Origin of the sequence: Virgibacillus salexigens, assembly GCF_014905415.1 — a bacterium.
GTDB classification, from domain to species: domain Bacteria; phylum Bacillota; class Bacilli; order Bacillales; family Amphibacillaceae; genus Virgibacillus; species Virgibacillus salexigens.
This window is the reverse complement of the sequence record NZ_BNEO01000012.1, coordinates 1-42,713: the sequence shown is the minus strand read 5'-3', so window position 1 is coordinate 42,713 and position 42,713 is coordinate 1. Positions and strand designations below refer to the sequence as shown.

Sequence of the window (42,713 nt, the reverse complement as noted above, 5' to 3'; positions counted from 1 at the left end):
TCCTTATTTTTAAGGAATGTCTGGTAGCAATAGCGGAGAGGTCACACCTGTTCCCATGCCGAACACAGTAGTTAAGCTCTCCAGCGCCGATGGTAGTTGGGGCTTTGCCCCTGCAAGAGTAGGACGCCGCCAGGCATTTTTAATACATATTTATAAATAAGGTTTGTTATCTTATTTATATGACTATAATAATTTTATAAAAATTTTCAACCTATTCCACAGTAGCTCAGTGGTAGAGCTATCGGCTGTTAACCGATCGGTCGTAGGTTCGAATCCTACCTGTGGAGCCATTTTTATGCTTCCATAGCTCAGTCGGTAGAGCACCACCATGGTAAGGTGGGGGTCAGCGGTTCAAGTCCGCTTGGAAGCTCTCTTAAAAACGTTAATATTATAGGCTTTTACTCTTCATTGGGTGAAAGCCTATTTTGTTTATAAGGAGATTTTGCCGACATTTTGCCGACGAAATATAAAAATACAGGGTGTTTTGATGTTTTTTACTTGTTCTTAATGGCATTTAATTGGAGGATATCATCTAATTGTTCAGAAACAATTTGATTAGTTTCTTTATAGAGATGACTATATATATTTACAGTGGTTTGTATGTCAGCATGTCCTAGTCGTTCCTGTATAGGTTTGGCATCAATTCCTTTATTGATTAAAATAGTCGCTGACGTATGCCTTAATGAGTGTATTTTTATATATTTAAGGTTATGTCTCTTCAAGAACCTTTTCCACCAATTCTTTAAGGAAGTAGGGTTGAATGGTTTCCCATTTTCATCGCAAAGTAATAAACAATGATCATTGTCTTCATCCCATGGATTATCTGAAGCAAGGCTTTCTTGGTTTCGAACCGAAATGAGCTTTTTGATTGGTTCAATTAAAGATTTAGATAGATAAATATCTCTTTTTCTTGCCTGGCGGTTTCCTTTCTTTATCTCATGTAATTGAATGCCTTGTTCTTTTGAGTAGGTTAGCGCTTGTCTTATAGATAATATACCGCTATCTAAGTCGATGTGTTTCTTTAGATCTAAACCAAACAACTCTGATCTTCTCATTCCTGTAGTAATAGCTAACTTAATAGCTATTTGCCAATGTGGCACATTCTTTTCTTTGTCTAAGCAGTTTAATAATTGAATCGTTTCCTCTAAGCTATATACAGGGGCTTCTTGGTATTCAACTTTAGGTTTATCAATTTTTTTGCATGGGTTTTCTGTCATTACTCCTACTTTAACAGCAAAATTAAAGATGTTGTTTAAAATTCGATAATGATAAAAGATGGCCGAACTTGATAATTTTCCATCTTTTCCATCTAAACGCATTCCGTCCTCTTGTAAATTGTGTAGAAAATCAACAATATGCTTTCCTTTTATTTGATCCATACGTAAATATTTAAATGCAGGCAGGATTCTTGCTTCAAGATATACGATAAAGTTCGAAATAGTAGTATGAGATAAATGAACTTCTGCATGCTTTGGATACCATTCTTTTTGGACAAAGTCTACGAAATTGATCTTTTCAGGCTCATAGTACCCTTCACCTGTAACAGCAGCTACAAATTTTATGAGTTCTTTTTCAACCTCTCGAGAACCTTTAGCCTCTATAGTTTTATATTTCTTATGTCTTTTCTTTTTCCCTGTTTTAGGATCGATATATGATCCTAGATCCACTTCGAGCTGCCATTTTCCATTATCTCTTTTTCTGTAATGCCCTCTAGCCATAATTATTCTCCTCTCTTAATTAATTCTTTCGGCATATCTACATAATCAATAATATTTCCTGTTAATTCTCCGTTTTCGTCCTTCCATATATTTTCAAATACAGGTATGTTTAGTATATCTTCGGCTTTCTTTTGTCTACGTTTAGCTTCCAATAAAGTGACTTTCATGGTAAACCTCCTGAGAATAAAATTTGTTTTTGTACATTTCTAATCTGCGACAAGCAAAATCGTAATCTACTGTGAAGTTCATCATTGTAGTTTGAACAGTTACATTTTCTAGATTTCTAAGCATGAATGTCGGCACACAAAAATGATAGGAGAAATGATTTGCTTGATACTCCTGTAAATCAATAAACAGTGGGTGCATATTTAATTGACAACCAGCGTGTATAAGGTAATGACAAATCTCATGTCCAAATAATTGCCATTCAAATTCATCGCTCCCTTTACGTAATACCACTTCATTAGCGAAACGCAATGCGTGATCTCTGTATACAATTTCAACTCCGAGTTTTTTTGCAATATAATGAGCATCTAATTGATTAGGGTAAAAAACTCCAATAGACAAGAATAGGCTCTCTACATAATCCTCAACATGTGTGTAATACATAATGTAGCCCCTTTATAGAGAATATATGTTCTGTTTATGATGATAAGAAAAGGTGTACAAATGTACACCAAATTTCACTTAAAAACTTAAAGGCAATTGAATATCTTCTCCTAAAGAATCAATATTTTCATCGTGTGCGCCGTTAATAATTAACTTAATGTCTGAGATGTCTGCGGCTGGAGTATCTAATTGAAAAATGACTTCGCCTTCCTTTTTAGTCTGCCCGTAGAAGTCTCCACCAACATCATCACTTAACATTAAGTCTGCATCTACTTGATCGCCGGCATTAGTGGTAAGAGTTGCTTGGTCTGGGTAAAAAGAAACAGTTTCTTCAGATGTGTTTTCAGTTTTCATACCTACAGTAACAACTGTGAGCTTGTCTTTGTTGTCGAACATCGCTTTATAATCCCCATTTGGTTCAAGAGTAGCGCTTTGAATACCAGTAATAGTTAGTTTCATCGGTCCATTCTCTATTACTTCATTCATATCTTTCTTTTTATTTGCTATAGTAAATTTCCCGACTTCATTGTCTATTGTTTCCCCTTCTTCCACTGAAACAGTATTTTCTTTGTCTTTTGATTCATCATTGTTTTGTTCTTCAGATGAATTATTTTCTTTAGATTCTGCTGTGTTCTCATTATCTGAAGACTCTTCACCACAAGCCACTAAGACAAAACCAAGCACTAAAGACAACATTAATAAGTATACTTTCTTCATCCTACCTACTCCCTTATTTGTAATAATCTATGTAAAACGTAGGTAAATACTACGTGGATAACTTTTCCAAGAGTTATTTAGTTGTAATTAAAATTACCCATAGATTTGGTAAAATATAACGCCACTAATGTGACGAATATTATTTCTTACTCATTTTAAATTTTATATATTCATAAACGTCTTCTAGATCGTCTGAGGTCATATTTGATAAATCTTCAAACATTAGGTCAATGTCTGGAAATTCGGTTGCGATTTTATTGATTACTTTATCACGCTTGGTTTCTTCATCGTTATCCTGGTCTCCGTCTCGACCTAGTAAATAGTCTGTAGTGACATTATAATAATCAGCTAAAGTTGTTAGTGTTTTATAATCTGGAGTTCTATTTCCTTTTTCATAAGCAGTGTAAGCAGGTCTAGAAACTCCGATCACTTTTGCTACCTCGCCTTGAGTTTTCTTACTTTGCTTACGTAATTTAGTTAACCTATCTTTAAGCATGTTACTGCTCCTTCCTATGGCTTTATTTTACAGTAACAATGCGTTACTTTAAACTTATTGTAACAAAAAGAAACTTTTTATATAAAAATCCGTTGACAATGTAACGAAATGATACTATTATTAATGTAACGAAACGAAACATAGGAGGTGAGAGGATGAGATCTTGGTTAAAGGAATTAAGATTGCAGAAAGGACTCACGCAATATCAAGTATCGGAAGTAGCTGAAATAGAAAGGTCTTATTATACTATGATCGAGCAAGGCAACCGAAATCCTAGCGTTTGGGTGGCGAAAAGAATTGCTTCATCACTTGGTTTTGAATGGACTATTTTTTTTGAAAATCAATGTAACGAAACGAGACAAAAACAAGCAATCTAAATTACATCATCTTCACATCCAAGTATCAACATCTAAATGAGCGGAGCATGTCATGATCTATCAATTGCGATAGGGAGCAGTGCCAATAGGTAACGCCATGACGTTAGGTGCTGATACTTGGGTGTGAAAATCCAAAGGTGATGAAAACAAGGAGGTAATCAAATGAATCAACTAAAAGGAACCGCGAAACGTTTTCAAGAACTAGTTGAATTCGCTGAATCGAAAGGTTGGAGTGAAGAAGAACTCGCCAAAGTTATTAATCTTCTTCACTCCGAGTTGCAAAGTTATTCGTTGGATGCATCGGTACCAACCTTTGATATCGAAGAATAATACCCTTCGTAAATCTTTGCGACCGATTCAGCTTTCAAGTGAGAACTTGTAACATCCTTGCTGTCAGCCCGGACGTTTAGGTGCTCGATAAAAGACTTTGTAAGTTCCAAGGCAATTTCTTTATCTGTTAATGGCATATATCTCACACCCTTTCGACAATATTCTATCAGAAAGGGAGGACTTAAGGAGGAACAATTATGAATCAATTAAAAGTAATTTCATTCGATGGAAAGTTAGTAACTGACAGCAGAGAAGTAGCAGAAATGGTAGGTAAATCTCATGACCAACTTATGAGAAGTATCAGAACCTACATTAGTTATTTGGACTCTGCAAAAATGCAGAGTGAGAATTTCTTTATAGATAGTTCATATAAAAACAGCCAAAACAAGATCATGCCTTGCTATCTATTAACCAAAAAAGGCTGTGACATGGTTGCAAATAAAATGACCGGAAGTAAAGGTGTTCAATTTACAGCTGAGTATGTAACACGTTTTGAACAGATGGAACAAAAATTACAACAACCATTCAATCTACCAACAACATATAAAGAAGCTTTGCTGCAACTAGTGGAAAAAGTTGATGAAAACGAAAAACTTCAACTCGAAAACAAAGAACTTAAACCAAAAGCTTCCTATTATGATTTGGTTCTTCAAAACAAGTCACTACTTGCTATCAGTACTATCGCTAAAGACTACGGGTTGAGCGGAACGGCATTGAATAAAATTCTTCACGAGTTAGGTATCCAATACAAACAAGGTGGAACTTGGTTGCTTTATCAAAAATATGCTCCAAAAGGATATGCACACAGTAGAACACAAGATTATGACGGTGGAACAAAATCTAAGCTGCACACTTACTGGACTCAAAAAGGAAGAATGTTTATTTACCAAATTCTCAAAGAAAAGAAAGGTATATTGCCAATTATTGAACGAGAAAACGAACAACTAAGGTTGGTGGATTAATTGAGTAACGTAAAACAATTTAACAATTTCCAAACTAGCTATAGAAGATTGGTAGAAAAAGCTAGTAATGATCTTACAAAAATATTCATCGAGTTCTATCATCATGACTTTCAAAGCGAACCATTCCTGCATGTTGAAGCGCCTGTTGAACGCATTTTTATGGAACATGTTGAAGAGCATGGAAACATTATATTAATTTTAACGTCCGAAACAACTTTTACTTTCAACGAAAAAAACTACAATACAAATATTTCGAACGATGTCGTTGTCTTTTCTTCCAAGAATGATGAACAGACATACTGCATTATCGAGTTCATATAAGGAGTGGTCTAAATGCAAGGACACATGAATTCAAAAGAAACAGCAGCGTATATCGGGGTTTCTGTAAACACACTCAGAAAGTATGTACATGAGGAAAGGTTACCAGTCCTTCGTTTCCCAGGGAGGCGTAAATGGGTTTTTCGGAAGGACCTGGTAGATGAGTGGGTCGAGAAACGGTCGATACCGCAAATCATGAATTACGAGGAAAATAATAAACCAAATCAATATGGACAGCTAAGAATTATGAGACCTTAAACAACCGAGTGGGGATCGGTATTTAAATAGTACAACAAAACATAGTGAATAAAAATATAAAAAATTCCACAAAAAGGAGAGTTTGAAAAATGGTAGGAAAAGCCCTTAAGGAAATGAGAAAGAGTGAGGGGCTTACGCAGGAGCAACTAGCATTAGAATTTAACCTCAGTAAGTCAATGATCAGCGAGATTGAAAAAGGAAATCGAAAGCTGCAGGAAGATGTGGCGCATCATTCATTGAAAAACTTGGACAACCCATTATATGCGCTTGATATTGTGCATGAGTTTTCAGATGGATACACAGCACCAAGATTAAGCGGTAACGCGGTTGAATGGCACCGATTAGCATTAGAGGAATTTGTACTTAAAGAAACATCCGAGGTCATTCAAATATTAAAAGATGTAAGCCTGGTTAAATCCCCAGAAGCAAGCAACCTGGAGGAACTGAAACAAGTAGAAAAGGTCATCGGTGAGTTAATTGATGCTGAGACAGCAATCGGTAACTTAAAAGCTATATTAGCCGATGAATATAAACTCTCTTTAAAAGAGTGCCATAAAAACCGCAGCGAACAATACAAAAAGAATGGATGGATAGAATGAACTTCTTTAAATCGGATTTACCAAAAGCAAAAAAAGAGATCGATTGTTACAACTATTGTGCTAATAACGCAGTTCGGAAATTAAATGATGAAAAATTTGGTGAAGCTGCAGCATATTTAGAAAATGCTATTCGTTCTTTGCATGAATTAGAAAAGATGCAAGTTTCAAAAGAAAATGCAGATCACCATATGTTCGAACTGGAAAAAATACGCGGTCAGCAATATGTAAACAAAGTGATATTTGATTTGAGGTCACGTTTATGAGCGAAAAAGCACATGTAATTAAAATCTGGATCTCTTTTGTTGGAATGATTGTATTTCTTGAATATGCACTAATTACAAGTTAGGAGGGATAAGGTGGAACATCCTGTAATCGCAAGAATTATGGATACTGGTTATCCGGTAATGAACCATTTAAGGAATGAAAACACTGTAGATGCTCTAGGGAATGATGTTTTCCCCGAAGATGACATTTTAGTTTTAGAAGATCAATTTTTCTTGGTTGATTCATTGAGTAAAGAATCGAAAGAAGTATTGGAATTGTTGGGAGCAACTTATGAAGAAGCACAATAAAAAGAACCCACTGCAATGGGCTCTAAACAAACAACTAATTAATACAATGTGCCTTTATTATACGTCAGTAGCTTAATAAGGGCAAGGGAGGAATTATAAATGACGGTTAATGAATTGATTAAAGAATTACTAGATTATGACATGGAATCGGAAGTTGAAATTGTTGGCAATGTTAATTCTCGAGATTATGAAATTTTTCAGGATTTTAGTGTAGATGAAGATTACCAAATTACAGGTAAAGGTCGAGTTTCTATTAATTTTTCTACTGGTGGAATGGCGTTTATCGATGAAGATAGATTAGAAAAATTGGAAGATGCAGAACAAGAACTAGAAGAAATGGAGGAATTAAACAATGGCTAAAAACACAGTGGAAATGAGCCATCAAGAATGGCTGCAAGAACGGACAAAAGGGATTGGTGGAAGTGATGCTTCCATCATCCTTGGATTGAATAAATACCGTACACCTTTCGAATTATGGCTAGAGAAATCAGGTCAAACAACAATAGAAGATACAGCAGGGGAAGCTGCCTATTTTGGAAACTTGCTAGAGGATATGGTGGCTAAAGAGTTTGAAGTTCGATCAGGCAAGAGAGTACGTAAAAACAACTTCATGTTACAGCATCCAGAACATCCTTTTATTATGGCTAACATCGACAGGAAGGTTGTTGGAGAAAATGCACTTCTAGAGTGTAAAACTGCCAGCATGTTTCTAGCTAAAGATTGGGATAGTGAGGAAATTCCAGAAGCCTACCTGGTACAAGTACAGCATTATCTAGGTGTAACTGGTTACGGAAAGGCATATATCGCTGTATTAATTGGCGGTCAAAAGTTTATCTGGAAAGAAATCGAACGTGATGAAGAATTGATTCAAATGATAATCGATGCTGAGGTTCATTTCTGGAATCACCATGTACTAGGGAATAATCCGCCAGCTTTAGATGGTTCGAGTGCTGCTGAGAAGTTTCTGAAAGAACGTTATGCCAAAACAGAAGAAGGAAAAACCATTGATCTTGGCTTTGATTATAAAGAAAAACTGGACAACCTATTGGAATTGAAAGCCAATATCAATCAATTACAAGAACTGCAAAAACAAACGGAAAATCAGATCAAAAAAGAGCTTGAAGATGCAGAAACAGGATTCGTTCAAAATTACCAAGTAGATTGGAAACCTGTGAAGCAAAACAGGGTCGATAGCAAGCTTTTAAAAAGTAAATACCCTGATATATATAACTCGGTATTAAAGACCACCACAAGTCGCAGATTTAATGTAAAGGAGATCGGATAATATGCCTAAATTCGTTGTAAGAGAAGTGAAAGAAATAATCAAGGAGTTTGAAATCACAGCTAACAACGCTGAACACGCAATTAAAATTTTTAATCGTCCTAGTTCTGAAGATAAGAATTATGAAGGTGACTTCGGTTCAATCGAAACTCATATTACTGCTAAAAGAAAGGTGTATGAATAATGGCTACAAATGACTCAGTTAAGAATCAGATCGCTAATAAAAATCAAGGGAGTAATCAGGTCAATCCTAATAATTTAGGACTGAAACAATTACTAAGTACACCAACAATGAGAAAGAAATTTGATGAAGTGCTTGATAAGAAAGCACCACAATTCATGTCATCATTATTAAACCTATATTCAAATGACTCTTATCTTCAAAAAGCTGAACCGATGTCAGTTGTAACAAGCGCATTGGTAGCAGCTACATTAGATTTACCTATCGATAAAAACTTAGGTTATGCCTGGATTGTTCCATACGGTGGAAAAGCGCAATTTCAGCTAGGTTATAAAGGTTATATACAGTTGGCTCTTAGAACGGGACAATATCGGAATATTAATGTGATCGAGGTTTATGAAGGGGAGCTAAAGTCTTTTAACCGTTTAACAGAAGAAATGGAGCTTGATTTTGAACAGAAACAATCGGACAAGGTAATTGGCTACACAGGATATTTTGAATTAATCAATGGATTTAGGAAGACGGTTTATTGGTCTAAAGAAGAAATAGAAAAACATAAGAAAAGGTTTAGCAAGTCAGATTTTGGCTGGAAGAAAGATTGGGATGCCATGGCAAAGAAAACGGTTATTAGGAACATGTTGAATAAATGGGGTATCCTCTCTATTGATATGCAGAAAGGCATTGTAGAGGACAATAAAGATCCTATCGAAAAAGCTAACGAATTTGATGAACAGGACATTATAGAGGCAGATTTTTCAGAGGTTAATGATGATCAAGAGATAGATTTTAGCGATGCACAATAAATCAAATGTGCGCCTGCCTGAATGGATATTCGAGCAGGCGCAAGATAAAGAAGAGATCAAACGTCTGGTATTAGATTATATGCGTAGATATCCAGATTATACCGTTTTGAAGGTATCAGGTAGGTTTGCGGTTTGTGAAATTAATAGATAAGTAATTTTAACAAGGAGAAGTGATCCAAAATGACTAAGGGGGCTTTCCAAGTCAGTAGGGAGATATTCGAAAATGAAATATGGTCAGATGTCGTGAAGTTCAGGATATTCTTTTACATTCTTGGGAAGGCAGTCTTCTCTCAAGACGGAATAGAACAAGCTGGAATTCATCTTGAGAGAGGGCAATATCTGCGGTCATTGAGGAACCTACAAGATGATTTATCCTACCGAGAAGGCAGAGGAAATGCTGTAAAAAAGTATCCTTTAACGACAATTCAAAGGAAGATTAAATCACTTGAAAAAGAAGAGAGAATAACAACGAAATCAACAGAATATGGAACACTCTTTACAGTCGTCAATTATGCACTGTATCAAGGTTTAGATAACTATAAAAAAGATTCAGTGGAACAGCGACGGAACAGTGATGGAACAGCAACGGAACAGCAACGGAACAATAATAAGAATGATAAAGAATGTAGTAAGAAAGAAAAGAAAGATAAAGAGAAACGTCACAAATATGAAATTTGCGACATGACTCTAGCAGAATTACTTCTCTCAAATATTAGAGAAAACAATCCTAACTATAAAAATCCTAACCTAGAAAAATGGGCAAGTGATATTCGTTTAATGCGTGAAAGAGACAATCGTACAGAAGACCAGATTGAATATTTAATCAAGTGGACGCAAAGTCATGATTTTTGGCAGGCAAATATACTGTCTCCTTCTAAATTAAGAGAGAAGTTTGACACATTAATCATGCAAGTGAAACAAGAACGCAACAAAACAAAATCAAATGTCATTCAATTCAATAGAGAAGCTGAGGACGATAGCTATAATTACGGATTTTAGGAGGTAGCTATGGAACAGATTAGTTTAATGAAACCTAAAGAGCGCTTGATCATTACCTATGATTGTGAAGGATGCGGACGAACTGTCCAGAAGAAACAAATGCAGCTAACAGGCGGACCAGATAAAGGCGAATGGATAACGGTCGATGTCGGATGTAAATGCGAAGATATTCGATTGGCCGATCAAGAAAAGAAACGTGCTGAGCGCTTGAAAACACAAAAAATGCTGAAATACTTCAATAACCATAGCTTGTTAAATAGACCATTACAAAAGGCTACATTTGAAAACTATGAACCTACTACTAACCAACTACAAGAAGCAAAACAAAAGGCAATGGATTATGTAGACAATTTTACTGGTAAAGAAAATCTATTATTTTCTGGAAGTTATGGAACAGGAAAAAGTCACTTATCTGTATCGATAACCAAAGAATTGATGAAGAAAGGTTATACGTCTGTGTTTATATCAGTGCCAAAGCTACTAACTAAGATCAAGGATACTTACAACAATGATGGGCCGACAGAAGATGAATTGTTAGGAATTATGAGCAGGGTAGATTTACTGGTTATTGATGATATTGGCGCTGAACATAAAACGGCATGGTCAACACCAAAACTCTTTGAGATATTCGATGAACGATCTGGCAAAGCTACGATCTTCACAACTAACTTGAATAGCGAACAGTTAACGGAATGGGTAGGAGAACGTAATTTCTCTCGCATGATGGAAGATACAAAGCCAATCAAAATGAACGGTAGAGATTACCGCAGGAAGGAGTTTTAATCTTGAATCACACTGAATGTGCCACTTGTAGAAGAAAGCTAAAAGATAAAAAGAGCATTGAACGTGGTTATGGTCCTGTTTGTTATAAAAAACATTTGAAAGCTGTTGCGGATGAGTATGAAAAGAATCAATTAACGATATATGACTATTTAAAGGAGGATAATTCATGTGTAAAACCTGCAACGGAACAGGCGGTCTAAGTATAGATAACGGCTACTTTTTAGAATTTAGACCATGCCCAGACAGCCATTGTGACTTTGTTCGGGATGATAGCGACTTAGAACGGTTAAAAGCTAGATTGGAGCAATCAATGAGGGAGTCGGCATGAATACAGCAAGCTTATCAAATGTACCTATTCTTCCAGAAACAGGCGGTTATGAATTTGTGCTGGAAGATTTAGAACTTGCTTTTCCTAAGCATCAAATCAAGGAAATTACTAAGCAATGGAACAATGGCAAGGACGTAGAGCAGATAGCTTTTAAGATTCGAAGGCATCCAGACGAAGTGTTTCTTGCTTTATTCCATCAATCACGAAAAGGCAAGATTAAACGTCCGTTTGCTTATCGGATGAAGGGGGGATAAAATGATTCAATTTACCATACCAGGTAAGCCAGTACCAGCTGTCAGAATGACTCAAAAGAGCATGTATAAAAATAAGTACGCACAGCGTTATCTGGTCTATAAAAGGCAAGTTGGATGGATTGCTAAGCAGCATATGAAAGGAAAACCGATTGAGGGGCATGTAGGTGTTAGGCTAACACATTATATACATGGAAACAGGGCTGACATCGACAACCTATTTAAAGGCGTGACAGATGCTCTCAATAAGATCGTGTACAAGGATGATAGCCAGATTAAAGAAATGGGATCAAGAGTTATTCCTTGCGAAAAAGAACAACAACGGACCGAGATTGAAATATATGAATTGGTTTCTTATGGAAATATAGCAAATTAAAACATATCTGCCGATTCTGGGAGTTTAATTACTAGATTAGTAGATTTTATTCATTTTAATAATATAAACGCTCAGATTGGCTTTAAATTAAAAATATCGAGTGGGGGGCGAAACATATGAGATTAAAGAACATTCCATTCAAAGAAGGAAAGCTCAATGTCGATATAGAAAATGAGGATAAGCCTTTTGTTGTCGTATATTGTCAAGGAGAGGCGAAAATAACGTATTTACCTGAACATGGTGAGACAAAGGTTATAACACATCAAGGGAGGGTTAAAAGGGTCAAATTTGATGAGGGGGAAGAGTTTTGAAGAAATATAGAATGTTAATATATGTTTTACTAGGGATATTTTTATCGTCTCTAATGGTGTTGCTACTTAAAATTTTTGCAGAGATGGCATCACTTAAATATGGTATTGATGAGGTAGATAAATATGCTGGGTATTTTGCATCAATCAGTGGTTGGATATCAGGTATTACTGTACCCATTTTTACTTTCCTGAGTTTAATTTTATTGTATAAAACATTTAATCTCCAGAAAAAAGAACTTGTAAATACACGTAGTGTTATTAACCAACAACAGTTTGAAAATACTTTTTTTAACATGATAAACCTTCATATTAATATTGTAGAGAAAATAGAGTTTGAGGGCATTAAGTCAAGAAAAGGGTTAGAATTGCTGTGGGAGGACTTAGATAAAAAAATTAATAACTTACTAAAGGGTTTTTTTACAACAAGTCATGTTAATTATAATGAGGAAGAGTTAAATAAATATAGAGCTAATTACAAAGATGAAGAATATATTAAGAATAAATTTAAGGATTTTGAATCAGATAATGGTGATTCTTTGGGACACTATTTTAGACATATGTATAGGATAGTAAAATTTATTAGTGATAGTAATCTATCTAAAGATGAAAAGAGAGAATACCTTGGAATATTTAGGGCTCAATTATCTTCTGCTGAATTAAACTTACTTTTCTATAATATTAATTATTCAGCTTATAGTAAAAAATTTCATGACATATTACAAGGAACATATTTTTTTAAAGGACATGTAGATGAGTTAATTAAAGAAGGCAAAACTTTATCAGTTTTAAATAAAAAGAAGTACGAAGAATTGAATAATAATATTTAATATTTTAGAGAGGTAGGTTACCGTGGCACCAATTGATGTCAATATTGTAGAGTCCTGTGACGGAATGAATTGTCTTACTATCAAGGATTGGCTACCGTTTTGGGGAACGATGTTAGGAGCGCTTATTGGAGCTGCTCTAGGTTCATTAGGCTCTTATTTGTTACTAAAAAGAAGTGTTAGAGAAGAAGAGAAAAAATTATATGAAGACTTCTATAAAGAGTATAGAAGGGTTGATAGAATGTTAGATATATTCATTGAACGTATGTTTATATTAAAAAAAGATTGGTCTAATAAACAGAAAAACATGAACTATAAGAAAGTTGATCTTACTCTAGTAGAAAGGGTAAGAAATGATATCAATAAGATTCCAAACTCCTTAATACCAAGGGATATATTTGACTTTATCGAAGGTATAGAAAATGAAATAGGAGGAATTGAGGCTAAATTATTAATATATTATGAATATGGTAATTATAATACAATTCCATTTGATGATAATTACTTACCTAAATTTAGTCAAGAGTTGGATAAGATAACAGAATTGAAGCAAAAAATTAAAATTATATATGATTAGTTCTACCAGCTAACTGGAGGGCACTAAATGACAGCAATAGGCTGCCGTTTGGTGTCCTTTTTATTTTAAGGGAGGAATCGAGAATGGTATTAGCATTTCAAATCATTGGATTAATCATTATTTTATTTTCGTGGATCATTGCTTGTTATGAAACGGATAAGAAAAGGCAAGAGAATATGGCATTCATTACCGCAATTGCTATGGCTCTAATTTTTGCTAGTTTGGTGTGGCTGTGATGTATCAATGGAAAATCAGCGAGTACAGAAAAGATAAACGAGTGGGCGCTTTATCTCCTGTGAAACGGAGCGATTATGTACAACAATTATTTGACGTGGGGGTCGGTTGGAATGGACTTATGGGCAGACAGATTGATAGACGAGTACGAAGTGGGGCGCAAGGGATTAACGACAATGAAGAGCGAATTGGATCCAGAGATTTTGGAGGACAAGCAAGACAGAAAACAGATTAACAGCATGATAAACGAAATGTCTGAATCAATTGAATGGATGAGGGTAGGACGCAGACCTGGTAATTTAAGAGGGATTGATAAACGTTCTGCTTACCAACGTAGAGCTTTGATAGATATGGATCTATTTCCATCTTTAGAGATTGAGCCAGAACAAAAAGAAATTGCTGAGGAACAAAAAGAAGCATTAGTCAATATATTGGTTGATTTATCTCATAGAGAAAGGCAATGTTATTTGCTGCATATGGCACAAGGGTTATCATATTCAGAAATAAAAAAGGAACTAGGTATTGGCAGAAGTACGGTTCAAAAGTACATTGAGCGTGCTAAAGAAAAAATTAGTAAAAAACTTTGTCGTACAAATGTCGTACAAACCCGTATTGAGGATGAAGAGGCTGTAATATAGTGCTCTTGCTATATTCGGTAGTAGCCCGAGAAATACCTTACGGTATCAACACGCTCTATCATAAGGAGGTGTTATCAAAGATATCGGTTATGTAATTGTTTTAATGCTTGCTGATTACCTGGAGTCAGTAAGTACATCGTTTACGATATATTGTACTAGGATAGTAAAGGGAGTTTAAAACTCCCTTATTTTTATAAGAAATATTGTAAATAGCTAATTAGATCATCGTACTTTTCTTGTGTAGGTTTTTTGTGTTCAGCATTATCGTAACTGGACCTTTGTAAAAGACGAATGTTTGCAGTATCCAGTGAAAATTCTAGATTCGCTACAACTACTCCAGATTCGAAGGTTTTTGCTATCTTTAGGAATTCCACCATTTTTCGACTTAATAATACTGGTAAATTAATCCAATAAAGATTATTAGTCGAGATACAATTATAGCCTTTATCTGTAATTGTGATTTCAGCATATTTTTTTTCGCTATCTGAACCTTTATTATTTCTAAATCTTATCCCAACGACATCCCCGATATCACTATCGTTTATTGTGGTAGCAATTACAGATAAAACAGCATTTGAAATATAGCTTTCAGTAGATATATCTATATCTGTAGGAGGATTAAATGCTGTTTCAACTTTTTTAGCAAATTCTTTAATTTCCTGGTCGAAGTTGGCTAATTTAATATAAGCTTTTTATTACGTTTTTCTTTTAAAAGATTTTCTTCCAATTTGTAAAGAGACGTTCTATAATCTTCGAAATTAGAATAATTAATATGTGGGTTAAATGAATCTATAAAATTTAAAGTATTATTAACTCTGCCTGACATTGTTCTTACATTTTCATCGGAATTTATAATATTATCAACATCTTTAAGTCTAATGTGGAGTAAATTTCTTTTGAAATCTATTTCAACAATTGTTGGGTAGACAGATTCTTTAGTACTTCCATCTTTGTTGCTTATTAACACAGTTTCTTTGTCTAATAATAGTAATCTTAAAGACTCAAGTTCACTATGATTTTGTCTGTTATTTTGTTCTCTATAGCCACAGACTGTGAAAGCACGACTATTTGTTGTTTTGTTTACATTGTTTAAAATTTTCTTTTCGCTAGGTAGTTCCCAAGATTGATAAATTTCATTTATAATCTCCTGATTATCTAGTGTTATATTAGTATGATCTAACCTATATATATAAGAGTTAAATAATGAATCTTCTAACAATAGAAATAACAGTTCGTCTAATTCGTTAATTGTAACTATATTGTTATCTATACCATAGGAAAGTACTTTAGCAATGATATGTGATGTATCATCTTTTTTGTTTTTTTCTCTAATTTTTGAATATACATCTCTGAATTCAGGAAATATATGCATGAAACGTAATTTACTTATTACATCTTGTTTCTTTAGGTAAGGGTAAAATAACAATAAATCTTTTAGATAAACATCCTTTTCTAAAATAGGCATTATAAAGCTCCTTTCAAAGGTGGTGGTAAGTTTATGAAATGTCAAATCTTTAGCAATTCATCATTCTTAGGTGAATTCTCTTTTTCAGATTTAATAGAAAAAAAACATTCACTTTCAACTGGAAGCATTGTTAAAATTGAGAATGAATTTTATTGTGTAGGAAACGTTCTTATAAGAAGTGACGAAACTATAGTCCTTGAAGTATCATAAATATTACCATTTTATAGTAATAAGATCCTTTTTATTATATTCAACAAAAAACTTGTAAATCCTTCAAAAATACCAAAATTTTATAAAAAACAGGAAAATAGTCCCTTTTTGTCGTATTACGGGATAAGGAGGGGATAAACATGGAAAAGTTTTGGACTTGGAGAGGTAAATATTTCGGTTACAGAGATGGTGACGAATTACGCACATACACCGGAATACATGTAGGTAGGTTTTATGGTGACGAGATATATGGCAGTAATGGTTACTATCTAGGTGAAATCAAAAATGAAAAGAGATTAATAACCAAAACAAACAAGAAGAATCGAAGGAAATCGAGATTCAATCCTCGTATTAGGAGGTCTAGCAGATCTAAGTATTCAAACTATAGTGGATATGCAATGTATGCGGGGTATGAAGATTTTCCGGATCCTGATCACTTCAATAATCAATAATTCTAATGCACCTCGATAGGTGCTTTTTTCTTTTACAAAACAACTCGAATACATATGGGGGTGGGTGATGATGTAGTGGCAGAAACTCATAAACTAGCCGAGAAAGATTATATTAAAGGCATGAAATATAAAGAGATTGCTGAGAAACATGGTGTATCTATCAATACGGTGAAATCATGGAAACGAAGACATGGCTGGGAACGAAATAAGGGTGCACCCAAAGAAAAAAGTGTGCACACAAAAAAAGGTGGTCAACCTGGTAATAAAAACGCATTAGGCAATAAAGGTGGCGCTCCACAAAACAACAACAATGCTCTCACTCATGGATTATTTGCGAAATACCTACCAGAAGAAACGCTGGATATAGTAAACAATATAGAGAGCATTTCTCCGTTGGATATTTTATGGATGAATATTAAGATGCAGTTTGCATCCATCATGAGAGCGCAGCAAATCATGTTCGTTAACGATCAGAACGATTTAACGAAAGAATTAAAGAAATCAAAGTACGAAGTCATTCCTATGGGTGAGGAAGTAAAGCAAGTTCCAATTGAAGAAGAATATGAGTTGCAATTCGCTTGGGATAAACAGGCGAATTTTTTAAATTCTCAAAGTCGGGCTATGGGTGAATTACGAAGTATGCTGAAACAGTTTATTGAAATGGCTGATTATGAGGATAATCGATTGCTGGAAGTTGAAAAAATGAGAGCAACCATCGATAAAACCAAGGCTGAAATAGAAAAGATTTCTACTAACGATGACAAAGACAAGCCAATTGAAATCATGATCAAGCGTAAAGGTGATACATCATGATTGAAAAAGAGGTAAATCCACACTTTGAGAGATTCCTTTTCGATTGGAAACAGAAATTCCAATTCTTAGTCGGTGGTTATGGATCCAGCAAAAGTTATCATGTTGCATTAAAAATCATTCTTAAGTTACTAGAGGAAAAGCGAACAGCACTAGTTGTTAGGGAAGTATATGAAACAATTCGAGAGTCTTGTTTTTCTTTATTTGAAGAACTACTAATTGATCTAGAAATTGATGATAAGGTAAAGGCTGTTACCTCTCCGATGCAAATACGGTTTCCGAATGGAAGCAAGATTATTTTCAAAGGGATGGACAAGCCGCAGAAATTAAAATCCATTCATAACGTATCGATTATTTGGTTAGAAGAATGTTCTGAAATCAAATACGCAGGTTTCAAAGAGTTAATTGGTCGTTTAAGACATCCAAAATTGAAATTGCATATGATTCTTTCTACGAATCCTGTAGACGAAGGAAACTGGACATATTCGCATTTCTTCATCAAAAACAAAGGACAAGATGACCAAGTTATCTTTTTGGATGATGAAGAATTATATAAAAAACGTACCATTGTAGTGGATGATACGTATTATCACCATTCTACTGCGGATGATAATTTATTCTTGCCTGCAAGTTATGTAGAAGAATTAGAAAAAACCAAAGTTTATGACCTAGATCTTTACAGGGTAGCCCGTAAAGGTCGTTTTGGTGTTTCTGGAACAAAGGTACTACCACAGTTCGAATCCATGCCACATGATCAAGTTATGAAAGAAATAGGTGCTATCTACAGGCCGCTTTATCGAAATGGTATGGACTTTGGGTTTGAAGATTCCTATAACGCTTTATTGCGTATGGCGGTAGATGATAAGAACAAAACATTATACATCTATTGGGAATATTACAGTCGGCATAAAGACGATCCAGAAATAGCGGAGGATTTAGAAGAGTTTAGGATCAGTAAGGAAAGAGTGAAGGGTGATTCTGCTGAGCCTAAGACGATCTATTATCTTAACAAACGTGGCATTAACATTGTAGGAGCATATAAACCGACTCGATTAGAAAACGTGAAGAAAATGAAACGGTTTAGAAGAATTGTATGTTCCGATAAATGCCCGAACACTATTAGAGAGCTTAGGAACCTAACCTATAAGAAAGGTAAGCAAGGCAATACAATTTATGATGAATTTAATATCGATCCGCATACATTCTCAGCTATGTGGTACGGATTAGATGATTATGAGGTAGTTGATTTGAAAGACAAGAAAAACCAGTACAAAGCCTTTAAATCAATATTTTCATAAAGGAGGGGTTTTATGGCAAGTGAAAGCAAACAACGTTTTCCTGATGAAGCAAATAAGCATTTTACCTATTCGAGTGCTGAGAGTTTACTAGAAAATCTAGATGATTTATCTAAGATGATTCAGGATCATGAGCAGCATCAACGGAAAAGGTTAGATGAATTAGATAGCTATTATTTAGGTAATAACACCATGATCCTAAAAAAGAAACGCCGAAAAGAGGAACATTTGGCAGATCATAGAGCAACACACAATTTTGCCAAGTATGTGAGCCAGTTCATACAGGGGTATATGGTCGGAATACCGATAAAAACACAACATAACGATGAGAAAGTTAATGACACATTAAAGAAGATTAATCGCGATAATGATGCAGATGCACATAATAGCGAAATGATCTTAGACTTGTCTATCTATGGTCGAGCTTATGAATTGTTATATCGAAATAAGGAAGATCAAAACTGTTTTACCATGTTAAGCCCCCTAGAAACCTTTGTCATTTATGATAATACGGTAGAGAGAAAGCCTATTGCTGCTGTTCGTTATATCTATGATCAAATGAACAGCGAAGAATTAACGGTTGAATTATACACAAAGGATAAAATATATACCTATACCTTAAAAGATAAGCAGTCATATAAGCTAGAGAATCCAGAGGAAATGGCCCATTATTTCCATGCTGTTCCAGTCATTGAATATGCCAACAATCGATTTAGGCAAGGTGATTTTGAAAATGTACTAAATTTAATTGATTTATACGATGCAGCAGAATCAGATACAGCGAACTACATGACCGATTTAAACGATGCGCTGCTAGTTATTAAAGGTCGTCTCGGAATGATGGATAATATTGGAGATGAAGATCCTGTCGATCATGCTAAGAGGATGAAAGAATCTAACATCCTTTACATGGAACCAGAAGTTAATCCTGCTGGTAAAGAAGGGAATGTAAATGCTGATTACATCTATAAAAAATATGATGTTGCTGGTGTAGAAAAATATAAAGACAGGGTACAAGCTGACATTCATAAATTTACAAATACACCTGATCTCAACGATGAAAACTTTTCTGGTGTTCAATCTGGGGAATCCATGAAGTACAAATTATTCGGATTAGAACAAATTAGAGCAACAAAGGAAAGATTGTTTAAGCGTTCTTTACGTGATCGCTATCGATTGCTTAATAACATATTGGAGCGTGCTAGTGAGGGTGGCTTTGATGTGAACGATATTACGATTACATTTACGCCTAACCTACCGAAATCGCTCAAAGATGAGATCGATATGTTTAGTTCTCTTGGTGGAGAATTATCGCAGCAAACCAAACTGAACATTCTATCCATCATTGAAAACCCAGAAGAAGAGCAAAAACGTATTGAACAAGAATTGAAAGAGCGACAGAAAAGCCAAATATCTAATTACATGGAGAATTGAGGTGATTAGATGCCAGAAGAGGAAAATTACTGGGTAGAGCGCGAACGAGATAATATCACACTAGAACAAATGAAAGATGAAGAGGTAGTCGCAAAGCTTCGTGAAATCATCGAGCATGCGTTGCGTGAAATTGAGAAGGAAATCAATGCTTTTTATACCAGGTATGCAGGAAAGAATAATATAACTCCAAGTGAAGCGAAAAAGCGTGTTTCTGAAATGGATGTGCAAGCTTTTGAAAAGACTGCTGCAAGATATGTTAAAGAAAAGAATTTCGGCGATAAAGCCAATGAGGAGCTTTACACCTACAACACGAAAATGCGTATTAATCGACAAGAATTATTAAGGATGTATTTAAACGCTCATTTAGTTGCTATGGCAGATGAACAGGTTAAAACCTTTCAAGCGTATTTAGAACAAGCTGCGCTTGCTGAGGTGGCACGACAAGCAGGGATATTAGGTGCTGATATAGCTATTACAGCATCTACGCTTAAATCTCTTGTTGCTGCATCATTTTATAATGCTACATGGTCCACTCGAATATGGAATGACATGAAAGGATTAAGGAATGAGTTAGAAACAATCATCAATAGCTCGATAATACGTGGCGTACATCCAGATAGATTTGTAAAACAAGTTAGAGAACGCTTTGATGTAACAACCTTTGAAGCTAGAAGGCTATTAATCACAGAAACTGCAAGAGTTCAAACAGAAAGTATGAGATTATCATTTCAAGCTGTCATGGAAGATAACCCAGGTGCAGAATATGAATTTGTTGCAAAGCTGGATAATCGTACTACGAAAAGGTGTCGAGGTCTAAACGGCAAACGTTTTAAGGTAAAAGATATGAAGCCAGGTGTTAATGCTGCACCAATGCATCCGTTTTGTAGAAGTTCCGCGGCACTTGTGTTACCTGATAATTGGAGAGAAAAATTCTTTAAAGAAAGAGAGGGGAAATATACGCTATGACTCAACATGTATTAGCTGAAATCAATGAGACATTAAAGGGAATACATCAAGAATTGAAAAAGATGAACGAACCACCGAAGGCTTATCAACCTCAAGCGAAACCAGAAAGACTGAAGGAAAGGAAACATAAAGCTTATAAATAATATTTGTCCGCAATGACGTTAAACTAAATTAAACAATCGTGCATGGGCATTAGCAACTAAATAGAGTAATAGCATTCGATTAGTCGTAGATGGGCTTATATGGCGTGTCTGGGGCTTATTTTAATGCCATGAAATAGCTAGTTAATCATGCGTGTGTGGGATAGGAGGAAATGAAATGGAAAAAGACATTCTTAAACAGATAAAACCTTTGAAAATGTATTTGCAGTATTTTGCGGAAGGTGATCCAAATGATCCACCAGCTGATCCTCCAAAGGATGATCCAGAAGGTGATCCCGGGAAAGAAACTTTTACTCAATCAGAAGTCGATAGTAAGATCAGCAAGGCTGTAGATAGCGCTCTAAAGAAACGTGAAAAGCAATTCGAAGAAGAAAAGCAACAAGCCGTAGAAGATGCAAAGAAAGATGCTGCGGCATATGCAAAAATGACGAAACAACAGCAAGAAGAATCCGACTTAAAAAAACGTGAGGAAGCATTAAACAATCGTGAGCGAGAGTTGAATATGAAGCAACTCCGTTCAGAAATTGAGTCTGATTTAAAAGCTGACGGATTGCCGACGGAATTTGCTGAATCACTCATCACCTTAGAGGACAATGAAAAAATAAAAGAGGCGATTTCTGGAATTAAAAAGCACTTCGATGAAGCTGTTAATCAAACTGTCAAAGAAAAATTACGTCAAGACACACCTACTGCAGGTGGAAGTTCAAGAAATAAAACAAATTCCATGGCGGATTTACGCAATAGGCAAGATCAACAAAAAAATAAAGCCCCCGATTTATGGGCTTAAGGAGAGATAGCGCATGTATGTTTCAAAGAAAGTCAATTACGATAACCAACCTTCTTTTGTGTCTAGTCACCATATGATTAGTCGTACACGAACAGCCAAAAAAGCAATGGGAACATCAGAAGGTACTCGTACGATTCTAAAGGCCGGAAAAGTCTTTCCATCAAATGATGGAACCGCAGAAGGAATTTTATTACACGATATTGATTTAACGCATGGAGATCAACCTGCTGGGATTATGGTAGAAGGGTATGTATATGAATCTCGACTACCAGAGAAAGTTTCTGCAGAAGCCAAAACAGCCATGAAAGAAGTTAAATTTGAAGAATATAACGCAACGGAGGGACAGTAATTATGCCAAACATTGAAGAATTTCTTACAGACGAAGCCTTACAAACTTATGTACAGAATAGGGAATATCCTCTATCCGTTGGAGATGGGTTGTTCCCGAATGATCGAACTGAAGAATTTGAAATCAAGTATTTACTAGGAAGTAATGCAGCTCCTGTATCAGCATCTGTACATTCTTATGATACAGAATCACAAGTTGGCTCTCGTGATGGTTTACAGGAAATGAGTATGGAGCCGGCATTGATAAAACGCAAGATCAAGATGGGGGAGCGTCTCATTAAATCCATGACGCAAGCGCGTACTGATGCTGAAGCGCAACGAGTAATTGATCGCATCTATAATGATGTGGATAACATGGTTAATGCTGTACGTACGCGTATTGAACGGATGCGCTTTGAAGCCCTATCTACTGGAAAAATAACCATCAATGAAAACAACTTTGTTGGAACCATCGACTATGGCCTAGAAGATAGTCAAAAAGAAACACTTACAGGCACGGATATGTGGAGCGACAAAAGCGCAGATCCCCTTGATGACCTGGATCGATTTGTAAATCAAGTTGTTGCGTTTTCTGGAGTTACACCGGAACGTATCCTAACATCAAGAAAAGTATTTAATGCTTTAAAACGCCATGACTCTGTTCGTAAAGGAATTTTTGGTGTGAAAAGTGCCCGTCTTGTTACCAACGCTGAACTTAACTCGTTTCTACAAGAACAAGGCTTACCAGCTATAGCTACTGACGATCGTGTGTATCGCGTTCAAAAAAATGACGGTTCATATGCAACAAAACGTTTCTTTCCGGAAAATAGTTTGGTACTACTACCGGGCGGAGAATTAGGAAAAACAGTTCATGGTATTACTCCTGAAGAAGCAAATATGCGTTATATGAACACAGCAAGTTTCCAAAACTTTGGTAACGTCATTGCTCAAATCTATTCAACTAATGATCCAGTTGCCCGTTGGACAAAAGCAGTAGCATTAGCTATGCCATCATTCCCAACAGCGAATCAGATCTATATTGCGAATGTATTAGGAGGTGGCTCTACGCCCTAAGGAACCCCTAGGGATAGGGGAAGCCGAAATTGGACGAACCCTAAAAGTCGGGTAATAACAAGAAGGAGGATTCTATAATATGGCTACAAAAGAAGAATTAAAAAATACATTTGTAACTGGTGCGGTACCTACGCAACAGAATTTTGCTGACTTAATCGATGTTGCAGGATCACAAGGACCTGAGGGTCCAGCTGGTCCTAAGGGGGATACTGGAGCAACAGGAGCCAAAGGAGATCCAGGAGCTGACGGTGTTAGTGTTACGGACATTACTTCTGATGGTACAAATCTTACATTTACGTTATCAGATGGCACAACCAAGGATATCCCTTGGCCATCGCAAGCTTAGGAGGGATGATCAATGCCTGTTATTGATAATGTGAAAACAGTATTAGATATAAATGATGACTTGCAAGATAAAGCGCTGGAAATCATTATTGCTAATACCACATCGCATCTAAAGCTTTGGTTAAAAAAGCATACGGATCTAACATCCACTCCAGAGGAATTAAATTTCATTATCGAGGAACTATCGATCGCTCGATTTCAAAGGCGTGGAAGTGAGGGGATGAAGTCTGAATCAGTGGAAGGACATGCTGTTACTTATAGCGAGGATGACTTTGCCCCTTACCTATCGATTCTAAGTGCTTATATCCCTGAGCAAGAAGAAAAACAGGGCAAGGTGGTGTTTTTCTGATGCGGTATACAGACAGGGTTCGGCTTCATAAGACACTAGGCAGGGAATACAACCCAGAGACTGGCAAAAATGAAGTGCAAGTCGATGAAGGGGTATTATTGCCTTGTAACGCTTCGCCTGTAACGCTAGAAAAAACAGCTGCGGTCTTTGGTTCTGTTAATAAGAAAGTTGCCACAGTACGCTTGCAACGTCCGTATAAGGACTATGCCGATAAAGCAGTTATGAATGGTCAAAAATATAACGTTCTCAGACATATCCCTCATAAGTCTGAGAGCGTTTTTTATATGGAGAGTGTGAGCGAATGGACTTAGATGGTTTAGATGGATTGCTGGCAAAGTTTGAACGTATGCATGATGAAATTGAGGATGATGTAAATGAAATCGTAAAAAATAACACAGCAGAAATGACAAAGCAAACAATCAAAAATGAGTTCAGACGATTTAACAAGGGTTATTGGACTGGACATACAGCACGTAACACCATGACAGATAAAGTAGGTTCCGTGCATTACCGAACCTTTGTTAATTCCGAGTATGCTGGTTATTTGAATTATGGTACTCGATACATGGAAGCAACATTGTTTCTACATGATGCTTATTTTAAGCAAAAACAAATCTTTTTATCTGATTTAGAGAAGTTGGTGAAATAATGTTATCACCTAAAATTCAATTGTTTAATGCCGTATTCAGTAAATCATCAGCACTGGGCTATGATACGTATGATTATTTGCCAGGAAAGGATGAGGATACACCTTATCCTTTTGTTCATGTTGCTGAGTCAGTCGGTTCCGATGTGATTAATAACAAAGATGTGATTAATGGACGTATATCTCAAACTGTCCATGTTTGGGGAATAGCAAATGATCGTGCGTTATTTTCGGATATGGTTTTTAAGTTGGAAATGGAATTAAGGCGTTTGTCTAAACTAGATAACTATTATCTAAGGTTACTAGCATTAGATTCCAATGAAATGTACGACAATACAACAACAGATACCTTATTACATGGAATTATCCAAGTAGAATATCAATTATCTTAGGAGGTTAGAATATGCCAATTGCAAAGGGTGTTCACAAAGTATTATATTTTCGTAAATTGGGCACAGAAACAAAAGGCGCTAAGCTTGTTTTTCAAACAGAACATGCGAAATCAGCATCACGAGATCGAGAATCAACAATTACAAAAGATGGTTCTACGTCCAGCAGTGCTGCATTAGAAGAAGAGGTAAGTATTTCCGCGTTACAAGCTGAATCAGACCCAACTTTTACTATGTTAAGTGATTCAATATATGACGATTATCCTATAGAAATGTGGGAAGTGAATTTGGCGGATAAAGAAGTAGATGATAGTGGAGCAACGCCAAAGACAACATTCGGTGCTGAATATCGTCAAGGATATATCACAGAGTGGGAGACAACAGACGGGGCAGAAGATGACCCAGAGGTTGAAGGAACTTTCTTAACAGAATTTAAACGCCAAAAAGGGCGTGTTACGTTACCAGAGGGCGATATTGAAACACTACAATATGTCTTTCATGATTTGCTTGAAACGGATCCAGCGGATGATGGTTTGGCGGATAAGCCAGAAAATGGCGGTGGTGAAACTCCCTCCTGATCCCCTAGCCATAGGGGAAGCAGTACTGGGCGAATCATTAATAGTAGATTAGCGAAAGAGAGGGATTTCCCTCTCTTTTTTAATACTTAATTTAGGAGGAATTATACATGTATATTAACTTTAAAGGCAGAGAGATTGAATTATCATTCGGGCTTAGAACATTAACAGAGGTTGACAGAGAACTTGGTTTTGAAGTAGAAGGCGCCAATCTAGGACAAGGGCTTGAAATGTTAATACCGCGTTTGGCATCTGGAAACCTTATTGCGATTTCCAAACTGATTAAGGCTGCAACAGCCCACGATAAAAAAGGTCCAAAGTCTATTAATGATTTAGAGGAAGTTCTGGACGATGTGGCAGAAAATATCGGTTTTGAAGAATTTGGCGAACAAGTCTTTGAAGAGTTGGGGAAGCGACCTATGACCCGAAATCTAGTTCCAGAGGAACTGAAGAAGGAGACGGAAGAAAAGAAAGAGGATTAACTTATAATGAGGCGGTTATCTATGCCTTACGTAAGCTAGACGTAAAAAGTCTCAAGGAAGCTGAAATGATGACCTTAACTGAATTTCATTACAAACGTTATGCTCAAGAGTATAAAGAAATCGATAAGGAATACGAGATGCATAAAATAGCATTTTTAATCAGAAATGCTGCAGCTACAAAAGAAGTTGGAACAGGGAAAAATAAAAAAGAAGAATATGAATTCAAAAATTTCAAGGATTTCTTTGATTACAAAAAGGCATTAAAAGAAATAGATCAAATTCAACAACCTAATCAGGAGGAGATTAATGAAAGGGTATCGCCTGCGCAAGTAGCAGCACAACGTAACGGAAAGGGGTGAGGGTTTGGCGGATTATTCGGTCGATGCGGAACTGAAAGCGAATGTTAGAAAGTTTAAGAAAGCCATCGAACAAGCAAAAGATGTGACTGAGAAATTCAAAAGAGCTTCCGAATCGGTAGAAGATACAGAATTAAAGGCTGACATTAAGCAACTAAGACGTAATATCAAGGAAGCGAAAAGGCTAATGGAGGCTTTTACGAAAGGGAAAGCTGAAAAGGAAGTCGATGCAGATATCAAAGAATTCGAAGGCAAATTAGGCTTTCTAATGGCTGCCAAAAAAGCACTTTCTAAGAAAGTATTTATTCCGATTGAAGCAAGAGTTGGCAAGTTTCAAAAAACAATGGACAGAATAGCTAAAACAATTAGTTCATTCGGAATAGTTGCTGGCAACATATTCAAAGGTGGCCTTTTAACTGTATTACCAACACTATCTCCTATCATAGCTAGTTTAACAGGAGCGTTGGGTGGTTTAACCTCTGCATTTGCTGCAGCTGGAACTGGTGCAGTGGCATTTGGCTCTGTAGCCACTAGTGCATTAAACGATGTGTTTACAGCTAACGAAGATATCAAAAAGCTACGTGAAGAATTAGCCAATACAACAGATTTAGAGAAACGAGCCGAGATCCTTAAAGAAATAGAACAGACAACAAACGGATTATCTAAATCACAACAAAAAGGGTTAAAGGCTGTTCAATCATTTAGTAAGTTCTGGGGGAAATTTGCCAAGCAGTTCGAAAAGCCAGTTATGGATGTTTTTGTCCGTAGTCTAGAAGGATTACAAGGGTTAATTAAACAATTAGAACCTGCCTTTAAAGGTGCTGTTTCTGCCGTAGATACTTTGTCCAAAAGCATGGGCGAATCGATAAAATCAAAGGAATTCCAAGAGTTTGTGGACTTTCTAAATAAAAACGCTGGTCCTGCCATGGTTAATCTAGGCAAGACTTTCGGGAATATCATGCAGGGCATTATGAATTTAATGGTTGCATTTGGTCCATTATCAACGGATATGCAAGGCGGTCTAGTTGGTTTAACCGAGAAATTCAAGAACTGGACAGCTGGATTAAAGGACTCCGAAGCATTCAATAAATTTATTAATTACATTAAAGAAAATGGTCCGAAAGTGATGGCTTTAATCGGTAATCTTACTACTTTCTTAGTTGAGTTAGGAAAGGGTATGGCTCCTATAGGTTCATCGTTACTTGATATTGTTAATAAATTTATGAGCTTCACCAATGCATTAATGCAAAACAATCCTTTAATCGGTCAAGCGCTAGCGATTTTTATATCCTTAAGTGGCGCATTATTAGCGATAGCACCAGTTATTATCATGGTAAGGTCTGCATTTGGTGGGTTGGCAACGTCATTAGTTACTAATATCGCTAAAATGTGGAAGGCTTTTTCGCCATTCCGAACGAATATGATAGTTGGTCTCAAGATGTGGGGTCAATCTCTTAAGAAAGGGATTGTCAATGTTGCTAAGTGGGCCAAGACAACCATAACTAAATTTATACAAGTGACTGCCAAGTATTCATGGATGGCAATTAAAGCAACAGTGCATGCTGCGAAAGTGGCAGCTACGTTTACCGTTACAATGGTTAAGGCTGCGGCAAAAGCTACAGCGAAAATGATTGCTTCAATGGCTAAAATGATAGCCAAATATGCATGGATGGGTGCTAAGTCATTGGTTCATGCTGCGAAAGTAGCTTCATCCTGGGTGATTGCCATGGGTCCTGTTGGATGGGTTATCGCTACGATTGTAGGCTTAGTGGCTGTTATAGTTGCAAACTGGGATAAGGTTAAGAATTGGACTGTTAAAACCTGGGATAAAGTCTGGGGAACAATTAAGGAAATAGTGGATAATATCTGGAATAAGATAACAGATGTATTTGGTAATATTGTTGATTTTTTCGATGGTATTAACCTATACGATAGTGGTAAGGCGATTATCCAGTCAGCTATCGATGGTATTGTCCATATGAAAGATAAAATTCTTGGGAAAGTGGAAGAAATTGTAGGTGCTGTTCGTGACTACTGGCCATTTTCGCCTGCGAAAAGAGGTCCTTTAAGTGATATTCATAGAATGGATTTTGCTGGACCGATAAAAGACTCTATAAAAAGAGCGAAAAAGCCTTTAGAAAGAGCTACATCAGGCTTAGCTGGTAGTGTGAATAATTCATTCCGTCCAGATTTAAAGGTAAAAGCTTCACAAATATCATCTAGTTTAAGAGGAATTAAACGAAGTTCTACAGCCCAAGTTCAGAGCGCAGTAAATGCGGATGTTTCTATAAGCAAGCAACCTGCCGAATTTATTTTTAATTTGGGCAGACAACAATTTAAAGTTTTTGTAGAGGATATTACAACCGTACAAAACAGAACGATAGATTTACAAGAAAGCTTTCAAGGATAGAAGGTGCTTATATGTACGAGTTTGTTGATATAAATGAAAGGGGTACATTTAGTACCTCTCTATCAATACAAACGATTTTTAATACGTTCAATTTAGATGAAGTTTTAACAGATGAAACTGGCAGTTTTATGACATTAACAGTTAGAGGTCGTGGAAATGTAAAGCAAAAAATTAACTACATCGACGTTCCAGAAATGGATGGATCGTTAGAATCGAATAACGTAACGCTAGATATGCGTGAAATAGAAGTTAAATACAAAATAAAAGACATTACAAATCAAGGATTTCGTGAACGGATCAACCGACTAAATTCCATGTTGGAGGGTTCCAAAAAGGTTCTGGAATTTACGGATGAAAATGTCATTTACTATGCGACATTACAAGATAATGATATTCCAGAAGAAGAATCAAACGAATTAATTTGTACATTAATTTTTTCTTGTTCGGATCCATATAAATACGCACCAGAACTACCAATCGAATTTGGATCAGATGCAGGAATAATCACAAATGAGGGAACAGCTGAAGCTGAGCCGATATTTGTATTGGAAGCCATTAAAAAGGTGACATTTGCTTTAATACAGAACCAACACGGGGAATATATGTTAATTGGCAAGCCTGTGGACGTAACGAGCGAGGTCGTAGATGCAAGAACATTGTTATTAGAAGAACGGGGGCAATCGCTGGATACATGGGATACTGCATCCGATTCCATTGATAATGGATATGTAGACGGCACCTTTGGAACGGATAACGATGGAATTACGGTTCCTAGTTATGGCCCCGATACTACGGATCCTGATTGGCATGGTCCTGCACTAAGAAAAGAGGTGCCTGTAGCACAAGACTTTGAAGTCGAAGCTATGGTGCAAGGACGTACCACAGAAACCTCCCAAACCTTCCGAATTGAGGTTTATTTATTTGATGAAGGTATGAACGAATTAGGGAAAATGGCAATTAAAGATGATAGCTTGGGGATCCATCGTAAAAAGGGAGAAGGTCGCCTTGGTCCATATGTTGGAGCAAATGAGAATTATTTAATCAGTTCCCAAAATTATAGTTATGACCAGGATTATTTTTATGGCATGTTAAGGATGCGAAGAGTAGGAAAAGAGATAATGTTTTATATTACGCGTGTTAATAGTAGCGGTAGGCATGTTCAAACTATACTGCGGAAATTTATCGATAATGAAAACCGTTATGCAGGGAAATTAAAATACGTGCAAATACACATCGGTAAATTCGCAGATACAGATCGAGCTTATGCACCTAAAATTGATCATATTAAAGTATTTCAATTGGCACAGGTAACCGTAGATCAAACGCGCTATATAGCAGATGTCGGTGATATTATTACATTTGATCATGTGAATAAAGAGATATTGATAAATGGGGAAGCAAGAAATGACCTTAAAGCATTTGGAGGTCTTTTTTTTACATTAAAAAAAGGTGAAAATCAATTGATTACGCATCCAGCTAATAGCTTTCGAACAACTGGAAGATACAGGCCGAAAATCAGATAGGGAGGTGGAACGATGATTTACTGCATAAAAGATAAAGATGGCAATGTGGTACTACAAATTGATGAAGAAGGAACAAAAATTAATAACGCAACCATAACGCAGGGTTAAAATACTTTTTTATCCCTGCTGCAATTTTCCTTTCAGGAAGGAGGAGATCATGTTTGATTCATATTACAGACGGCCAGTATGGCGAAATACTAGACTTTATAACTGCTAAAAACATTTTGGAAAATAATCATAGGCAATCCTTAAAAGACAATCTAGAAACGTTTGATTTCACCACTTTTGCAGATAAACGCTTTTCACCATATTTAACTAAGCGCAATCGAATCATTATTCCTGCTGAGGATCAGGGTTATAGCGAGTTTATCATTCATGAGTCTGGTAAATTTAGAGATTTTAAGGGATTAATGACTGAAATATATACGACAGCTAGTTATCTAGAATTAAAGAAAGCTAAAGTCATGGATCCACAAACATTCTCTAAACAGACAGCAACCGCACTAGTAAGCCATACTACAAACGGCACAGAATGGAGACCAGGCATTATTGAAGGCAGCGGCATACGAACCATGCATATTGAAAAGCATACCAATCCTTACGCCTTCTTAAAACGGATTGCAACAGAATTCGGCTTAGAATTACGCTTTCGAGTAGAAACAAATGGAAACAAAGTCACTGGTAGATATGTGGACCTAGTCGAACAAGTAGGACAATGGCGTGGTCGTGAGGTTGAATTAGGTAAAGACTTAATAAGTCTAAGGCGTATTGAAAAAACAGATAACATTTTCACAGCTTTAAAGGGTCTGGGTCCTGAAAGGGAAGATGGATCCAGACTAGAAGTGATTGTCGAGGATAAGGAAGCATTGCAGCGATGGGGAAGACCTGATCCGATAACAGGAGAATTACAGCATTTATGGGATACGTACGAACCACAATCCAATGATCAAGACATGACCTTGGATAGGTTAACCACTCTCACCGAAAATGAACTAGAAAAGAGAGTAAATGAAGTGGTGGAATATGAGGGAGACATTGCGGATTTAGAAAATGTGCCAGGAATGGAAAATAAGAAAATTCGTTTTGGTGATACGATCAAAACCAAGGATACAAAATTTAATCCGCCATTGTATTTGGAAGCAAGAGTGCATACTCAAGATCGAAGCATTACGGATAAATCCAAGAAAAAAGTTAAGCTTGGTGATTACATTGAGTATACCGAGGAAGAAGTACAGTCGATATGGGAATCCATACAAGAGGATATCAGACGAAGATTAGCACGAATGTTAATTACTACCGTAGAATCTAGTGCTGGGAATACATTTAAAAATGGTGAAGGAAGTACAGAACTTACCGCAACCGTATTTCTATCTGGAACAGAAGTAGATGAAGAAGGAACGAATTATACGTATATTTGGAACAAGTATGATAAACGTGGCATTCCTGTTTCCAATTGGAATAAAAACGGTAAAACAATAACTGTTACCACAGATGAAATAGATGAAAAGGCATCTTTTTCTGTTGATATCATTCAAGATTCATTGAATGAAGTTATGTCAATCGGGCGTATAACTATTACCAATGTGTTCGATGGACAAGATGGAGAGCAAGGACCACAGGGTCCAGAAGGTCCTCAAGGTCCAGAAGGCCCAAGAGGTTTACAAGGGATCCAAGGAGAAAAGGGAGAGCAGGGTATTCCAGGTCAAGATGGAGAAGATGGTTTAACATCGTATGCACATTTTGCCTATGCAGATGATGCAGAAGGAAATGGCTTCTCACAATCACCAAACGGAAAGGAATACATTGGTTTTTATTCCGATCACACACAAGCAGATACCAGCAATCCAAATGACTATAACTGGTCATTGATTAAAGGTGCTGATGGAGAACAGGGTATACCTGGACCACCAGGAGAAGATGGACGAACACCATATTTTCATACAGCTTATGCCAATAGTGCCGATGGTACGGTAGATTTTAGTACAACGGATTCAATGGATAAAGAATACATTGGTACTTATACAGATTTTACTGCTGCAGACTCTACTAATCCATCAAAATATAACTGGTCTAAAATTAAAGGCGAAAAAGGAGATAAAGGCGATCAGGGCGAACAAGGACCAGAAGGACCAGAAGGACCAGAAGGACCAATTGGACCAAACGAAATTAATGATAATACATCCTTTGCAGACAAATTCCGCACATTAGGTAATAACTATTATTACAGTTCCAATCTAAGTGAAGCTGGATGGTATCGAATTGCAATGAATGCAGGTAGTAGGGCGTATGCAAAGTTTATTCTAGTGGATAGAACATCTGGCAACCATCAAACAGTTAGTTTTGAAGCCACAGTTAATTATAACCGTAATCCTAAAATATCTGTTATCTCATCATCGCGTTATAGTTCAGGTGTACCTTTCAGTAAAGCTAGAATACTTACAAATTCTACTTATGATGATGTATTTTTAGAAGTATATGTAGATTCAAGTAACTACCCGACAAATTCTGATTGTTATATTACTGAAAATGTGCAATATACAGGCTGGGAAGGAATAGACTGGACTGCTGGAACAATACCAACAGGATATTCCGTATATGAAGTTAGTGTTGATATGGGAAGTTCTGCCTCAGATAAAGCTGATAGTGCATATGATAGAGCGGAAGAAGCGGAAGAAAATGCCAAAGGACATGCAAATGCTGTTGGTGCAGCAACTTATCAGGACGCTTTAAACGATGCACAGGATTACATGAACGCTAACGGAATTATGCAAGGAGAGAACTACAACGGTGTTAACATTACAAACGAAGATGGTTTTGTAACTGCTAGAGGTGATGGGCTGGTTCGTACTGTTATGAATAGTTCATTAGGGTATGTTATTCAGCGTAGAGCAAGCACATCCTCACCATGGGAAGATATGCTATTTTTCGATACAAACGGTAATGCCAAATACGCTGGAGAACTTCAAGGAGCAACAGGTACGTTCAGTGGACGACTTGAAGCACAAGAAGGGTTTTTTGGGGATAATTTAAGGCTACGAGATGGCAAGCTAGAAATTGTTCGTGAAGACGGTGCAATAAGTATGAGTAACGGTATGGTACGTAATGGGCTAACCGTTGTCGGTAATGATCCGCACTTTATGACATCGGGAAACGCAGAAACAGGAGCTTTTCAATCATTCGTTCCAGGGGGAACAACCGAATCAACATCTTTCCATATTTATGGAGCAACAAAAGGTTCTCTGGACGGAAGAGGTTTAAGCGGTATTAACATGGAATATTACGATGTTCGTGATGCTTTGGGTGCGTTAGCTTTTCAAAAGTATCATTTTATCCATTCGGCTAGGTATTTAGTGTTTCGATTTAGAAAATACTCTGGATCAAAAATCAGTGTTCACGTCATGGAAGGTTCCAGCGATGATACAAACGACCGACTGTATTTTGAGATTCTCGAAAATGGTTCAAGCGGTGTAGAAGAGTTTCGAGTCGATTTAGGTGTTCCAGATTTTAAATTAAGAACAGTAACATTCAAAATTGGTTGGACACATGGCTGGGGCGATCGAATGGAATTTGTTAGATTCATCATGGAACGTGTATTTTTAACAGACTTTCTATAAGAGGTGATTGGTATTGGAATATATTCAAACATATAATACGAATGTTAATGGCGATAAAATGAAGGTGTTTTTTGTCCTTGATGAAAACGGTGGTGCTAAATCCGTTAAAGTAGGTAATCAAGTGGTTCCTTCAGAAGAAGGAATTCAATTTTATGTAGACAAGCATGTGGCATTGCAGATAGATAAATGTGATTTAATCATCGAATCAAGACCATATTTAAAAGTGAAGGACGGGGAAACAATAGAAATTCCTGACGAAGTACAACAAAGGGAAGAAAGAATTAAGGAATTAGAAAAAGAATTAGAAGAGTTGAGAGGTAACCAGTAAACGCCTAGTAAGGCGCATTCTTTATGGGTGAAATCGAGGACTAGGGTATTAGCCCTCTCACCTTTACATTTTTACTTCATCAAATCTAAGTGAAAAAGATTTCTTAGTTCCTTTTTTTCAACAATAAAATAGCCGTTTTCACCTTTAATAATTGTTTGGCTTTTCGTTAGTTCTAGATCTCGAATCTCTTCAATTTCTATTGGAATTAACTCAGTTGAATGACTTGCTGAGTAATTTAAAATCATTATATCACCTCCTTATCATTAATTTTAACAGGGAATACGTTTGAAATTGTTTTACGCACTAAATAAATAACTTTTTAATATTTATTTGTGTTGTGAGTGCTAAATAAGGGGTATTTGAATGGCACTGAAAATGCATATTTGACACTAGTTAGGGGGTCGAGCATTGAAGGAGGAAGAACATGTGGATCTCTGGCAGAACACCGTACAGAAGGATATTGAAAACATAAAGAAAGACCAAGAAATCATTAAAAATGACATCAGAGATCTTCAGTACAAAGACAGAGAGCATGATAAAGAAATATTTTCTTTACGCAAAACGTTGGAAGAAATTAAAGATGATACAAAGTGGATAAGAAGAATGGTAACAAAAGCTATCGTGACTGCCGTTATTACAGGCGTGATCGGTGGCTTTTTAACTGTCATTTTTACCACTATATTTTAAGGAGGTGAGAACATGGACAAAGCAACTTTAGTACGTACACTTTTATTGTTTTTGGCATTAGCTAACCAGTTTCTAGTTACCTTTGGATTAAATCCAATCCCTGGTACAGAAGAAACATGGGGAGAAATCATCACAATGATTATTACTGCTGCGGCTAGTGCATGGGCATGGTTTAAGAATAACTATGTAACGCTTAAAGGGAAACAGCAAAAAACAGTATTAAAACAATCAAAGCTTATTAAGTAGTTAAACGGCTAGTCCACACGGGCAAGCCGTTTTTCTAATGCAAAAAATTAAGGAGGAATTTTTTATGACAAAATTATTTATTGATCCAGGACATGGTGGTAAAGATCCGGGCGCGGTTGCTAACGGTATTAAAGAAAAGGATATCGTGTTGGAAATAGGAAGGAAAGTAACAGATATTCTGTTAAGTGAATATGAAGATGTAGAAGTTTTAATGAGTCGTACTGGTGACAGCTATCCAACATTAACAGAGCGTACGAATGAGGCTAATGCATGGGGTGCTGACTTATTCTTAAGTATTCACATCAATAGTGGTGGTGGGGTAGGATACGAGGATTATATCTATACTACACTTTCCGATTCTTCTAAGACAGCTAAAATTCGAGATGATATTCATGCGGAAATCATGAGGAAAAACTACATGCGAGATCGAGGCAAGAAAAAGGCAAATTTCCACGTATTGCGTGAAACGAATATGGATGCAGTATTAACGGAAAATGGGTTCATTGATAATAAAGGGGATTCTGATAAAATGAAATCCCGAGCATGGATTAATGCTGTTGCACGAGGACATGCGAACGGTATTGCCAAGGCCTTCAACCTGAAAAAGAAAAGTGGTGGAGATTCTAACCCTAGTAATGGTACGTATACCGTTAAATCTGGAGATACATTGTGGGAAATAGCAAAAGACCACGGTATGATGGTTAAGGAATTAAAAGATTTAAACAACCTTTCCAGTGACACCATTCATCCTGGACAAATGTTGAAAGTTAGTGGTAATGGATCCGGCAGCAAAACGAAATATGTTGAGGTATTGGTATCTAGTTTGTGGGTATATGACAAGCCAGATTGGAGTGCAAAAGCAAAGACGGTCGATAAAGGTGAAACATTTACAGTTAAGCGTTCTTTGAATGTTAATGGATCTAAAATGTATGAGCTGAGGTCTGGCTTGTATATTACTGCTAACCCCTCATATGTAAGATATTATACCAAATAAAATAAAAATGAAGAAAAGTGGGTTACTTCACTTTTCTTCATTTAATTTCAACAATTCATTATTATAATATTGACTAGTTCTATTTAGGATTTCTTCGTTTATTGAAAGTAGTCCATAATTTGGAGCTGCATTAATTAGTTTGTTACAGAGATACTTAAAATCATTTTTTTCTATTTTTTTAGCAATAAAACTTAACAATAAATAATCATCTTTACGATATAATATTTGTGTAGTCATAATAAGAAACATTTTGTTTAGACAATATACCTTAGAATATTCATTAATTGAATAGTGAAAGTATCCAAAATTAATAGTAATATTGCTTGTTTTACACGTATTTAAATAGAATTTTGAAGTATAATCCTGAAGGGATTTAGTGTCAAATGTATTCACTAACACTTTGATCATATATCCTGTGCATTGATAATGTCCAATTTCAACACTTTTTAATATTGCATTAAATATTATATATAATATTTTTTCCTCAATATATATTTTAAACTTCGTATAATCTTTTTTCTTTATGTTACTATTAGGTTCATGTTTTACTTTTACTGTTTCTACAACTTCCTTGAGCATATCACTTAAATCCGCAAAAACTTTAGAAGTGGGTATACCTTCAGCATTATCAATTTTAAATGTTAATTTATCTGAACGATTAGTTTTATTGCTACTACTCTCAATTTTACTATGGTCAAAATATCTTTTAATGGTCAAAACAATATTTACTGATTCAGTTAAATGATATAAATTTTTAGACTCCATCGACCAAATAACCAGTGCTTCAAATAAATTCAATAATTTGTGAAAATAGTGATTTATTAGGTTGTCATCTTCAATGTTCATCTGTGTTTTTAAAGCGGCAAGTGGCTCATCATTTTTTATAATTTGATCTAACAAATAAGAAAATTCTACAGTATCTTCATCACAAAGTTCTGTTATTAATTCAAATAAAGTAGAAAAATAAGAATCTATAACTTTTTCACCTAATAATTTTGCTTGTTTATTATCAGTTTGTTGATGTACATCTATTATTGTTAAAGGTGACATTTGAAACATATTCTCTATCAGTTCATTTTGTAAGGTTGTTAATTTATTTTTTGTGGAACTACGTATAATAACTCTATAGTTTAATAGTATATTATTATATAAGTTGGTAACCTTCTCAATCATGAAATTGTGTGAAGAATAAAATTGGAATAGTACTTCTTTATCTGGGGTGTTTATAAAAGTTTTAGTAAATCTAATATTGAGATCATATATTTCACTTTTCATTTTACTATTCTTATTGAAATGATTCCTTAATAATAACTTATTAAACAAATGGAAATTAGCTTCATTATATTTTGATAAGTTATTAAATATAAATTTGAGCTTTTTGTCTGCTAAATTCTTCTTTTTTGAGTATATAACCCTCTCCATTATAAAAAGAGTATTTGAGGCAGCTTTTAAAGAGGATTTCAGTGACTTTATAATATCCATACTATAAATCAAATTAACAAAATACCAGATGAAAAGCGATATACTCACTACTGAGTGGCATAATAGAATTATTAGATAATTAAAACTCTTATTATCACCATCTAGAGTTAGTATAACTAAACAACTTATCAATGTATTTACCGCTGAAGTGTTAAAAAGTATAAATGGAAACTGAATATTAGATGTCTTTAAACTAATATACGCCGTTTCTTTTGTTTCTTTATAAGCAAAAGTAAATACAGCTACGGATATTGGTATCAAAATTAAAATAATTCTCATTAAATAATTTACAGTTTCACCATAATTTGTATTATCCCCGGGATCAATAAATACAAACAAAAGGCCATAAAGAATAAAATAAATCACGACCATCACTGGTATGAAGGTTCGTGACTTAATGAATACTTCTAAAAAGTATAATAATCTAAACCTCTTTTTGTCATCCATAGAACCAGTCCTAATTATTACTAAATGTTTTAAACATATCGTTTTCAGTAATATTAGATTGTTTTCGCCATGCGCTAATCCAGGGGAGTTCAGAGTGTGTTAGTTCAACTAATTTTCCAGCGCTATATTGAGAATATTGTTTCCAAGCCATTGCTATAGCTTTAATTTCAGATTGATCAAATTTAACATTTTTTATAAAATCACTGTAGTCTGTATCTATAGGCATTGATCCAAAACCATTGAATGTTTTATAAACATTCTTTATAACAGGACCAAATTGCCAAGCTTCTATTTCATCTTCAAAAAGTATCTTATTGTTTGTTTGTATACTGGCAGCTTGACAATAATAAAGTAATTTCTGTAACTTTAAATTAGATAAATCGTTTACATCAGGGTCTTTTGAAGCTATATAAACTAAAAATTTCGCAACATCAATAGCTTTAGTCATATTATCACCCCTTTATCCTTCTATAATTATTATCTCATTCTTTAATGTAATTTACAAACCAAATATTAGTTTGCAGAAATTCCTGATGAGTATATTGCAAAAAATGATTGAAATTTGGATATAATGATAAATCTCTTGCTAGGTGCTAGGCTTATTGCTAAAAAATGGTCTAGGAAGCCCTATCTTGATAAAGATAAAAAATATAAAAGCACAAACGTAATAATATTATAATACGTAAAAGTGATTAAGCAGCAACAACTTCTGCCTATTTGGCAGTCCTTTACTTCATAGTTTGTGCCTTTCATATAACGTTTCATAACTTGATTAGTCACTTCTTTTTAATCCTCAGGTGTTAGTTCATTATTACGCCTCCTATTATTGCAAAAACAATTATTAATATTACACTAAATAACAGAAAAAATCCTATTAATTTTATAGGGAAAGGTAACTTTCCGGTCTCTTTAGGTATAGGGGATCCTTCTATATTCTGTTGATGTTCCATAGCATCATTGAATGGTTTATCATTAGACTGATTGTCATAATTAGGCAACTAATCACTCCAAACTTTGTGAGATTAATAATAATTATAATTGTTTTAGTTCTTCATTCATAAGATCACCTCAAAAGAACATATGTTCTTATTATATGCAGTGATTAAGTTTTTATCAACTTTTTGTTCCACAATCGCGCCCGATTGAGGAACAATTTAATTAATACTAAAAATGTTACCATGAAAACCCCATAAGCCCCTATCAAACCAATCGATGTTTTAGTTAATTTTGGTTTGAGGGTTAAGCCTTCTTAGTGGTATTTTTTTCTAAACTATCTTTAAAAACCAACCTACTGCCATAAAGAGTCTAGTTGCAAGTGACCTATTCATTTATGACCTTAACTATCTATAAACGGGTTAGTGTTAAAGTGATTATCAAGCTCATGTAGGATTGTGTGAATTTTATTTAATATCTCATCGCCTTTTTGCGGATCACTGTTAATTGCTTGGTCTGTCAAATCTATAACATTTTGAAGTTCACTTTTTCTCTCTCCCTCGTACTTAATCTGTGACAATTCCTCACTAACACCTTCTAAAGTAGATTCGATTTCTTCTATATCTATTGGTTTTCCACCGTTATCAACCTCAGTATTGCCACTTAGTGATGCTGATAGAAGGTGCGCCATATAAAGATGAGAGTTAGATGGATATTTAGCTGGGTCGCTCTTTCCGTTAACAGTTAGTTCTTCTTCTATAATTGATCTTTCTTGCTGACCTTCTTTAATACTTTCTTTGTATGTCTCAGTGGGGCTACTAGCGTTGCTTGCTAGTTTAAATGTCTCAGTATCATCATTCCATTCTAATGTCACTTCTACCTCAGCATTTTCACTAACTTTTGCATTCGTTGGATTTGCTTCATTACTATCTGTAAGAGTGCCATTTTCCTCTAACGTGGCACCACTTCTACCAAAGCTTCCAACACCACTATCGACACTATAAGTAATCTCTCCAACAGAGTTAACATCACTGCCCTTATATTTAAGTACAAAATCCTGAATTTCATAGTCATCAATGGATTGAGTAACTTTTAAATCTGCTGACCAATTTTCTGCTTCTCCAGAAAACATAAAAGTTTTGGATTCGCTTACGCAAGCCGCTAATAATAGTAATAAAAATACCAATAATACCGATATCTTTCGGCACATATTATCCCCACTTTTTTATTTCATTCATATACCCATATATCAACTTCGTATTCAAAAAACCTGCTCGATAGTTCAATAATCTTTATTATATTATGTGGCCCTATTCTGCATTACTGGACGCAGTTCCTTATTCCATAATTGCGCACGATTGCTTAATTACGATTAGTTCTTTTATTTTTTATTATTAGTGAAAGCGTCAAGGTTACTTTACAAATAATTTATTGGCTTTTTATTCTCATTAAAAAAGCGCAGTCCCTGTTGCGGAATTGTGTCGTATCAATTGTATTGATTTACGTTTTGCATTAAATATCTTTATATACAACATTAGCGTTACACCTTATATGGGAAAAGCGCCCGTTAATTCAAGAGTAATTAGGGTATTTTTTATAACATAGTACTGGGTTAATTTCTCCACGGAACTAGGTAATAGCACCCACCATTCTCTACATCTCCTTCCCATTTACTATCAGATAATCTATTTTTGAATTTCCCTTGGTACTTAAATATTTTTAGAAACCATAGTTCTAGAAACCATAAACCTATATAATAAGCGTATTTTATGTTATTATGTGACAAATCAATTTTTCTTTTAGAATGTACAATTGAATTTCTTACATCTACAAAAAAATCAATCGCGTCTGAAAAATCTCTTGTATTTCTTCTTAAATATTGTTCTGATTCTCCAAGGAGTATTCCCATGTAAGAGCAGGTGGTTCTAATTCGATCTTTGGTATACAGGTCTTTAAACTTTTTATTAGACAATTCTCCCTTATAATCAACTAAGTAGATGCGCGCGATCATTTCTAGGGCAATTTGAATTGAAGTAATACGATTTTCTAATGTAGCTTTGGAAAAACATTCAATGTATGTGCCTAATAAAACATTTTTAGACTGTTTCCAAGAAAGATCCTCCCATATTGAGCAAAATTCTACAAATAAATCCTCGTAGATTTCTTTATCAATTTTGGGATACCAAGTATTAGGGGTACTCCATTGATCAATCAACCTTGATTCGTACCTAATAAACACACTATTCCCATTCTTAGTTCCTTTATATGAAGAGGGATAAATTCTTCGACCACAAATAAAAGCAAGATAGGAATAAAGATGTTCTAAAATAGACAGTACTTCATCATAATTAAAGTTTCTACTGTCCTTCCGATAAACCTTAACCTTATGAGTACAGGCAAATCCTCCGTATTCTTTTAGTTCTTCATATACTGTTTTATAATCGTTGTTTTGTGTTAATTCAATAATCCATCCTTCCCTATTTAAGAGCGATAAACCTCTATACGAAAGATTTCCATCTTGGACAAATTCAGAACCAATTTCTCTTAAATTAACTAGTTCTAAATTTAACTCGTCCATTTCAACCATTTTAGTGGTTAGTTCTTTAACGACCTGACCAACTAAATTCTCTCCCTTGCTTTTGTAAATATATACTTTACCATTAAATGATCCTGCATCTACGTCGTACTCCCCAAGCAAATTCCTAAGGGGGTAATTATTAGTCTCTATAATTTTTCCTTCAAATTTTATTCTATAGGTGTATGAGAAGAGATTTGTAATTGTACCCTTTACTTTAATAGCTTCACTTCCATTTCTTAAAATCATTTCCCCTGAATAAATTATTTCTGTTGGATTAATATTTCTTTTGATATGTCCTTTCTCCCTTCATTTTTATGAACATCTATACTGTACCAGGATCATTTATTTTGACCGCTGATCAAGAAAAGGATGCAATTCTTATTCCAGAATTGTACCCGATTGCTTAGTAATTTTATTGGAATAAGTTAAACATGACTGGTAATAGTAGAGCTATTCCTAAACATATAATAGCACCAAATTTTGATTGTTTAGTGACTCGTTCGTCATTTTTATGTAGGCTTTCAATAAACGAAAGAGCGAAGTATAAACTGAAGGTAATAAGTAAAACTGAAATGACTTCTATCCAACCCTCATTCATAAATTAATATTCCTCCTTGATTAAACCTTAAACAATAGACCCTTTAACAGCACAATCATTATTTCATAATTGCGCCCGATTGCTTAAATACCAGATATTTGAATTATTTTATCAGCAATCATTTCTGGTGAATTACCATTTGTATAAATAATCTGTTTAGCCAATAACTTATTGGATTTGTGTTTAACAAAATGCTCGTTAAGTTTA

60 protein-coding genes, 2 tRNA genes and 1 rRNA gene are annotated in these 42,713 nt (G+C 35.4%); 51 read left to right on the top strand and 12 right to left on the bottom strand.

All coding sequences use genetic code 11. The annotated features are described in order from the left end of the window. The first annotated feature begins 19 nt into the window (after positions 1–19). From rrf to JKP73_RS21900, 3 genes are all read left to right on the top strand, one after another. A 5S ribosomal RNA gene (gene rrf / locus JKP73_RS21910) occupies positions 20–135 on the top strand. A gap of 80 nt (positions 136–215) precedes the next feature. Beyond that, positions 216–290, top strand: a tRNA-Asn gene (locus tag JKP73_RS21905). Positions 291–297: 7 nt separating this feature from the next. Further along, positions 298–370: transfer RNA gene (locus JKP73_RS21900), tRNA-Thr, on the top strand. A 124-nt stretch (positions 371–494) separates the two neighbouring features. On the opposite strand, the gene JKP73_RS21895 is transcribed toward JKP73_RS21900, so the two are convergent. The 5 genes from JKP73_RS21895 to JKP73_RS21875 form a co-directional block, all read right to left on the bottom strand. Beyond that, a complete protein-coding gene (locus tag JKP73_RS21895; RefSeq protein WP_200411960.1) occupies positions 495–1,718 on the bottom strand; it encodes a site-specific integrase in 1,224 nt (407 codons plus the stop codon). Positions 1,719–1,720: 2 nt separating this feature from the next. Then, entirely contained in the window at positions 1,721–1,885 is a 165-nt protein-coding gene (locus tag JKP73_RS21890) for a hypothetical protein (protein WP_200411959.1), read from the bottom strand. Continuing rightward, positions 1,860–2,327, bottom strand: a complete 468-nt coding sequence (locus JKP73_RS21885; RefSeq protein ID WP_200411958.1) for an ImmA/IrrE family metallo-endopeptidase — start codon at positions 2,325–2,327, stop codon at positions 1,860–1,862. Before JKP73_RS21885 ends, JKP73_RS21890 begins: the two co-directional genes overlap by 26 nt. A 78-nt stretch (positions 2,328–2,405) precedes the next feature. Then, positions 2,406–3,044 carry a hypothetical protein gene (locus JKP73_RS21880; RefSeq protein WP_200411957.1) on the bottom strand — a complete coding sequence of 213 codons (639 nt, stop codon included), beginning with the start codon at positions 3,042–3,044 and terminating at the stop codon, positions 2,406–2,408. Positions 3,045–3,183: 139 nt separating this feature from the next. Continuing rightward, entirely contained in the window at positions 3,184–3,540 is a 357-nt protein-coding gene (locus tag JKP73_RS21875; RefSeq protein ID WP_200411956.1) for a helix-turn-helix domain-containing protein, read from the bottom strand. Positions 3,541–3,695: 155 nt separating this feature from the next. Here JKP73_RS21875 and JKP73_RS21870 point away from each other — a divergent pair, with 155 nt between their 5' ends. The 24 genes from JKP73_RS21870 (at position 3,696) to JKP73_RS21760 (ending at position 14,543) form a co-directional block, all read left to right on the top strand. Then, positions 3,696–3,917 (top strand): helix-turn-helix transcriptional regulator, encoded by a 222-nt coding sequence (locus tag JKP73_RS21870; protein ID WP_200411955.1) that lies wholly within the window; start codon positions 3,696–3,698, stop codon positions 3,915–3,917. A 162-nt stretch (positions 3,918–4,079) separates the two neighbouring features. Next, a complete protein-coding gene (locus JKP73_RS21865) occupies positions 4,080–4,247 on the top strand; it encodes a hypothetical protein (RefSeq protein WP_200411954.1) in 168 nt (55 codons plus the stop codon). 197 nt (positions 4,248–4,444) lie between these two features. Next, complete coding sequence (locus JKP73_RS21860; RefSeq protein WP_200411953.1) at positions 4,445–5,209, top strand: phage antirepressor KilAC domain-containing protein; 765 nt, start codon at positions 4,445–4,447, stop codon at positions 5,207–5,209. Beyond that, a complete protein-coding gene (locus JKP73_RS21855; RefSeq protein WP_200411952.1) occupies positions 5,210–5,530 on the top strand; it encodes a hypothetical protein in 321 nt (106 codons plus the stop codon). A 12-nt stretch (positions 5,531–5,542) separates the two neighbouring features. Further along, entirely contained in the window at positions 5,543–5,785 is a 243-nt protein-coding gene (locus tag JKP73_RS21850) for a helix-turn-helix domain-containing protein (RefSeq protein WP_200411951.1), read from the top strand. A gap of 89 nt (positions 5,786–5,874) precedes the next feature. Then, positions 5,875–6,384: a helix-turn-helix domain-containing protein gene (locus JKP73_RS21845; RefSeq protein ID WP_200411950.1), complete on the top strand. Its 510-nt coding sequence runs from the start codon at positions 5,875–5,877 to the stop codon at positions 6,382–6,384. Continuing rightward, entirely contained in the window at positions 6,381–6,647 is a 267-nt protein-coding gene (locus JKP73_RS21840; protein WP_200411949.1) for a hypothetical protein, read from the top strand. The genes JKP73_RS21845 and JKP73_RS21840 overlap by 4 nt, the downstream gene beginning before the upstream one ends. A gap of 93 nt (positions 6,648–6,740) precedes the next feature. Next, positions 6,741–6,956 carry a YqaI family protein gene (locus JKP73_RS21835; RefSeq protein WP_200411948.1) on the top strand — a complete coding sequence of 72 codons (216 nt, stop codon included), beginning with the start codon at positions 6,741–6,743 and terminating at the stop codon, positions 6,954–6,956. A 99-nt stretch (positions 6,957–7,055) separates the two neighbouring features. Next, positions 7,056–7,316: a hypothetical protein gene (locus JKP73_RS21830; RefSeq protein ID WP_200411947.1), complete on the top strand. Its 261-nt coding sequence runs from the start codon at positions 7,056–7,058 to the stop codon at positions 7,314–7,316. Beyond that, entirely contained in the window at positions 7,309–8,241 is a 933-nt protein-coding gene (locus JKP73_RS21825; protein WP_200411946.1) for a YqaJ viral recombinase family nuclease, read from the top strand. Before JKP73_RS21830 ends, JKP73_RS21825 begins: the two co-directional genes overlap by 8 nt. A gap of 1 nt (position 8,242) precedes the next feature. After that, the gene (locus JKP73_RS21820) at positions 8,243–8,422 is read left to right on the top strand and encodes a hypothetical protein (RefSeq protein WP_038246217.1); all 180 of its coding nucleotides are present in this window, start codon (positions 8,243–8,245) and stop codon (positions 8,420–8,422) included. Beyond that, positions 8,422–9,222 (top strand): recombinase RecT, encoded by an 801-nt coding sequence (locus JKP73_RS21815; protein ID WP_038246219.1) that lies wholly within the window; start codon positions 8,422–8,424, stop codon positions 9,220–9,222. The genes JKP73_RS21820 and JKP73_RS21815 overlap by 1 nt, the downstream gene beginning before the upstream one ends. 180 nt (positions 9,223–9,402) lie before the next feature. Beyond that, the gene (locus tag JKP73_RS21810) at positions 9,403–10,221 is read left to right on the top strand and encodes a phage replication protein O (protein ID WP_200411945.1); all 819 of its coding nucleotides are present in this window, start codon (positions 9,403–9,405) and stop codon (positions 10,219–10,221) included. A gap of 9 nt (positions 10,222–10,230) precedes the next feature. Next, positions 10,231–11,004: an ATP-binding protein gene (locus JKP73_RS21805; RefSeq protein WP_200411944.1), complete on the top strand. Its 774-nt coding sequence runs from the start codon at positions 10,231–10,233 to the stop codon at positions 11,002–11,004. Between the two features lie 2 nt (positions 11,005–11,006). Then, positions 11,007–11,204 carry a DUF6011 domain-containing protein gene (locus tag JKP73_RS21800; protein ID WP_200411943.1) on the top strand — a complete coding sequence of 66 codons (198 nt, stop codon included), beginning with the start codon at positions 11,007–11,009 and terminating at the stop codon, positions 11,202–11,204. Beyond that, positions 11,171–11,332 (top strand): hypothetical protein, encoded by a 162-nt coding sequence (locus tag JKP73_RS21795; protein WP_200411942.1) that lies wholly within the window; start codon positions 11,171–11,173, stop codon positions 11,330–11,332. The genes JKP73_RS21800 and JKP73_RS21795 overlap by 34 nt, the downstream gene beginning before the upstream one ends. Next, positions 11,329–11,586 carry a lysophospholipid acyltransferase family protein gene (locus tag JKP73_RS21790; protein WP_200411941.1) on the top strand — a complete coding sequence of 86 codons (258 nt, stop codon included), beginning with the start codon at positions 11,329–11,331 and terminating at the stop codon, positions 11,584–11,586. The genes JKP73_RS21795 and JKP73_RS21790 overlap by 4 nt, the downstream gene beginning before the upstream one ends. Before the next feature lies 1 nt (position 11,587). Then, a complete protein-coding gene (locus JKP73_RS21785) occupies positions 11,588–11,959 on the top strand; it encodes a RusA family crossover junction endodeoxyribonuclease (RefSeq protein WP_200411940.1) in 372 nt (123 codons plus the stop codon). A 116-nt stretch (positions 11,960–12,075) separates the two neighbouring features. Next, positions 12,076–12,270, top strand: coding sequence for an XtrA/YqaO family protein (locus tag JKP73_RS21780; RefSeq protein ID WP_200411939.1), 195 nt, complete (start codon positions 12,076–12,078; stop codon positions 12,268–12,270). After that, positions 12,267–13,097: a putative phage abortive infection protein gene (locus JKP73_RS21775; RefSeq protein WP_200411938.1), complete on the top strand. Its 831-nt coding sequence runs from the start codon at positions 12,267–12,269 to the stop codon at positions 13,095–13,097. The genes JKP73_RS21780 and JKP73_RS21775 overlap by 4 nt, the downstream gene beginning before the upstream one ends. A gap of 22 nt (positions 13,098–13,119) precedes the next feature. Next, a complete protein-coding gene (locus JKP73_RS21770; RefSeq protein ID WP_200411937.1) occupies positions 13,120–13,671 on the top strand; it encodes a hypothetical protein in 552 nt (183 codons plus the stop codon). An 83-nt stretch (positions 13,672–13,754) separates the two neighbouring features. After that, a complete protein-coding gene (locus tag JKP73_RS21765) occupies positions 13,755–13,907 on the top strand; it encodes a hypothetical protein (protein WP_200411936.1) in 153 nt (50 codons plus the stop codon). Next, positions 13,907–14,140 (top strand): hypothetical protein, encoded by a 234-nt coding sequence (locus tag JKP73_RS23285; protein WP_234447167.1) that lies wholly within the window; start codon positions 13,907–13,909, stop codon positions 14,138–14,140. Before JKP73_RS21765 ends, JKP73_RS23285 begins: the two co-directional genes overlap by 1 nt. Next, complete coding sequence (locus JKP73_RS21760; RefSeq protein ID WP_234447166.1) at positions 14,082–14,543, top strand: sigma-70 family RNA polymerase sigma factor; 462 nt, start codon at positions 14,082–14,084, stop codon at positions 14,541–14,543. The genes JKP73_RS23285 and JKP73_RS21760 overlap by 59 nt, the downstream gene beginning before the upstream one ends. Positions 14,544–15,216: 673 nt before the next feature. Here JKP73_RS21760 and JKP73_RS21755 read toward each other — a convergent pair. Beyond that, entirely contained in the window at positions 15,217–16,008 is a 792-nt protein-coding gene (locus JKP73_RS21755) for a hypothetical protein (protein WP_200411935.1), read from the bottom strand. Between the two features lie 350 nt (positions 16,009–16,358). Here JKP73_RS21755 and JKP73_RS21750 point away from each other — a divergent pair, with 350 nt between their 5' ends. From JKP73_RS21750 to JKP73_RS21650, 21 genes are all read left to right on the top strand, one after another. Continuing rightward, positions 16,359–16,670, top strand: a complete 312-nt coding sequence (locus tag JKP73_RS21750; RefSeq protein ID WP_200411934.1) for a hypothetical protein — start codon at positions 16,359–16,361, stop codon at positions 16,668–16,670. A gap of 75 nt (positions 16,671–16,745) precedes the next feature. Continuing rightward, complete coding sequence (terS, locus tag JKP73_RS21745; protein ID WP_200411961.1) at positions 16,746–17,483, top strand: phage terminase small subunit; 738 nt, start codon at positions 16,746–16,748, stop codon at positions 17,481–17,483. After that, positions 17,480–18,778: a PBSX family phage terminase large subunit gene (locus JKP73_RS21740; protein ID WP_200411933.1), complete on the top strand. Its 1,299-nt coding sequence runs from the start codon at positions 17,480–17,482 to the stop codon at positions 18,776–18,778. Before terS ends, JKP73_RS21740 begins: the two co-directional genes overlap by 4 nt. A gap of 12 nt (positions 18,779–18,790) precedes the next feature. Beyond that, complete coding sequence (locus JKP73_RS21735) at positions 18,791–20,209, top strand: phage portal protein (protein ID WP_200411932.1); 1,419 nt, start codon at positions 18,791–18,793, stop codon at positions 20,207–20,209. Between the two features lie 9 nt (positions 20,210–20,218). Then, entirely contained in the window at positions 20,219–21,175 is a 957-nt protein-coding gene (locus tag JKP73_RS21730; protein ID WP_200411931.1) for a minor capsid protein, read from the top strand. Continuing rightward, positions 21,172–21,318, top strand: a complete 147-nt coding sequence (locus tag JKP73_RS21725) for a hypothetical protein (protein ID WP_200411930.1) — start codon at positions 21,172–21,174, stop codon at positions 21,316–21,318. Before JKP73_RS21730 ends, JKP73_RS21725 begins: the two co-directional genes overlap by 4 nt. 175 nt (positions 21,319–21,493) lie before the next feature. Beyond that, complete coding sequence (locus JKP73_RS21720) at positions 21,494–22,123, top strand: DUF4355 domain-containing protein (protein WP_200411929.1); 630 nt, start codon at positions 21,494–21,496, stop codon at positions 22,121–22,123. 13 nt (positions 22,124–22,136) lie between these two features. After that, complete coding sequence (locus JKP73_RS21715) at positions 22,137–22,472, top strand: hypothetical protein (RefSeq protein WP_200411928.1); 336 nt, start codon at positions 22,137–22,139, stop codon at positions 22,470–22,472. A 2-nt stretch (positions 22,473–22,474) separates the two neighbouring features. Beyond that, positions 22,475–23,524, top strand: coding sequence for a major capsid protein (locus tag JKP73_RS21710; RefSeq protein WP_200411927.1), 1,050 nt, complete (start codon positions 22,475–22,477; stop codon positions 23,522–23,524). Positions 23,525–23,603: 79 nt separating this feature from the next. Next, positions 23,604–23,870 (top strand): collagen-like protein, encoded by a 267-nt coding sequence (locus JKP73_RS21705; RefSeq protein WP_200411926.1) that lies wholly within the window; start codon positions 23,604–23,606, stop codon positions 23,868–23,870. Between the two features lie 12 nt (positions 23,871–23,882). Beyond that, positions 23,883–24,218: a phage head-tail connector protein gene (locus tag JKP73_RS21700; protein ID WP_200411925.1), complete on the top strand. Its 336-nt coding sequence runs from the start codon at positions 23,883–23,885 to the stop codon at positions 24,216–24,218. Next, positions 24,218–24,529 (top strand): hypothetical protein, encoded by a 312-nt coding sequence (locus tag JKP73_RS21695; protein WP_200411924.1) that lies wholly within the window; start codon positions 24,218–24,220, stop codon positions 24,527–24,529. Before JKP73_RS21700 ends, JKP73_RS21695 begins: the two co-directional genes overlap by 1 nt. Continuing rightward, positions 24,520–24,867, top strand: coding sequence for an HK97-gp10 family putative phage morphogenesis protein (locus JKP73_RS21690; RefSeq protein WP_200411923.1), 348 nt, complete (start codon positions 24,520–24,522; stop codon positions 24,865–24,867). Before JKP73_RS21695 ends, JKP73_RS21690 begins: the two co-directional genes overlap by 10 nt. After that, positions 24,867–25,256 (top strand): hypothetical protein, encoded by a 390-nt coding sequence (locus tag JKP73_RS21685; protein ID WP_200411922.1) that lies wholly within the window; start codon positions 24,867–24,869, stop codon positions 25,254–25,256. The genes JKP73_RS21690 and JKP73_RS21685 overlap by 1 nt, the downstream gene beginning before the upstream one ends. Before the next feature lie 11 nt (positions 25,257–25,267). Next, positions 25,268–25,831, top strand: coding sequence for a phage major tail protein, TP901-1 family (locus JKP73_RS21680; RefSeq protein WP_200411921.1), 564 nt, complete (start codon positions 25,268–25,270; stop codon positions 25,829–25,831). Positions 25,832–25,938: 107 nt separating this feature from the next. Next, the gene (locus tag JKP73_RS21675) at positions 25,939–26,310 is read left to right on the top strand and encodes a tail assembly chaperone (protein WP_200411920.1); all 372 of its coding nucleotides are present in this window, start codon (positions 25,939–25,941) and stop codon (positions 26,308–26,310) included. Between the two features lie 65 nt (positions 26,311–26,375). Further along, positions 26,376–26,669: a hypothetical protein gene (locus tag JKP73_RS21670; protein ID WP_200411919.1), complete on the top strand. Its 294-nt coding sequence runs from the start codon at positions 26,376–26,378 to the stop codon at positions 26,667–26,669. Between the two features lie 4 nt (positions 26,670–26,673). After that, positions 26,674–29,076, top strand: coding sequence for a hypothetical protein (locus tag JKP73_RS21665; RefSeq protein ID WP_200411918.1), 2,403 nt, complete (start codon positions 26,674–26,676; stop codon positions 29,074–29,076). An 11-nt stretch (positions 29,077–29,087) separates the two neighbouring features. Next, positions 29,088–30,599, top strand: a complete 1,512-nt coding sequence (locus JKP73_RS21660) for a distal tail protein Dit (protein WP_200411917.1) — start codon at positions 29,088–29,090, stop codon at positions 30,597–30,599. A 161-nt stretch (positions 30,600–30,760) separates the two neighbouring features. Continuing rightward, positions 30,761–34,213, top strand: a complete 3,453-nt coding sequence (locus JKP73_RS21655; protein WP_200411916.1) for a phage tail spike protein — start codon at positions 30,761–30,763, stop codon at positions 34,211–34,213. A gap of 13 nt (positions 34,214–34,226) precedes the next feature. Further along, positions 34,227–34,541 carry a hypothetical protein gene (locus JKP73_RS21650; protein ID WP_021292584.1) on the top strand — a complete coding sequence of 105 codons (315 nt, stop codon included), beginning with the start codon at positions 34,227–34,229 and terminating at the stop codon, positions 34,539–34,541. Between the two features lie 71 nt (positions 34,542–34,612). Here JKP73_RS21650 and JKP73_RS21645 read toward each other — a convergent pair whose 3' ends face one another. Further along, on the bottom strand, positions 34,613–34,786 hold the full coding sequence (locus tag JKP73_RS21645; protein ID WP_200411915.1) for a hypothetical protein: 174 nt from the start codon (positions 34,784–34,786) through the stop codon (positions 34,613–34,615). 163 nt (positions 34,787–34,949) lie between these two features. Between JKP73_RS21645 and JKP73_RS21640 the strand changes: the two genes are divergently transcribed. The 3 genes from JKP73_RS21640 (at position 34,950) to JKP73_RS21630 (ending at position 36,468) form a co-directional block, all read left to right on the top strand. Beyond that, positions 34,950–35,228, top strand: a complete 279-nt coding sequence (locus JKP73_RS21640; protein WP_200411914.1) for a hemolysin XhlA family protein — start codon at positions 34,950–34,952, stop codon at positions 35,226–35,228. A gap of 12 nt (positions 35,229–35,240) precedes the next feature. Next, positions 35,241–35,474 (top strand): phage holin, encoded by a 234-nt coding sequence (locus JKP73_RS21635; RefSeq protein WP_200411913.1) that lies wholly within the window; start codon positions 35,241–35,243, stop codon positions 35,472–35,474. A 64-nt stretch (positions 35,475–35,538) separates the two neighbouring features. Beyond that, entirely contained in the window at positions 35,539–36,468 is a 930-nt protein-coding gene (locus tag JKP73_RS21630; RefSeq protein WP_234447165.1) for an N-acetylmuramoyl-L-alanine amidase, read from the top strand. A gap of 27 nt (positions 36,469–36,495) precedes the next feature. Here the strand turns inward: JKP73_RS21630 and JKP73_RS21625 are convergent, their stop codons facing one another. From JKP73_RS21625 to JKP73_RS21605, 5 genes are all read right to left on the bottom strand, one after another. Then, positions 36,496–38,322 carry a hypothetical protein gene (locus JKP73_RS21625; RefSeq protein ID WP_200411912.1) on the bottom strand — a complete coding sequence of 609 codons (1,827 nt, stop codon included), beginning with the start codon at positions 38,320–38,322 and terminating at the stop codon, positions 36,496–36,498. Positions 38,323–38,407: 85 nt separating this feature from the next. After that, complete coding sequence (locus tag JKP73_RS21620; RefSeq protein WP_200411911.1) at positions 38,408–38,845, bottom strand: Panacea domain-containing protein; 438 nt, start codon at positions 38,843–38,845, stop codon at positions 38,408–38,410. An 888-nt stretch (positions 38,846–39,733) separates the two neighbouring features. After that, complete coding sequence (locus JKP73_RS21615) at positions 39,734–40,516, bottom strand: hypothetical protein (RefSeq protein WP_200411910.1); 783 nt, start codon at positions 40,514–40,516, stop codon at positions 39,734–39,736. A gap of 426 nt (positions 40,517–40,942) precedes the next feature. Continuing rightward, positions 40,943–42,154, bottom strand: a complete 1,212-nt coding sequence (locus JKP73_RS21610) for a YopA family protein (protein WP_200411909.1) — start codon at positions 42,152–42,154, stop codon at positions 40,943–40,945. A 166-nt stretch (positions 42,155–42,320) separates the two neighbouring features. Then, a complete protein-coding gene (locus JKP73_RS21605) occupies positions 42,321–42,506 on the bottom strand; it encodes a hypothetical protein (RefSeq protein ID WP_200411908.1) in 186 nt (61 codons plus the stop codon). Positions 42,507–42,713: the final 207 nt, after the last annotated feature.

Bases quoted from the DNA above. Each gene is read 5' to 3' on its own strand.
- JKP73_RS21785 (WP_200411940.1), top strand. From the start codon at position 11,588: ATGATTCAATTTACCATACCAGGTAAGCCAGTACCAGCTGTCAGAATG.
- JKP73_RS21685 (WP_200411922.1), top strand. From the start codon at position 24,867: ATGTTATCACCTAAAATTCAATTGTTTAATGCCGTATTCAGTAAATCA.
- JKP73_RS21700 (WP_200411925.1), top strand. From the start codon at position 23,883: ATGCCTGTTATTGATAATGTGAAAACAGTATTAGATATAAATGATGAC.
- JKP73_RS23285 (WP_234447167.1), top strand. From the start codon at position 13,907: ATGTATCAATGGAAAATCAGCGAGTACAGAAAAGATAAACGAGTGGGC.
- JKP73_RS21875 (WP_200411956.1), bottom strand. From the start codon at position 3,540: ATGCTTAAAGATAGGTTAACTAAATTACGTAAGCAAAGTAAGAAAACT.
- JKP73_RS21695 (WP_200411924.1), top strand. From the start codon at position 24,218: ATGCGGTATACAGACAGGGTTCGGCTTCATAAGACACTAGGCAGGGAA.
- JKP73_RS21885 (WP_200411958.1), bottom strand. From the start codon at position 2,327: ATGTATTACACACATGTTGAGGATTATGTAGAGAGCCTATTCTTGTCT.
- JKP73_RS21865 (WP_200411954.1), top strand. From the start codon at position 4,080: ATGAATCAACTAAAAGGAACCGCGAAACGTTTTCAAGAACTAGTTGAA.
- JKP73_RS21740 (WP_200411933.1), top strand. From the start codon at position 17,480: ATGATTGAAAAAGAGGTAAATCCACACTTTGAGAGATTCCTTTTCGAT.
- JKP73_RS21630 (WP_234447165.1), top strand. From the start codon at position 35,539: ATGACAAAATTATTTATTGATCCAGGACATGGTGGTAAAGATCCGGGC.
- JKP73_RS21620 (WP_200411911.1), bottom strand. From the start codon at position 38,845: ATGACTAAAGCTATTGATGTTGCGAAATTTTTAGTTTATATAGCTTCA.
- JKP73_RS21670 (WP_200411919.1), top strand. From the start codon at position 26,376: ATGATGACCTTAACTGAATTTCATTACAAACGTTATGCTCAAGAGTAT.
- JKP73_RS21780 (WP_200411939.1), top strand. From the start codon at position 12,076: ATGAGATTAAAGAACATTCCATTCAAAGAAGGAAAGCTCAATGTCGAT.
- JKP73_RS21880 (WP_200411957.1), bottom strand. From the start codon at position 3,044: ATGAAGAAAGTATACTTATTAATGTTGTCTTTAGTGCTTGGTTTTGTC.
- JKP73_RS21690 (WP_200411923.1), top strand. From the start codon at position 24,520: ATGGACTTAGATGGTTTAGATGGATTGCTGGCAAAGTTTGAACGTATG.
- JKP73_RS21680 (WP_200411921.1), top strand. From the start codon at position 25,268: ATGCCAATTGCAAAGGGTGTTCACAAAGTATTATATTTTCGTAAATTG.
- JKP73_RS21850 (WP_200411951.1), top strand. From the start codon at position 5,543: ATGCAAGGACACATGAATTCAAAAGAAACAGCAGCGTATATCGGGGTT.
- JKP73_RS21825 (WP_200411946.1), top strand. From the start codon at position 7,309: ATGGCTAAAAACACAGTGGAAATGAGCCATCAAGAATGGCTGCAAGAA.
- JKP73_RS21645 (WP_200411915.1), bottom strand. From the start codon at position 34,786: ATGATTTTAAATTACTCAGCAAGTCATTCAACTGAGTTAATTCCAATA.
- JKP73_RS21610 (WP_200411909.1), bottom strand. From the start codon at position 42,154: ATGATTTTAAGAAATGGAAGTGAAGCTATTAAAGTAAAGGGTACAATT.
- JKP73_RS21605 (WP_200411908.1), bottom strand. From the start codon at position 42,506: ATGAATGAGGGTTGGATAGAAGTCATTTCAGTTTTACTTATTACCTTC.
- JKP73_RS21660 (WP_200411917.1), top strand. From the start codon at position 29,088: ATGTACGAGTTTGTTGATATAAATGAAAGGGGTACATTTAGTACCTCT.
- JKP73_RS21810 (WP_200411945.1), top strand. From the start codon at position 9,403: ATGACTAAGGGGGCTTTCCAAGTCAGTAGGGAGATATTCGAAAATGAA.
- JKP73_RS21705 (WP_200411926.1), top strand. From the start codon at position 23,604: ATGGCTACAAAAGAAGAATTAAAAAATACATTTGTAACTGGTGCGGTA.
- JKP73_RS21635 (WP_200411913.1), top strand. From the start codon at position 35,241: ATGGACAAAGCAACTTTAGTACGTACACTTTTATTGTTTTTGGCATTA.
- JKP73_RS21760 (WP_234447166.1), top strand. From the start codon at position 14,082: ATGAAGAGCGAATTGGATCCAGAGATTTTGGAGGACAAGCAAGACAGA.
- JKP73_RS21710 (WP_200411927.1), top strand. From the start codon at position 22,475: ATGCCAAACATTGAAGAATTTCTTACAGACGAAGCCTTACAAACTTAT.
- JKP73_RS21805 (WP_200411944.1), top strand. From the start codon at position 10,231: ATGGAACAGATTAGTTTAATGAAACCTAAAGAGCGCTTGATCATTACC.
- JKP73_RS21845 (WP_200411950.1), top strand. From the start codon at position 5,875: ATGGTAGGAAAAGCCCTTAAGGAAATGAGAAAGAGTGAGGGGCTTACG.
- JKP73_RS21675 (WP_200411920.1), top strand. From the start codon at position 25,939: ATGTATATTAACTTTAAAGGCAGAGAGATTGAATTATCATTCGGGCTT.
- JKP73_RS21750 (WP_200411934.1), top strand. From the start codon at position 16,359: ATGGAAAAGTTTTGGACTTGGAGAGGTAAATATTTCGGTTACAGAGAT.
- JKP73_RS21790 (WP_200411941.1), top strand. From the start codon at position 11,329: ATGAATACAGCAAGCTTATCAAATGTACCTATTCTTCCAGAAACAGGC.
- JKP73_RS21830 (WP_200411947.1), top strand. From the start codon at position 7,056: ATGACGGTTAATGAATTGATTAAAGAATTACTAGATTATGACATGGAA.
- JKP73_RS21720 (WP_200411929.1), top strand. From the start codon at position 21,494: ATGGAAAAAGACATTCTTAAACAGATAAAACCTTTGAAAATGTATTTG.
- JKP73_RS21870 (WP_200411955.1), top strand. From the start codon at position 3,696: ATGAGATCTTGGTTAAAGGAATTAAGATTGCAGAAAGGACTCACGCAA.
- JKP73_RS21755 (WP_200411935.1), bottom strand. From the start codon at position 16,008: ATGCCTATTTTAGAAAAGGATGTTTATCTAAAAGATTTATTGTTATTT.
- JKP73_RS21840 (WP_200411949.1), top strand. From the start codon at position 6,381: ATGAACTTCTTTAAATCGGATTTACCAAAAGCAAAAAAAGAGATCGAT.
- JKP73_RS21725 (WP_200411930.1), top strand. From the start codon at position 21,172: ATGACTCAACATGTATTAGCTGAAATCAATGAGACATTAAAGGGAATA.
- JKP73_RS21765 (WP_200411936.1), top strand. From the start codon at position 13,755: ATGGTATTAGCATTTCAAATCATTGGATTAATCATTATTTTATTTTCG.
- JKP73_RS21890 (WP_200411959.1), bottom strand. From the start codon at position 1,885: ATGAAAGTCACTTTATTGGAAGCTAAACGTAGACAAAAGAAAGCCGAA.
- JKP73_RS21730 (WP_200411931.1), top strand. From the start codon at position 20,219: ATGCCAGAAGAGGAAAATTACTGGGTAGAGCGCGAACGAGATAATATC.
- JKP73_RS21715 (WP_200411928.1), top strand. From the start codon at position 22,137: ATGTATGTTTCAAAGAAAGTCAATTACGATAACCAACCTTCTTTTGTG.
- JKP73_RS21735 (WP_200411932.1), top strand. From the start codon at position 18,791: ATGGCAAGTGAAAGCAAACAACGTTTTCCTGATGAAGCAAATAAGCAT.
- JKP73_RS21625 (WP_200411912.1), bottom strand. From the start codon at position 38,322: ATGGTCGTGATTTATTTTATTCTTTATGGCCTTTTGTTTGTATTTATT.
- JKP73_RS21820 (WP_038246217.1), top strand. From the start codon at position 8,243: ATGCCTAAATTCGTTGTAAGAGAAGTGAAAGAAATAATCAAGGAGTTT.
- JKP73_RS21860 (WP_200411953.1), top strand. From the start codon at position 4,445: ATGAATCAATTAAAAGTAATTTCATTCGATGGAAAGTTAGTAACTGAC.
- JKP73_RS21795 (WP_200411942.1), top strand. From the start codon at position 11,171: ATGTGTAAAACCTGCAACGGAACAGGCGGTCTAAGTATAGATAACGGC.
- JKP73_RS21815 (WP_038246219.1), top strand. From the start codon at position 8,422: ATGGCTACAAATGACTCAGTTAAGAATCAGATCGCTAATAAAAATCAA.
- JKP73_RS21895 (WP_200411960.1), bottom strand. From the start codon at position 1,718: ATGGCTAGAGGGCATTACAGAAAAAGAGATAATGGAAAATGGCAGCTC.